At 63.8% G+C, this 56012-nt stretch carries 55 protein-coding genes and 2 pseudogenes (1 of these 57 running past the window's edge); 21 read left to right on the top strand and 36 right to left on the bottom strand.

Features of this window, described 5'->3' with window-relative positions:
- Positions 1 to 1036 carry the 5' portion of a M3 family metallopeptidase gene (locus QY049_RS09045; protein WP_301269276.1) on the bottom strand. Its footprint begins 1046 nt before the window's first position, so 1036 of the gene's 2082 nt are visible here — the first part of the coding sequence; its start codon is at positions 1034 to 1036; the stop codon falls past the left edge of the window.
- A 136-nt stretch (positions 1037 to 1172) separates the two neighbouring features.
- Between QY049_RS09045 and QY049_RS09040 the strand changes: the two genes are divergently transcribed.
- The 6 genes from QY049_RS09040 to QY049_RS09015 all read left to right on the top strand — a co-directional run bounded on the left by QY049_RS09040 (position 1173) and on the right by QY049_RS09015 (position 7699).
- Positions 1173 to 1427, top strand: a complete 255-nt coding sequence (locus QY049_RS09040) for a hypothetical protein (protein WP_194477991.1) — start codon at positions 1173 to 1175, stop codon at positions 1425 to 1427.
- 672 nt (positions 1428 to 2099) lie between these two features.
- Positions 2100 to 3242 carry a type III PLP-dependent enzyme gene (locus QY049_RS09035; protein WP_194477992.1) on the top strand — a complete coding sequence of 381 codons (1143 nt, stop codon included), beginning with the start codon at positions 2100 to 2102 and terminating at the stop codon, positions 3240 to 3242.
- A 135-nt stretch (positions 3243 to 3377) separates the two neighbouring features.
- Positions 3378 to 3965: a GNAT family N-acetyltransferase gene (locus QY049_RS09030; RefSeq protein WP_258763925.1), complete on the top strand. Its 588-nt coding sequence runs from the start codon at positions 3378 to 3380 to the stop codon at positions 3963 to 3965.
- Positions 3966 to 4112: 147 nt separating this feature from the next.
- Entirely contained in the window at positions 4113 to 4502 is a 390-nt protein-coding gene (locus tag QY049_RS09025) for a RidA family protein (RefSeq protein WP_258763926.1), read from the top strand.
- Between the two features lie 45 nt (positions 4503 to 4547).
- The gene (locus QY049_RS09020; protein WP_258763927.1) at positions 4548 to 5990 is read left to right on the top strand and encodes a homospermidine synthase; all 1443 of its coding nucleotides are present in this window, start codon (positions 4548 to 4550) and stop codon (positions 5988 to 5990) included.
- 101 nt (positions 5991 to 6091) lie between these two features.
- Positions 6092 to 7699, top strand: coding sequence for a lyase family protein (locus QY049_RS09015; protein WP_258763928.1), 1608 nt, complete (start codon positions 6092 to 6094; stop codon positions 7697 to 7699).
- Between the two features lie 47 nt (positions 7700 to 7746).
- Here the strand turns inward: QY049_RS09015 and QY049_RS09010 are convergent, their stop codons facing one another.
- The 10 genes from QY049_RS09010 to QY049_RS08965 all read right to left on the bottom strand — a co-directional run bounded on the left by QY049_RS09010 (position 7747) and on the right by QY049_RS08965 (position 15525).
- Entirely contained in the window at positions 7747 to 8487 is a 741-nt protein-coding gene (locus QY049_RS09010) for an acetoacetate decarboxylase (protein WP_258763929.1), read from the bottom strand.
- Between the two features lie 115 nt (positions 8488 to 8602).
- On the bottom strand, positions 8603 to 8941 hold the full coding sequence (locus QY049_RS09005; protein ID WP_258767075.1) for a hypothetical protein: 339 nt from the start codon (positions 8939 to 8941) through the stop codon (positions 8603 to 8605).
- Positions 8942 to 9042: 101 nt separating this feature from the next.
- The gene (locus tag QY049_RS09000; RefSeq protein ID WP_258763930.1) at positions 9043 to 9762 is read right to left on the bottom strand and encodes an MgtC/SapB family protein; all 720 of its coding nucleotides are present in this window, start codon (positions 9760 to 9762) and stop codon (positions 9043 to 9045) included.
- Between the two features lie 30 nt (positions 9763 to 9792).
- Positions 9793 to 10812 carry a WD40 repeat domain-containing protein gene (locus QY049_RS08995; RefSeq protein WP_194478000.1) on the bottom strand — a complete coding sequence of 340 codons (1020 nt, stop codon included), beginning with the start codon at positions 10810 to 10812 and terminating at the stop codon, positions 9793 to 9795.
- On the bottom strand, positions 10812 to 11855 hold the full coding sequence (locus QY049_RS08990) for a GTP-binding protein (RefSeq protein WP_258763931.1): 1044 nt from the start codon (positions 11853 to 11855) through the stop codon (positions 10812 to 10814). The genes QY049_RS08995 and QY049_RS08990 overlap by 1 nt, the downstream gene beginning before the upstream one ends.
- Before the next feature lie 57 nt (positions 11856 to 11912).
- The gene (locus QY049_RS08985; RefSeq protein ID WP_258763932.1) at positions 11913 to 12776 is read right to left on the bottom strand and encodes a metal ABC transporter substrate-binding protein; all 864 of its coding nucleotides are present in this window, start codon (positions 12774 to 12776) and stop codon (positions 11913 to 11915) included.
- Between the two features lie 2 nt (positions 12777 to 12778).
- Positions 12779 to 13648, bottom strand: coding sequence for a metal ABC transporter permease (locus QY049_RS08980; protein ID WP_194478003.1), 870 nt, complete (start codon positions 13646 to 13648; stop codon positions 12779 to 12781).
- Between the two features lie 6 nt (positions 13649 to 13654).
- On the bottom strand, positions 13655 to 14410 hold the full coding sequence (locus QY049_RS08975; RefSeq protein ID WP_258763933.1) for a metal ABC transporter ATP-binding protein: 756 nt from the start codon (positions 14408 to 14410) through the stop codon (positions 13655 to 13657).
- A gap of 2 nt (positions 14411 to 14412) precedes the next feature.
- Positions 14413 to 14673 (bottom strand): hypothetical protein, encoded by a 261-nt coding sequence (locus QY049_RS08970; protein ID WP_194478005.1) that lies wholly within the window; start codon positions 14671 to 14673, stop codon positions 14413 to 14415.
- 255 nt (positions 14674 to 14928) lie between these two features.
- Positions 14929 to 15525: a superoxide dismutase gene (locus QY049_RS08965; protein ID WP_258763934.1), complete on the bottom strand. Its 597-nt coding sequence runs from the start codon at positions 15523 to 15525 to the stop codon at positions 14929 to 14931.
- A 234-nt stretch (positions 15526 to 15759) separates the two neighbouring features.
- Here QY049_RS08965 and QY049_RS08960 point away from each other — a divergent pair, with 234 nt between their 5' ends.
- Both QY049_RS08960 and QY049_RS08955 read left to right on the top strand, forming a co-directional pair.
- Entirely contained in the window at positions 15760 to 16287 is a 528-nt protein-coding gene (locus QY049_RS08960; RefSeq protein WP_194478006.1) for a GNAT family N-acetyltransferase, read from the top strand.
- Between the two features lie 100 nt (positions 16288 to 16387).
- Positions 16388 to 16828: a DUF2147 domain-containing protein gene (locus QY049_RS08955; protein ID WP_258763935.1), complete on the top strand. Its 441-nt coding sequence runs from the start codon at positions 16388 to 16390 to the stop codon at positions 16826 to 16828.
- Here the strand turns inward: QY049_RS08955 and QY049_RS08950 are convergent.
- Complete coding sequence (locus QY049_RS08950; RefSeq protein ID WP_258763936.1) at positions 16825 to 17976, bottom strand: DUF3095 domain-containing protein; 1152 nt, start codon at positions 17974 to 17976, stop codon at positions 16825 to 16827. The two genes, QY049_RS08955 and QY049_RS08950, sit on opposite strands and share 4 nt — an antisense overlap.
- A gap of 216 nt (positions 17977 to 18192) precedes the next feature.
- On the opposite strand from QY049_RS08950, the gene QY049_RS08945 reads away from it, so the two are divergent.
- A complete protein-coding gene (locus QY049_RS08945; protein WP_194482865.1) occupies positions 18193 to 18540 on the top strand; it encodes a ribbon-helix-helix protein, CopG family in 348 nt (115 codons plus the stop codon).
- Positions 18541 to 18553: 13 nt separating this feature from the next.
- Here the strand turns inward: QY049_RS08945 and QY049_RS08940 are convergent, their stop codons facing one another.
- The 5 genes from QY049_RS08940 to QY049_RS08920 all read right to left on the bottom strand — a co-directional run bounded on the left by QY049_RS08940 (position 18554) and on the right by QY049_RS08920 (position 23207).
- A complete protein-coding gene (locus QY049_RS08940) occupies positions 18554 to 18769 on the bottom strand; it encodes a hypothetical protein (protein ID WP_258767076.1) in 216 nt (71 codons plus the stop codon).
- Between the two features lie 142 nt (positions 18770 to 18911).
- Positions 18912 to 19634 carry an SDR family NAD(P)-dependent oxidoreductase gene (locus QY049_RS08935; RefSeq protein ID WP_258763937.1) on the bottom strand — a complete coding sequence of 241 codons (723 nt, stop codon included), beginning with the start codon at positions 19632 to 19634 and terminating at the stop codon, positions 18912 to 18914.
- The gene (locus QY049_RS08930) at positions 19627 to 21009 is read right to left on the bottom strand and encodes a class I adenylate-forming enzyme family protein (RefSeq protein WP_194478009.1); all 1383 of its coding nucleotides are present in this window, start codon (positions 21007 to 21009) and stop codon (positions 19627 to 19629) included. The genes QY049_RS08935 and QY049_RS08930 overlap by 8 nt, the downstream gene beginning before the upstream one ends.
- Entirely contained in the window at positions 20996 to 21241 is a 246-nt protein-coding gene (locus QY049_RS08925; RefSeq protein ID WP_015688794.1) for an acyl carrier protein, read from the bottom strand. The genes QY049_RS08930 and QY049_RS08925 overlap by 14 nt, the downstream gene beginning before the upstream one ends.
- Before the next feature lie 151 nt (positions 21242 to 21392).
- Positions 21393 to 23207 (bottom strand): long-chain-acyl-CoA synthetase, encoded by a 1815-nt coding sequence (locus QY049_RS08920; protein WP_258763938.1) that lies wholly within the window; start codon positions 23205 to 23207, stop codon positions 21393 to 21395.
- Positions 23208 to 23467: 260 nt separating this feature from the next.
- Here QY049_RS08920 and QY049_RS08915 point away from each other — a divergent pair.
- Positions 23468 to 24227: pseudogene (locus QY049_RS08915) on the top strand (tripartite tricarboxylate transporter substrate-binding protein).
- Positions 24228 to 24287: 60 nt separating this feature from the next.
- Here the strand turns inward: QY049_RS08915 and QY049_RS08910 are convergent.
- Positions 24288 to 24569, bottom strand: coding sequence for a DUF3551 domain-containing protein (locus tag QY049_RS08910; protein WP_194478011.1), 282 nt, complete (start codon positions 24567 to 24569; stop codon positions 24288 to 24290).
- A gap of 426 nt (positions 24570 to 24995) precedes the next feature.
- Between QY049_RS08910 and QY049_RS08905 the strand changes: the two genes are divergently transcribed.
- Complete coding sequence (locus tag QY049_RS08905) at positions 24996 to 28130, top strand: efflux RND transporter permease subunit (protein ID WP_258763940.1); 3135 nt, start codon at positions 24996 to 24998, stop codon at positions 28128 to 28130.
- A 12-nt stretch (positions 28131 to 28142) separates the two neighbouring features.
- Here QY049_RS08905 and htpG read toward each other — a convergent pair whose 3' ends face one another.
- The 4 genes from htpG to QY049_RS08885 form a co-directional block, all read right to left on the bottom strand.
- Positions 28143 to 30017: a molecular chaperone HtpG gene (gene htpG / locus QY049_RS08900; RefSeq protein ID WP_258763941.1), complete on the bottom strand. Its 1875-nt coding sequence runs from the start codon at positions 30015 to 30017 to the stop codon at positions 28143 to 28145.
- A 125-nt stretch (positions 30018 to 30142) separates the two neighbouring features.
- Positions 30143 to 30574, bottom strand: coding sequence for a hypothetical protein (locus tag QY049_RS08895; RefSeq protein WP_258763942.1), 432 nt, complete (start codon positions 30572 to 30574; stop codon positions 30143 to 30145).
- A gap of 279 nt (positions 30575 to 30853) precedes the next feature.
- Positions 30854 to 31453 carry a nuclear transport factor 2 family protein gene (locus QY049_RS08890; RefSeq protein ID WP_258763943.1) on the bottom strand — a complete coding sequence of 200 codons (600 nt, stop codon included), beginning with the start codon at positions 31451 to 31453 and terminating at the stop codon, positions 30854 to 30856.
- Positions 31454 to 31590: 137 nt separating this feature from the next.
- Complete coding sequence (locus QY049_RS08885; RefSeq protein ID WP_258763944.1) at positions 31591 to 32397, bottom strand: response regulator; 807 nt, start codon at positions 32395 to 32397, stop codon at positions 31591 to 31593.
- 222 nt (positions 32398 to 32619) lie between these two features.
- On the opposite strand from QY049_RS08885, the gene QY049_RS08880 reads away from it, so the two are divergent.
- Entirely contained in the window at positions 32620 to 32853 is a 234-nt protein-coding gene (locus QY049_RS08880; RefSeq protein WP_194478017.1) for a NepR family anti-sigma factor, read from the top strand.
- Positions 32853 to 33401, top strand: coding sequence for a sigma-70 family RNA polymerase sigma factor (locus tag QY049_RS08875; protein ID WP_092288831.1), 549 nt, complete (start codon positions 32853 to 32855; stop codon positions 33399 to 33401). Before QY049_RS08880 ends, QY049_RS08875 begins: the two co-directional genes overlap by 1 nt.
- A gap of 70 nt (positions 33402 to 33471) precedes the next feature.
- Here the strand turns inward: QY049_RS08875 and QY049_RS08870 are convergent, their stop codons facing one another.
- The 8 genes from QY049_RS08870 to QY049_RS08835 all read right to left on the bottom strand — a co-directional run bounded on the left by QY049_RS08870 (position 33472) and on the right by QY049_RS08835 (position 42376).
- Complete coding sequence (locus tag QY049_RS08870) at positions 33472 to 34170, bottom strand: nitroreductase (RefSeq protein ID WP_258763945.1); 699 nt, start codon at positions 34168 to 34170, stop codon at positions 33472 to 33474.
- Between the two features lie 30 nt (positions 34171 to 34200).
- Complete coding sequence (locus QY049_RS08865) at positions 34201 to 35445, bottom strand: acyl-CoA dehydrogenase (RefSeq protein WP_258763946.1); 1245 nt, start codon at positions 35443 to 35445, stop codon at positions 34201 to 34203.
- Between the two features lie 121 nt (positions 35446 to 35566).
- Positions 35567 to 36808 carry an acyl-CoA dehydrogenase gene (locus tag QY049_RS08860; RefSeq protein ID WP_258763947.1) on the bottom strand — a complete coding sequence of 414 codons (1242 nt, stop codon included), beginning with the start codon at positions 36806 to 36808 and terminating at the stop codon, positions 35567 to 35569.
- 15 nt (positions 36809 to 36823) lie between these two features.
- Complete coding sequence (locus QY049_RS08855; RefSeq protein WP_258763948.1) at positions 36824 to 37951, bottom strand: acyl-CoA dehydrogenase family protein; 1128 nt, start codon at positions 37949 to 37951, stop codon at positions 36824 to 36826.
- Positions 37952 to 38051: 100 nt separating this feature from the next.
- Positions 38052 to 39923 (bottom strand): AMP-binding protein, encoded by a 1872-nt coding sequence (locus tag QY049_RS08850; RefSeq protein ID WP_258763949.1) that lies wholly within the window; start codon positions 39921 to 39923, stop codon positions 38052 to 38054.
- A gap of 44 nt (positions 39924 to 39967) precedes the next feature.
- Positions 39968 to 40774: an enoyl-CoA hydratase/isomerase family protein gene (locus QY049_RS08845; RefSeq protein ID WP_258763950.1), complete on the bottom strand. Its 807-nt coding sequence runs from the start codon at positions 40772 to 40774 to the stop codon at positions 39968 to 39970.
- A 181-nt stretch (positions 40775 to 40955) separates the two neighbouring features.
- On the bottom strand, positions 40956 to 41714 hold the full coding sequence (locus QY049_RS08840) for an SDR family NAD(P)-dependent oxidoreductase (protein ID WP_194478024.1): 759 nt from the start codon (positions 41712 to 41714) through the stop codon (positions 40956 to 40958).
- An 83-nt stretch (positions 41715 to 41797) separates the two neighbouring features.
- Positions 41798 to 42376 (bottom strand): TetR family transcriptional regulator, encoded by a 579-nt coding sequence (locus tag QY049_RS08835; protein ID WP_246755630.1) that lies wholly within the window; start codon positions 42374 to 42376, stop codon positions 41798 to 41800.
- Positions 42377 to 42607: 231 nt separating this feature from the next.
- On the opposite strand from QY049_RS08835, the gene QY049_RS08830 reads away from it, so the two are divergent.
- Both QY049_RS08830 and QY049_RS08825 read left to right on the top strand, forming a co-directional pair.
- Positions 42608 to 43780, top strand: coding sequence for an acetyl-CoA C-acetyltransferase (locus tag QY049_RS08830; protein WP_258763951.1), 1173 nt, complete (start codon positions 42608 to 42610; stop codon positions 43778 to 43780).
- A gap of 101 nt (positions 43781 to 43881) precedes the next feature.
- The gene (locus tag QY049_RS08825) at positions 43882 to 45426 is read left to right on the top strand and encodes an acyl-CoA synthetase (RefSeq protein ID WP_258763952.1); all 1545 of its coding nucleotides are present in this window, start codon (positions 43882 to 43884) and stop codon (positions 45424 to 45426) included.
- A 7-nt stretch (positions 45427 to 45433) separates the two neighbouring features.
- Here QY049_RS08825 and QY049_RS08820 read toward each other — a convergent pair.
- Positions 45434 to 45973 (bottom strand): annotated as a pseudogene (locus tag QY049_RS08820) (methylated-DNA--[protein]-cysteine S-methyltransferase); the annotation flags it as partial.
- Between the two features lie 137 nt (positions 45974 to 46110).
- Between QY049_RS08820 and QY049_RS08815 the strand changes: the two are divergent.
- The 6 genes from QY049_RS08815 to QY049_RS08790 all read left to right on the top strand — a co-directional run bounded on the left by QY049_RS08815 (position 46111) and on the right by QY049_RS08790 (position 51555).
- Entirely contained in the window at positions 46111 to 46929 is an 819-nt protein-coding gene (locus tag QY049_RS08815) for an alpha/beta fold hydrolase (protein WP_258763953.1), read from the top strand.
- 2 nt (positions 46930 to 46931) lie between these two features.
- Positions 46932 to 47744 carry an alpha/beta fold hydrolase gene (locus QY049_RS08810; protein WP_258763954.1) on the top strand — a complete coding sequence of 271 codons (813 nt, stop codon included), beginning with the start codon at positions 46932 to 46934 and terminating at the stop codon, positions 47742 to 47744.
- A 160-nt stretch (positions 47745 to 47904) separates the two neighbouring features.
- Entirely contained in the window at positions 47905 to 48582 is a 678-nt protein-coding gene (locus QY049_RS08805) for a GntR family transcriptional regulator (protein ID WP_258763955.1), read from the top strand.
- 55 nt (positions 48583 to 48637) lie between these two features.
- On the top strand, positions 48638 to 49438 hold the full coding sequence (locus tag QY049_RS08800; protein ID WP_258763956.1) for a phytanoyl-CoA dioxygenase family protein: 801 nt from the start codon (positions 48638 to 48640) through the stop codon (positions 49436 to 49438).
- 92 nt (positions 49439 to 49530) lie between these two features.
- Positions 49531 to 50844 carry an NAD(P)H-dependent oxidoreductase gene (locus QY049_RS08795; RefSeq protein ID WP_258763957.1) on the top strand — a complete coding sequence of 438 codons (1314 nt, stop codon included), beginning with the start codon at positions 49531 to 49533 and terminating at the stop codon, positions 50842 to 50844.
- Positions 50845 to 51069: 225 nt separating this feature from the next.
- Positions 51070 to 51555 carry a hypothetical protein gene (locus tag QY049_RS08790; RefSeq protein WP_258763958.1) on the top strand — a complete coding sequence of 162 codons (486 nt, stop codon included), beginning with the start codon at positions 51070 to 51072 and terminating at the stop codon, positions 51553 to 51555.
- Positions 51556 to 51629: 74 nt separating this feature from the next.
- Here the strand turns inward: QY049_RS08790 and QY049_RS08785 are convergent, their stop codons facing one another.
- The 5 genes from QY049_RS08785 to QY049_RS08770 all read right to left on the bottom strand — a co-directional run bounded on the left by QY049_RS08785 (position 51630) and on the right by QY049_RS08770 (position 55798).
- On the bottom strand, positions 51630 to 52073 hold the full coding sequence (locus QY049_RS08785) for a CBS domain-containing protein (RefSeq protein WP_258763959.1): 444 nt from the start codon (positions 52071 to 52073) through the stop codon (positions 51630 to 51632).
- Between the two features lie 590 nt (positions 52074 to 52663).
- Positions 52664 to 52876: a DUF2061 domain-containing protein gene (locus tag QY049_RS38960; RefSeq protein ID WP_367401180.1), complete on the bottom strand. Its 213-nt coding sequence runs from the start codon at positions 52874 to 52876 to the stop codon at positions 52664 to 52666.
- A gap of 201 nt (positions 52877 to 53077) precedes the next feature.
- A complete protein-coding gene (locus QY049_RS08780; RefSeq protein WP_258763960.1) occupies positions 53078 to 53392 on the bottom strand; it encodes a hypothetical protein in 315 nt (104 codons plus the stop codon).
- 239 nt (positions 53393 to 53631) lie between these two features.
- Positions 53632 to 54654, bottom strand: a complete 1023-nt coding sequence (locus QY049_RS08775; RefSeq protein ID WP_301269275.1) for an ABC transporter substrate-binding protein — start codon at positions 54652 to 54654, stop codon at positions 53632 to 53634.
- A gap of 211 nt (positions 54655 to 54865) precedes the next feature.
- Complete coding sequence (locus QY049_RS08770) at positions 54866 to 55798, bottom strand: alpha/beta hydrolase (protein ID WP_258763962.1); 933 nt, start codon at positions 55796 to 55798, stop codon at positions 54866 to 54868.
- Positions 55799 to 56012 lie beyond the last annotated feature (214 nt).

Below are 56012 nucleotides of genomic sequence, written 5' to 3'. Positions count from 1 at the left end.
AGCGCCAGTCCCAGGGCGCGAGCTTGAAATTGCCGCCCTCCTCCGTGATCAGCGCCTGCATCTCGTCGCGGTCGGCAAGCGCACGCGCCCGGGCCGGCTTCCAGACGCGCTCCAGGAGGCCGCGCACCGCGTCCGGCGTCTTGGCCATGGAATCCTCCAGCCGGTAGGCCGCGAAGGTCGGGTAGCCCAGGAGCTTGGCGCTCTCCTCGCGCAGCTTCAGGATCTCGCCGATGGCGGTGTTGTTGTCGTTGGCATTGCCGTTGTCGCCGCGCGCGGTGAAGGCCTTGTAGACCTTCTCGCGCAGATCGCGCCGCGACGAGCTCTTCAGGAACGGCTCGGCCGAGGAGCGCGACAGCGTCACGATGGCCTTGCCTGCCATGCCGCGATCTTCAGCCGCAGCCTTGGCGGCCGCGATGAAGCTCTCCGGCAGGCCCTGGCGGTCGGCCTCTCCCAGCTCCATGAACCAGTCCTGCTCGTCGCCGAGCAGATGGTGGCTGAAGCCGGTCGCGAGCTGGGCCAGCTTCTCGTTGATCTCGGCCATCCGCGTCTTGGCGTCGTCGGAGAGGCCCGCGCCGGCGCGGTGGAAGCGGGTGTAGGTGCGCTCCAAGAGGCGGAGCTGCTCCGGGTTGAGGCCAAGATTGGCGCGGGTCTCGTGCAGCTGGGCGATGCGGCCAAACAGCACAGCGTTCATCATGATCGGATTCCAGTGCCGCGCCATCCGCAAGGAGACCTCCTTGTCGATGTCGAGGATGGCCGGGTTGGAATGCGCCGAGACAAGATCGTAGAAGACCGCCGCAACCTTGTTCAGCAGCTTGCCGGAGCGCTCCAGCGCCGTGATGGTATTGGCGAAGTCGGGCGCAGCCGGATCATTGGTGATCGCGGCAATCTCGGCGGAATGGTCGGCGAAGGCCTGCTCGAAGGCGGGCAGGAAGTGCTCCGGCACGATCTCGTCGAAGGGCGGGGTCGCAAACGGCGTCACCCAGGCCTTCAGCAGCGGATTGGTCTCGGAGTCCGTAGTTTGGCGGGCGTCTGACATCGCAAGTCTCGTTTTTTGAGGCAATTTATTGGGGCCAGCTATAGCACGCGATGGGGCTTTTTTGGGCCATTTGGCCTTGCTCCCGCCCGCCTTTTCGGGGAGATTGCGGCCCTCGAAACACCGGACCCAAACACCCATGAACGCGCCCTCCTCGTCTTCCCGTCAGATCGTCTGGCCGAGCGTCATCACCGTCGTCAGCGCCGCCATCCTGATCGGCGCCGAGGTGTTCGGCGCGGCGTTTGCCGGCGGCTGGGCGCTCGCGATTCTGTTCGGGCTCGGCGACCAGGGCGCGCACATCCTCCAGGCCGTGCTGTTCGCGCTCGGCGTGCTGGTCATGACCGCCTTCATCCGCGCAGCCCAGCGCGTCGAGCCGTTCTTCAAGCGCGGCTGACGCATCGCGCGCGACAGAGTCGCGCGCACGACACCGAAAACTTAACGCCTATTCATCTTCCGCGTCGCTCGCGCAACACTGCGCAAGCAGATGTTAGGCAATTCTCTTCTCAGCCTAAAAAAATTCTTGCGAAGGCGAGTCAAAACCCTTATGTGCGTTTTTGCCCAATTTCGCACGTGCCTGTGGTCGTGTGTCAGTCGGTAGGTATCCGGACAAGAGGCCGGACAGCCGCCAAGGGGTGAAGAAGCCGAGGGGCTCTTCGGAAGTGCGGAAGTCGCAAGACCACGGTCTGAAGACTTAAGCAAACCCGGAGCGTCCAGCATCTCTCTCAAAGAGATGCCCTGTCGAAGGTGACTTCGCTCTTTGCAACCGTGACTGGCAGCCGGAGGCGAACCGGCGCACCCCGCTCTCAACGGGGGACGCGACTTAAAGCAACGACGGATCGGGCTTTTTTGGTCTCTACCGGCATTCCACCGCCGGCGCGGGCTACTGAAAAGGCTTGTCCTTCATTGCCAGGTGTGCGGGCGGGAAGCTCTCCCAACCAATCCACGGCAGCACAGTCTGGTTTGAGTCTTTTGGCTTCAGCGCGCCTCCATCGCGCGATGTGGCCGGAGCACTCTTATCCGACGTCACGTTGATGCGGTCCCGTCGCTGGGGCCGTTGGAGAGTGCCATGACCGAACGTATCCAGGAATTCCTGCGCAACCGCCGCAAGGAAGGTCTCGACACCGAGCCGTGCCTCGTCGTCGACCTCGAGGTCGTGCGCGACAATTACCAGACCTTCGCCAAGGCGCTGCCCGACAGCCGCGTGTTCTATGCCGTCAAGGCGAACCCGGCGCCGGAAGTGCTCTCCCTGCTGGCCTCCATGGGCTCCTGCTTCGACACCGCGACCGTCGCCGAGATCGAGATGGCGCTGGCCGCCGGCGCGACGCCCGACCGCATCTCCTTCGGCAACACGATCAAGAAGGAACGCGACATCGCGCGCGCCTTCGCGCTCGGCATCCGGCTTTTCGCCGTGGACTGCGTCGCCGAAGTCGAGAAGGTCGCCCGTGCCGCGCCGGCTGCGAAGGTGTTCTGCCGCATCCTCTATGACTGCGCCGGCGCCGAATGGCCGCTGTCGCGCAAGTTCGGCTGCGACCCGGAAATGGCCGTCGAGGTACTCGACGTCGCCAAGCGCCAGGGCCTGGAGCCGTGCGGCATCTCCTTCCATGTCGGCTCGCAGCAGCGCAAGGTGAAGGCGTGGGACCGTGCGCTGGCGATGGCCTCGCAGGTGTTCCGCGACTGCGCCGAGCGCGGCATCAACCTGACCATGGTCAACATGGGCGGCGGCTTCCCGACCAAGTACCTGAAGGACGTGCCGCCGGTCGTGACCTACGGCCGGTCGATCTTCCGCGCGCTGCGCAAGCACTTCGGCAACCAGATTCCGGAGACCATCATCGAGCCCGGCCGCGGCATGGTGGGCAACGCCGGCATCATCGAATCCGAGGTCGTGCTGATCTCGAAGAAGAGCGACGAGGACGAGGTGCGCTGGGTGTACCTGGACATCGGCAAGTTCGGCGGTCTCGCCGAGACGATGGACGAGTCGATCCGCTACGCCATCCGCACCCCGCATGACGGCGCGGAAATGACCCCGTGCGTGCTCGCAGGCCCGACCTGCGACAGCGCCGACGTGCTGTACGAGAAGACCCCGTATCCGCTTCCCGTTACCCTCGAGATCGGCGACAAGCTGCTGATCGAAGGCACCGGGGCCTATACGTCGACCTACTCGGCGGTGGCGTTCAACGGCATCCCGCCGCTGAAGACCTACCACATCTAAGCAGGCTCTCGTTCGTTCTGAGGCCTGACGAACCCGGGAGCCGGCTTGCCGGCTCTCCTCCTGACATTGCCATTCTGACGACGTCTTGAACCGGCGTGCCGCGCGCACGTCTGCTTGAGCGGGGACTGACGCACCATGACTGCTTTTCGGAAGCCACAAGTCGCCCTCACTTCGAAAGCCGCTCCGTTCGCGATCCGCAGCGAGCGTGCTGTCGACGTCGCGATGCGTGAGGCGTTGCTGGATGCCTGCTTTGGCAAGAACCGCCATGACCGCACCTGCCAGCGCCTGCGCGATGGACGCGCGCCTGCCGCAGGCCTTGCCCTGTCGGCGATGCGCGAGGGCAAGCTCGTGGGAACCGTGCGGCTGTGGCATGTCAGCGCCGGAGGCAGGCCCGCTCTGGTCCTCGGACCATTGGCGGTGGACCCAGCCTGCCGCGAACTCGGGATCGGCGCCGCGCTGATGAATCAGGCGCTGGCCGCCGCCCGGGCGCGCGGGCATGACGCCGTGATCCTGCTCGGCGATGCGCCCTATTACGCCCGCTTCGGCTTCTCGGCCGAGAAGACCGGCGCATTGCTGCTGCCTGGCCCGTTCGAGCGCGAGCGCCTGTTGGCGATCGAATTCCAGACCGGCGCACTCGACGGCGCCGAAGGAATGATCGTCCCGACCGGCGCGGCCCAGCCTAAACGGAGGGTAGTTCGCGCCCTCCAGGCGCACGCAGCCTAAGGGATTGCCATGATGGCGACGACCCAAGCCGCACCACGCGGTAACGCCCGGCCGCACCTGTTCTGAGCTCGTCCCTTTGGGGTTGCGTGAGCCGCGGAAACGCCGTTTAACCCCACGAAATCCCCCCATTCAGCCAAGGCCGAACCCATGTCCCGTCGCCTGATTTCCACCGGCTCCCCCTTCGAGAAGACCGCCGGCTACAGCCGCGCCGTGGTCGACGGCGAGTTCTGCTTCGTGGCTGGAACCACCGGCTACGACTACACGACGATGACGATGCCTGACGATGTCACGAGCCAGTCACGCAACTGCTTCAAGACCATCGAAGCGGCCCTGAAGGAGGGCGGCTTCAAGATGGCCGACATCGTCCGCGCGACCTATTACCTCACCGACGCCAAGGATGCCGACGAGCATTTCGCGGTCTGCGGCGAGGTCCTCGGCGAGATCCGCCCGGCTGCCACGCTTCTGGTCGTCTCAGCGCTCCTGAAGCCCGAGATGAAGGTCGAGATCGAAGTCACGGCCAAGCGCCGCAGCGCCTGATCCACACACCAATTGTCCGCCAGCACGTTCCGGAGAAACCATCCCATGAGCCCTCCCTCGCAGATCTACGCGAAGATCACCGGTCCCATCGTCATGGTCGGCTTCGGCTCCATCGGCAAAGGCACCTTGCCGATGATCGAGCGGCATCTCGATTACGACAAGTCGCGCGTCACCGTGATCGACCCAAAGGACGAGGGCCGCAAGGCGCATTGCGAGAAACAGAATGTGCGCTTCATCCAGAAGGCCGTGACCAAGGACAATTATCGCGAGTTGCTGACCCCGTTGCTCACCGAAGGCGGCGGCCAGGGCTTCTGCGTCAATCTCTCGGTCGATACCGGCTCGACCGACATCATGGAGCTCTGCAACGAACTCGGCGCGCTCTATATCGACACCGTCAACGAGCCCTGGCTCGGCTTCTATTTTGACTCGTCGAAGGGCCCGGAAGCGCGCTCCAACTACGCGCTGCGCGAAGTGACGCTGGCCGCCAAGCGGGCGCGCCCCGAGGGCTCGACCACCGCCGTCTCCTGCTGCGGCGCCAATCCCGGCATGGTCTCTTTCTTCGTCAAGCAGGCGTTGCTCAACGTCGCCGCCGATCTGAAGCTCAACGCCCCCAAGCCGAAGACCAAGGCCGAATGGGCCGACCTGATGCGGCAGGCCGGCATCAAGGGCATTCACATCGCCGAGCGCGACACCCAGCGCGCAAAGAAGCCGAAGGAGCCTGACGTCTTCGTCAACACCTGGTCGGTGGAAGGTTTCCTGTCGGAGGGCATGCAGCCGTCGGAACTCGGCTGGGGCACCCATGAGAAATGGATGCCGGAGAATGCGCATACCCACGAGGCCGGCTGCGGCGCGGCCATCTATCTGATGCAGCCCGGCGCCAACACGCGCGTGCGCACGTGGTGCCCGACCCGCGGCGCGCAATATGGATTCCTCGTCACCCACAACGAGTCGATCTCGATCGCCGATTACTTCACGGTGCGTGACGCCTCCGGCAAGGCAATCTATCGACCGACCTGCCACTACGCCTATCATCCGGCCGACGACGCCGTGCTGTCGCTGCACGAACTGTTCGGCCGCGCCGGGAGGATGCAGGAGAAGCACCACATCCTCGAAGAGGACGAAATCGTCGACGGCATCGACGAGCTCGGCGTGCTGCTGTTCGGCCACGACAACAATGCCTACTGGTTCGGCTCGCAGCTCTCGATCGAAGAGACCCGCGCGCTCGCGCCCTACCAGAACGCCACCGCCCTGCAGGTCACCTCCGCCGTGCTCGGCGGCATGGTGTGGGCGCTGGAGAACCCGAACGAAGGCATCGTCGAAGCCGACGAGATGGATTTCGATCGCCTACTGGAAATCCAGCTGCCGTATCTCGGCCCGGTGAAGGGTTTCTACACCGACTGGACCCCGCTGACGGACCGTCCGGGACTGTTCCCGGAGGACATCGACACCAGCGATCCCTGGCAGTTCAAAAACATCCTGGTCCGCTGACAGGCGCACCTGTCCGAGTAGTAATGAACGGGAGGCTAATAGCCTTCCGCCAGCCCGGATGCTAACCAACCTCCCGGTCGCACGGCAACCGGGAGGTCCGCATGAAACTTATCGCCTGCATCGCGGGAGGAGTCGGTCTCCTGATCGCGTCCCACGCATTGGCCGCGGACACCGGTCAGTTACCCTGCAAGACCACGCAGGAATGCAACGAAAACGCCGCCAAGATCGGTGCCAACGCGCCCAGCGGCACGCAGCTCTCGACCAGCAAATCGGACGCGGCAGAGGACCAGTTCTACTGGCTCAACAAGATCAACAAGGCCTCCACCGTGATGCTGGTGGAGGAAGGCATCTTCCCGAAGAGCACCGGCCAGCTGATCGCCGGGGGCGTGGATTACGCGATCCGCCAGGCGCGTGAGCCCGATGGCAAGCGTCCGAGCGACGTCCTCCAGATCGAGAAGATCATGACCGACAAGGTCGGCGAGGAGGCCTCCGTCATCCATGCCGGGCGCAGCCGTCAGGACATGTACGCGACCTTTCGCGCCGCCAAACTACGGAACCAGACGCTGGATTTTGCCGAAGCGTTGCTCGGCCTGCGTGCCAAGCTGCTCGCCAAGGCGGCCGACAATCTCGATGCCCTGATGCCCGGCTACACCAACGGCGTGCAGGCTGTGCCGATCACCTATGGTCATTACCTGCTGGCCTATGAGGAATCGTTCGAGCGCGATCAGCAGCGCATCAGCGAGGCCTATCGCCGGCTCAACCTCAGCCCGATGGGCGTGGGCGTCATGTCCGACTCGATCTGGCCGCTGAACCGCACGCGCCTCGCCCAGCTGCTCGGCTTTGACGGCATCGTCGAGAATTCGATGGACGCCAACCAGGTGATCCCATTCGACAACCAGCTCGAGGCCACCGCGATCGCCAATTCGGCCGCCATCCGCATCGGCGTGATGATGCAGGACCTGCATACGCAATACGCCGAAGTGCGACCGTGGCTTTTGCTGCAGGAGGGCTCGACCTATACCAGCAGCTCGATGCCACAGAAGCGCAATCCGGGTCTGATCATGCAGGCCAGGATCGCCGCTTCCGATGTGGTGGGGCTGTCGGGGGCGGTCTCGATCCGCGCCCACAACGTCATGTCGGGAATGGTCGATTCCAAGGCCCAGTCCGAGGACATCGGCCTGTTCCCGCGGGCCATCAAGATGGTCACCGCGACCGACCGGGTGTTCGATGCGATCGTGGTCAACAAGGCCCGCGCCAAGGAAGAGCTGGAGAGCGACTGGACCTCGACAATGAACCTCGCCGAGCTGCTGTTGCAGGCGCACCAGATCCCGTTCCGCGTCGGGCACGGCTTTGCATCGCAGATGGTCAGCTATGCGCGGCCGCTGGATCTCACCCCCAAGACCATACCCTTCGGCGAAGTGACCGACCTCTTCGCCAAGACGCTCGCCAAATTCAACATGCCGGCGAGGCCCTTCCCGATGAGCGAGGCCGAATTCAGGGAGGTGATGTCACCGGAATGGATCGTGGCGCACACCAAGGGCGTCGGCGGTCCGCAGCCGGAGGAGACGGCACGCATGCTCAAGGTGGCCCAGCAGCGCCTCGATGCCGACAAGCTCTGGCTTGCCTCCCAGCGCGACAAGCTGGCGAAGGCCGATACCGCGCTCGATCAGGCGTTTGCGGCGCTCTTGCCGAACGGCGCGGCGCATTAGTCTAGCGGAGGACCGGGGGGCGTAATGCCGCGCCCCGCCCACTCACGTTACTTTGCCATGTAATCGAACGCCACGCTGCCGAGCCCGAGCGTCAGGTCCGCTTTGAAGTGCAGCGCCGAGACCACCTCGCGCACCGGCAGCCGGGCAACATCGCAGAGCGCGTGAGGAAACAGGCCGAGCGCGGCCGGGCCTGTCCAGGCTTCCTTCAGCGTGATGTCCTCCAGATGGAAGCGCACCAGCTCGCAAATTCGCGGTGAGCCGTCGACATGCGGGATGATCTTGAGGATGAAGTTCGGCGCCGTCATCGACTGCAGCACCACGTCATGGTCGACCTTGCGGTGCTTGTAGCCCATGGTCGCGGAGGCACAGAGCACCGAACCATAATGCAGCGAGCCGACCAGCACGTCGCTCTCGACCTCGATCTTCGGCCGCGCCAGCTTCTTCGGAAAGCCCCACAGCTCGCGGCCACCAGCGATCGGACCTTCGTCGTCGAGATACATCGCGTGGGTGTAGGCGCCCAGTTCGCCCTTGAAGCGGACCGGGATCACCTGTCCGGTCTCGGTATAGTCGCCGAAGCCGGTCGAGTCGGGCATGCGGATGAATTCGTATTTCACCACCGGCTCGGCCACCTCGAGCGGCTCGGGCACGATGGCGGCAAGGGCTTCGGGATCGGTCCTGTAGGTGATGATGAAATATTCGCGGTCGAAGAAGTGGTATGGCCCCGGTGGGAATGATGGGTTGGTGAGCGGCATCGAATATGCGGTACGGCGAACGTCTTCGATCTTCATGGGAGCCCCATCTGTCGTTGGTTCGACGGATTATGGAGCGAGCCGTGCGCCGAGGCGAGATCGTTAAATCGGCATCAGTTGTCACATACGTGTCAGAATACGCCGGCCGTCACGGCTACTTGTCCTTGATCGGCGGCGCGATCTTCTCGGCCGGGGCCGGCGGCAGCGCCGGCTTGGCAGCCCCCGCCGCGCCTTGCGTCTGCGTATCGGGGCGCGCGGGCTCGGGAGCCGGCGTGGTCGGACGCTCACCGCCGGGTTTTGCCTCGGCGGGCGTCTTGTCCTGATCGTTGGATGGCGTGCCCTGCAGCGGCTGCGTTGCCTGTGCCAACTCCGTCCTGCTCTCGGCACGGATCTGGGCCAGCGACATCGCGGACACCAGGACGCCGGCTGCGAACAGCGAGCAGGCGATGGTGAGGTCGAGCTTCAGGTTTCGCTTGTCGTTTGGGCCGCGCATGTCGATCACCGCCTTTATCCAGGGGGATCAACGAATTTCCGCGACTGCGGTTCCGTCCCTCGAAAGGCGGGAACCGCGCGCTCACGCGCCAAATGCCGCGGCTATTCCGTCGTGCTGACTTCCCAGGTGGCGTGGCGTACGCCGGGCAAATGCTGGAGATCAGTCGCCACCGCATTCAGCTCGTTCGGATCGACCGCGGTCGCCACCAGCTTGGCGACGATTTCCAGGAGGTCGTCGTCTCCGATCTCGACCACGTCGACATCGGCCACGGGGTATTTGGCGGCTTCGAGCTTGTCGACGAGACGGTCGCGCATGTCGGGCAGGGCGTCGGTCGTGACCGCCAGCTTGAAGTAGTAGGTCGCCTCGAGCGCCTTCTCGTTCAGCGGAATGCGGTTGATGGCATTGACAAGCGGGCGCAGCATGGTGTTGCCGGCGATGACGAACACGGTCAGCGCCGCCGCCTGCGCGACCATGTCGGCGCCGGCGCAGGAGCCGACCGCGGCCGAGGCCCACAGCGTCGCCGCGGTGTTGAGGCCCCGCACGTCCATGCCCTGCTTCATGATGACGCCGGCGCCGAGGAAGCCGATGCCCGAGACGACATAGGCGATCACCCGCACGGCACCGTCCGCACCGGCCAGATGCATGGCGAGATCGACGAAGGCCGCCGCGCCAACCGCGACCAGCACGTTGGTGCGCAGGCCCGCGGTGCGTTGGCGATATTGCCGCTCGGCGCCGATCAGCGTGCCCAGCGCAAAGGCCGTGAACAGGCTCACCAGCGTGTCGGCGAAATCAGCAAGCTGGAAGGTCGTCAGGAACCGCATGATTCCCTATACGGCCGGAACGATGACAGATCAAAGCTCCAGCAGACCGCCGTCCCCATTTTCGTCGGCGAAGGCGAGCAGCGTGCCCTTGGCATTCCAGGCGATCGCGGCGACCGGCGGGGTGCCGTTGCGGCGGACCAGGATCTCGGCGCCGTCCTCCAGACGCACCATCAGCACGGTGCCATCGCTGTAGCCGCAGGCCAGAATGTCGTTCTTCGGATGGCAGGCCACCACGGCCACACGGGCCTGAAGCGGCGCGAGCATCGCGGGCTCCTTGCCCATCGGGCCGTCCTTGCTGGCAAACGGCCAGATGATGACGGTGTCGGCGCCCGAGGTCGCCAGTCCCTTGCCGCCCGCGCTCCAGGACATCGAGCGGACGCGGCCGGGATAGCCGGTCATGCGCATGTGCCTGTTGTCCGCGAGCCGCCAGCCGTGCAGCGCGGGCTCGTGCATCGCGGTGACCAGAAATTTGTTGTCCGGGCTGAAGGTGACGGCGTGATGCGAGCCGGCCCAGGGCAGGAATTCCGCCGATCCCTCCATGTTGGGAAACCACAACGTGGCGCCGTTGTAGTGCGCGATCGCGAGTCGCAGGCCTTTCGGCGCGAACGCGAGACCGCCGACGGTCGAGGGCACGTCGAGGGACTTTTCCTCGGCCTTGCCGCTCTTGACGGTCGCCGTCTTGCCGGCAGACCACGCGAAGGCGCCATCCGGATGCAACGCGACGGCATCGATCCAGCGCCGCTTCGGATCGGTCGCGAGCAGCGTCGCCTCGCCCTTGGCATCGAGCGAGACGACCTTGCCGTCGTCGCCGCCCATGACGAGGCGCTTGCCGTCGGAAGCCGTCGACAGAATGCCGCCGCCGTGAACGGCAACGGTGCTGACCTCACCCTTCGCGTCGACGAACGCGACATTCTCCTCGCCGCCGACGAAGGCGGCGCGGGGCCCGAGGAAATGCACCGACGTGACGGCCATGCCGAGCGTCACGGGCTTGACGCGATCGGTGACGGAGACGATCGAGGCGGAATCGGGGGCCGGCGAAAACTCTTTCATCACGAGACGATGCAGCTCTCGAAGCCTTCGCGAATGGCCTTCTCCGGCAATTCGCGGCCGATGAAGACGAGGCGGCTCTCGCGCGGCTCGCCCTCCTTCCACTTCCGCTGGTGGTTGCCCTCCAGCATCATGTGGACGCCCTGGAAGACGTAGCGGTCGTCGTCGTCGTGGAAGGCGAGGATGCCCTTGGAGCGCAGGATCTTGCCGCCCTCGACCTGCACCAGATTCTGGAGCCAGGGCATGAACACATTCGGATCGAGCGGCTTGTCGGTCTTGAGCGACAGGGACTGCATGTCCTCGTCGTGATAGTGCTTCAGGCCGTGGCCATGATCATGGTGGTGATGGTCGTGGTCGTGATGGTGGTGATGATCATGATCGTGGTCATCGGCCACGAGAAAGTCAGGCTCGATGTCGAGGATACGGTCGAGATCGAACGCACCGCGATCGAGCACGTCGGCCAGCGCCACGGAACAGCGCTCGGTGCGATGGAGTTTCGCATAGGGGTTGATGCCGCGGATGCGGGCCTCGACCTCGGCGAGCTCCGGCTTGGTGACGAGATCAGTCTTGTTCAGCACGATGACGTCGGCAAACGCGATCTGGTTCTTGGCCTCGGGCGCATCCTTCAGACGATCGGACAGCCATTTGGCGTCGGCGACCGTGACGACCGCATCAAGCCGCGCGTTCTTCTGCACGTCCTCGTCGACGAAGAAGGTCTGGGCGACCGGCGCGGGATCGGCAAGACCCGTGGTCTCGACGATGATGGCGTCGAACTTGCCCTTGCGCTTCATCAATCCGTCCATGATGCGGACGAGGTCGCCGCGCACGGTGCAGCAGATGCAGCCGTTGTTCATCTCGAACACTTCCTCATCGGCGCCGATGATGAGGTCGTTGTCGATGCCGATCTCGCCGAATTCGTTGACGATGACGGCGTATTTCTTGCCGTGGTTCTCCGACAGGATGCGGTTCAAGAGCGTGGTCTTGCCGGCACCGAGATAGCCGGTCAGGACGGTCACGGGAATTTTGGAGGCGGTCGCTTCAGGCATAACAACTCCGGATCGGGCTTTTCCGCGCGACGCGAGGCGGCGGGGTGGCCCCCTGCCCTAATGGTCAAGCGCGCTGGTCAGGGCCTTTATATTGTGCCTGACCATGTCAATGTAAGTGGGTGCAGGCCCCTTTTCGCCGGTCAAACCGTCCGAAATGAGGGTCCCGCCGACCTTTGCGCCGGTCTCGGCCGCGATCTGCCGGATCAGCCGGTCATCGCTGATATTTTCAAGAAATACCGCCGGGATTCTTTGGGCCTTGATCTGGCCGATGATGGCGGCGATGTCCCGCGCGCTCGGCTCGGTTTCGGTGGAGACACCCAGGGGGGCGATGAACTGAATGCCATATTCCGCAGCAAAATAGCCGAAGGCATCGTGGGTCGAGATCACCTTGCGCCGCTCGGGCGGGATCTTGGCGACGGCATCCCGGACCTCGCGGTCGAGGGCTTCGAGCCTTTCCTGATAGGTCTTGGCCTGGGTGCGAAAGAAGTCCGCATCATCCGGGTCGGTAGCGGCCAGCGCGTTGGCGATGTCAGTCACGTAGATCTTGGCGTTGGGGATGGATTGCCAGGCATGCGGATCGGCGGCCGAGCCGAGTTTCAGCGGCGCGATGCCGGCACTCGCGGTGACGACCTGCGCCTTGCTGCCGGAGGATTGCACGAGGCGCGGCAGCCAGCCTTCGAGGCCGAGCCCGTTGACGACGACGAGTTTCGCCCTCGCGATGCGTTTCGCATCTGATGGCGCCGGAGTGTAGACATGGACGTCGCTGTCCGGGCCGACCAGGGTCGTGACGTTGACCCGGTCGCCGCCAACATTCCGCACGAAATCGCCGAGGATCGAGAAGCTCGCGACCACATTGAGCCGCTCGGCGGCGTGCAGCGGCGAGGCGATCACCAAGAGCAAACAGAGGAGAATGCGCCGCATCGTCACGCTTCCAGATGGCGGCCCGGAAACATCTGCCGGACGATACCGCCGACGCGGCCGAACAGGACCGAGACGATGTAGAATACCGTCGCCACCAGAATGATCGCAGGGCCCGAAGGCACGCGGGTCTGGAACGACAGCACGAGGCCGGCATAGCCGGAGAGAGCAGCAGCGACGACCGCGATGCAGATCATCATTGTGAGATCGCGCGACCAGAACCGCGCAATGCCGGCCGGCAGGATCATCAGGCCCACGGCCAGCAAGGTACCAAGCGCCTGAAACCCGTTGACGAGGTTGATGACGACCAGTGCGAGGAAGGCGAGATGCGCGGGGCCGCCGGCACGGCTGACGGTGCGCAGGAACAGGGGATCGACGCTCTCGATCACCAGCGGGCGATAGATCACCGCAAGCACCAGCAGCGTCACCGTGGCGTTGAAGGCGACCACCAGCAGCGTCTGGTCGTCCATGGCGAGGATGTTGCCGAACAGCACGTGCAGCAGGTCGATATTGGTGCCCTTGATCGAGACGATGGTGACGCCGAGCGCCAGCGAGGCCAGATAGAAGGTCGCGAGCGAGGCGTCCTCCTTCAGCCCGGTCGAGCGCGCGACCACGCCGGCGAGGATCGCCACCGCAAAGCCGGCAATCAGTCCTCCGGCCGTCATCGCGAACAGATTGAGGCCGGAGAGCAGGAAGCCAACGGCCGCGCCGGGCAGGATCGCATGCGCCATGGCATCGCCGACGAGGCTCATCCGGCGCAGCATCAGGAACACGCCGATCGGCGCACCCGCCAGCGAGAGCGCAATCACGGCGGCAAGCGCCCGCCGCATGAATTCGAACTCGGTGAACGGACCGATCAGCGCGTCATGGATCATCTGGGATCACGCCGCTCGCGAACTGACATCGTCGGCCGCGCAGGCCGCTGCGGTGTCGTCGAAGGCCTCGCACATCCGCATCGCGACCATCAGGTTTTCAGGCGTCAGCACCTCGGCCGTCGGTCCCCAGGCCACGGGGCCGCGCGCCAGTACCAAGGTCTCGCTGAAATGGGCACGTACCATCTCCATGTCGTGGAGCGCGGCGAGCACGGTGCGACCCTCGGCATGCCAGTGCTTCACCAGCGTAAGCAGATCGGCAATGGTCTTGCTGTCGATGGCGTTGAAGGGCTCGTCGAGCACGATCAGGCGCGCATCCTGGAGCAGCACGCGCGCGAACAGCACGCGTTGCATCTGCCCGCCGGAGAGCGTGCCGATCGGCCGGTTCTCGAACCCGTTGAGGCCGACGGAGGCGATCGCGCGAAGAATCTTCTCGCGGGCGACCTTGCCGATGCCGCCGAACAGGCCGGTCCCGCGCCACAGGCCGGTGCCGACGAAATCGAACACGGAGATCGGGAAGCTGCGGTCGATGTCCGCGCTCTGCGGCAGATAGGCGATGTCGCGGGCATCCAGCCCGCCGAGATGGATGCTGCCGTCGAGCGGCTTGAGAATGCCGACGATGCCGCGCAGCAGCGTCGACTTGCCGGCGCCGTTCGGGCCGATCACCGCGACTAGCGCGCCGGATGCGACCTCGCCATTGAGATGGTGCACGGCCGGGTGGCGGTCGTAGCCGAGCGTGACGTTGTGAAAGTCTAGCGCAGCCATGGTCACCTCATCGCCAGCCAAACGATGCCCCAGAGCACGGCGCAGACGGCGACGGCGGCCGAGAGGCGGCCGGCCATGGTCATGCGCAGGATCGACCAGGGCGCGTCCTGGGCCGGGTGCGGCGAAGCCACATCGTGGACGTGGGCGTGGGTGTGGTCGTGCCCGTGCGAATGCCCGGGCTCGTGGGAATGGCCGTGAGAGTGGCCAGACGAATGACCATGAGCGTGGTCGTGAGGATGGGCGGGGGACGCGGCGGGAACCATGCCAAGAATGTTATATTATAACATTACGCCTGTCCACGGGATGCTCAGGGCTTGCCGATCGCCAGCGCGACGGCGGCCGCCGCGAACGGGAACGGCACCGGGACGGCGCGAAGACGACCCCCAGGTCAATTCCACACTGCAAAAAGGCGGCCGCGTGAGCGACCGCCTTTGTTTCCCTCATTCCGGGCAGCAAAGCCGAACTTTCGAGATCCCGGGTTCGATGCTTCGCATCGCCCCGGGATGACGGAGTGAACCTCACGCCTTCTCGAACAGGGACTCGACGTATTCCCAGTTCACGAGGTTCTCGACGAACGCCTTGAGATAATCCGGACGGCGGTTGCGATAATCGATGTAGTAGGAATGCTCCCAGACGTCGCAGCCGAGGATCGGGGTGGCGCCGTGCACCAGCGGATTCTCGCCGTTCGGGGTCTTGGAGATTTCGAGCTTGCCGTTCTTGACCTGGAGCCAGCACCAGCCGGAGCCGAACTGGCCGACGCCCGCCGCCTGGAAGTCGGTCTTGAACTTCTCGAAGCCGCCAAGGTCCTCGTTGATCTTCTTCTCGAGCTTGCCCGGCAGCTTGGCGCCACCGCCATTCGGCTTCATCCAGCTCCAGAAATGGATGTGGTTGTAGTGCTGGCCGGCGTTGTTGAACACCGCAGGATTCTTGCCGAACGAGCCCTTGACGATCTCCTCAAGGGACTTGCCTTCCCATTCGGTGCCCTTGAGCGCGTTGTTGCCGTTGGTGACGTAGGCCTGGTGATGCTTGTCGTGGTGGAATTCCAGCGTCTCCTTCGACATGAACTGGCCGAGGGCGTCATAGGCGTAAGGGAGTGGGGGCAGCGTAAAGGTCATGGGTTCTTGTCCGCAACTGGTGGGGAACGTGTTCTAACGGTCACCCCTTATAGAAGGTTCCTGCGTCGTTAAATACCGCCAATTTGCGAAAAGCCATGACGCGATCGCGCGGGCTGATTGCACAGCTTCGCCGCAGGCAAGCGCATGTTCACCGGATGTGCTACAAAATATCATTGCCTTTGAAGCGCTTATGACAGAACGAATGCACCACCAGCCGGGACCCAAGGCAGAGCCATGAGCATCGAGATCGACATATTGAACGGCGACGCCTCATGGCCGATCGCCAAGCCGCTGCATCAGGCGGTCTGGGGACCTGACATCGTCGCGAAGCTACCGTGGGGGCATGTGAAATGGGCCAATGCCGATCTGCGCGTACTGATCGAGACGCCGGCGGACGGCCTTGTCTGCCACGTCGGCATCTATTTCCGCACCGTCACCTGGAATGGGCAGAAGGTACATGTCGGCGGTATCGGCGGCGTCTGCACGCGCGAGGATCGCAGAAACCGCGGCTATGCGACCATGGCGATCGACGCCGCCGTGCACACCATGCGCGCCAACGAGGCGGTTCGTTTTGCGATCCTGTTCTGCGAGCCGCACAATGCCGCGTTCTACCAGGCCCGCAGCTGGCTGCCCTTCAAGGGCGAGGTCTATTGCGAGCAGCCCGAGGGGCGCATCCGCTTCGACGTCATGGCGCCCTACGTCTTCAACATCGTCCGAGCGCCGACGCTCGGCACGATCGACCTGTGCGGCCTGCCGTGGTGAGAGCTTCCTGAGGCAAATGCACGCAGGAATGTAATTCCATCAGGCGTTGCAGGATTCTGATTTGCTGCTATGGAGACGCCCTCCATTTCGAGGCCCGACCATGTCCCGCAGATTCATCTTCCTCTCCGTTCTCCTGGCGGCGTTCTCCGGCACCACGGTCGGGCATGCACAAGATGCCGACGCGAGCGGGACCTGGCTCACTCAGGCCGGCGATGCGCGCGTGAAAATCAGCAAATGCGGCGGCGGCATCTGCGGCCATATCGTCTGGCTGCGCGAGCCGATGGACACCGCGACCGGCCAGCCCGCGACCGACAGCAAGAATCCCAATCCCGCGCTCGCCAAGCGTCCGATGATCGGCTTGCCGCTGTTCTCCGGCATGCAGCCCGCAAGCCCGAACAAATGGTCGGGCCAGATCTACAATGCAGACGACGGCAGCACCTATGTGAGCAGCGTCACCGTGACCGGCGCAGAGAGCTTGCGGGTCGAAGGCTGCGTCGGCGCACTCTGCGGCGGCGAGACCTGGACGCGGGCGGGACGCTAGCGCGCGGCTGCCATAGCCTTCAACGCCGTTGCCGCCGAAGCATAGCCGCCGCGCGCACCGTCGATGAAGTGCACGTGATCGCTGCGCAGCGCCGAGGGGGTGAAGCAGGTCATCATTGCCGCATCCTGCTGATAAAGGCCGTAGCGCACGACGCCGTTGCGGGCAGCCGCCGCGAGGCGATCGCTCAGCGCGCGCTCGAGTTCCGGCGTGCAGTCGAGGATCATGCGCAGGCCGTCGTCATATTTGCGGAAGTCGGAATTCTCGACCACCTGGCGCTTGTAGACCTTTGGCAGGAAGCCGCCGACCTTGATGTCGAAGCGCATCAGGACATAGGCGAAGAACGTAAAGGCGAGCAGGCTGGCACGACGCTTGAACAACGAGCCGCCACGGATCGCCCGCGCCTCGTAGTCCAGCCCTTGCGGCGGCCATTTCAGCGGCGGTCCCTGCGGCGGCACCGGACGGCCCGCATCCGGACTGCGCTCGACGAGATGGATGATGTCCTCGATCACATTGCGAAACGCCTGCGGGTCGACGCCGGCAGCCGGCATCACCAGCACCGACAGGATCATCCCGCGCGAGGCCGGCATCACCTCGAAACGGCAGGACAGGCCGGAGAGATCGGGCTGCGTCCCGGAGGGCGCTTCGGCAACGGCGAACTCGCCGCGCTTCATCGCGGCGTCGGCGAAGGCGAGCCCGCCGCCGGAGAACATCGCATAGGACAGATTGGCCGACGGACCGAAGCGCGCGACGCGCACGTCGAGACCTTTCGCCCGGATGGCACTGACCGGCACCAGCGCGACTCGCATTTTCAGGTCGAGGTCTTCCCGCACCCAGGTCGCGGTCGCGGCCAGCGCGTCGCGCGCCGCATCGAGATCGCCGGGTGCGACCGCAAAACTCGCACCGTCGCCGCCGAACACGAAGGGAAATTCGCGCCCCCCCAGCACATTCGTCACCGCCGCGATCACGGCGGCCCCGGCCATGTTGACCGCCTTGTAGCGCTGCGCCGCGATCGCCTTGGTGGAATCGACGATATCGGCGACGCCGATGCTCCAGTCCTCCGGCAGCGGCGAATAGAGTTTTGGCTCCATCAGGCTGGTGAAGCCGCGGAAGACAGGGATGCTGCCGTAGAAGGATTCGCCTGAGATCATCGCGTGGTGCCGGATGGTTGGAAAGCGCACGTCCGAACGAGATACGTGGCAGGATCGATCGGGGTTCGCCTGGGCGGTCCTTTCGAGGCCCCGATCATTGGCCGAAATGGCGCCCGACAACAAGGTCGCGCCGCGCCGCTATGCCGCACATTGTCATTGATCGGAGTCAAACAGCGGCTCTGGGATCAGGCCTACGCTCCCAAACTCTCAGAGGCGTTGCACGGGATCATCGAGGTGCCTGACATCATCAGTGCCGTAAAACTGCCGGAACGGCTGACCGCGGCCATCGACGCCTGGGCCCGGGCTCGTCACCTCTCGCGCTCGGACGCGATCTACCAGCTCCTCGAACTGGGTCTGAAGCTCGCCCCCGCGATGCCGGCATCGCCCGAGATCACGATCACATCGGATGCCGCCAGGATCGAAGAAATCGCGGTGCATGAAATCGAGGGGCTGCTCGATCCGGCTCTCCCCGCGGACGAGCGCGAGCGCCGCATTCGCCGCCTCACCGAGGGACCTCCCGAATTCTCCCACGAGCGGATTGATCTGCCGAAACAGCAGACGTGAGCGCCGATACGCGCTAATGCAGCTTCTCGTGCTGGCGCTTGCGCAAGCCTGGCGACGGCGCGTCATGACAGCCGATCAGCCGCACGAATTGCTGCGGATACATTTCATAGCCATGGCCGCCGGAGTTTTGATGCGACATCGGCGGGCAACGCGCCTCGTCCAGCTTCGCGGGCGATGGCTCCGCAGGTGTCCCGCCCTGATTTGCAACGGTGACGTTTGACGTGACCATATTTTGAGAAGCCATGGACTGCTCCCTGTCGGTTAGGGCAGTTCGATTGACGTAACCCAATCGATGGTGAAGCATCTTACGACCAAATCCGGCCCGATGTCATTGTGCCGAATCAACCCGATTGCGATGGCAGAGTTCCGCCTTATGCCGTATTGCCGGCGTCGATCGTGAACACCGTGCCGGTGACGTTGCGACCGCCCTCGCCGAGCAGATATTCCACCATGCGCGCGACGTCATCAGTCTCCGGCAGGCGGCGCAGCGCGCTGCGGCCAGCGATGCGCTTGCGGCCATCGTCGGAGAGATTGTGCGTCAGCTCGGTATCGATGAAGCCGGGCGCGATCGCATTCACGGTGATGCCGAGCTTGCCGACCTCGCGCGCGAGCGAACGCGTGAAGCCGGTCGCCGCAGCCTTGGTCGCACCATAGACCGAGAGGCCGTTATAGCCCGTCGTCGCGATGATCGAGGAGATGTTGATGATGCGGCCTGCGCCATCGGCCATCATCTGCCGCGCGACATATTTCGTGAGGATGATCGGCGACAGCACGTTGAGCTGCACCAGCGCCTCGATCTCCGAATTGTGCATGGTGGCGAGCAGGCCCTCGGTGCCGAGGCCGGCATTGTTGACGAGGCCATAGGTCGGACCGAACTCGTCGCGCACCAGCTTTGCGAACGCCGGAATCGCATCGATCACGGCGAGATCGCAGGCACGGAAATGCAGGCGCCCATCCGACTCCGCGATCGCGGCTTTGAGCTCGTCGGTCTCGCGCCGCGCCGCCGCAATGACGTTGTAGCCGGCGCCGACCAGGCGCTTTCCGATCGCAAGGCCAATGCCGCGGCTGCCGCCGGTGACGAGAACATTATGCATCGGTGCGTGCCAGTTTACCGGCCGGGGTGACGTCGAGGGCCTCGACGAAGCGGATCACCGCCGGCACCTTGTGCGAGGCCAGCTGCGAGCGACACTGATCAAGGATCTGGTCGCGGATCTCCTTCGCCCGGGCCTGATCGGTGCCTTCGGCGAGAATCACGTCGGCGACGACGATGCCCCCGGTGATCGGGCTGCGCCGCGACTTCGCGCGCGACATCCGCACGTCCGGATGACGGTTGATCGCCGCTTCGATCTCTTCTGGATGAACCTTCAGCCCGCCGATATTGATGATGCCGCCGCGGCGGCCGACGAAATAATAGCGGTCGCCCCGCAACTCGACGATGTCGCCGCTGTCGACGAACCCGTCGCCATCGGTGAGCGCGGCGGCGTTACGGCCGATATAGGCGTGCGCCGTGCGCGTCGAGCGAATGCGCAGCGAGCCGTCGACGACCTTCATCTCGACGCCGTTGCGGTTGCCGAGATAGTCGGCCGGAAAACCTTCAAGCCCGTCATTGACCGCGAAGCCGACGCCCGCCTCGGTCGAGGCATAGGCGTGCCCGACGGAGGAATTGGGGAAAGCCGCCTTCAGCCCGTCGAGCACCGCCTGGTCGGCGATCTCGCCGGAGAGACGAACATAGCGAGGAGCGAATTGCGCGGCCGAGCCGCTCATCAGGAGCTTGCGCCAGTGCGAGGGCGTACCGGAGATGTGGGAGACGGCGCGCGCATTCAGCCGCGCGACGTGATCGGCCAGCGCCTCGTGCGGGTCAGACAGCACCATCGAGCCGCCGGAGACGATGGCGCGGAGGAAGATCTGCAAGCCGCCATAGCGGCGAATGTCGTAGAACGTCGCCCAGACCGGCGCGGGTCCCTTTGCGGGACCTTCAGCGACGATGGCGCCGGTGAGCGCTTCCAGCGTGTGACCGACGATTTTCGGCACGCCTGATGTGCCGGAGGTTAGCATCAGCCATTCCGTGGCGCGCTCTGTCCTGGCAGGCGCCGTCGCCTGGAGCGGTAATTGTGCGGTGACGACCAGCGACACGCCGGTCCCCGCCCAGCAATCGGGCTCGTCGGTGACGACGGCGTCGATCCCGGCATCGGCGATCAGCGCCTCCAGATGCGCGGGGTTGAGATCCGGCGGGCACAGCAGCATGCGACGGGCGATGCCGTCGAGCTCGATCATGGCAACGCCCGACCGGAGCTGGTCCGACAGCTTGAGCAGGACGGCGCGGCCGGACAGCTCGCGCAGGCGGCCACCGAGAACCGTCTGCGACAGGATGTCGGTCAGCGACACCACATGGTGCGCGTCCGACAGCGTCCGGTCTTTCAGTTCCGCGCCGAGATGGTCACGGAGCGCAAAAATCTCACGCGGGGACATTTTCGTAGGCCCGCACGAAATCGCCAACCGTGGCGGGGAACGCTGCGTCCTCGGAAATGGTGAAGGGGTCGACGCCGGTCTCGTCCTCGAGACGCGCGACCAGGATGGCGAAGGCGAGCGAGTCAAAACCCGTCTCGTGCAGGGACAAATCGTCCGAGAGGGCGGGAAGCGTGACGTGCTGCTCTTTGGCGATCTGCTGGATCGCCTCGATGACTTTAGACCTGACCGACATGGCTTTCTCGCCTCTTGCTTAGTTAACCAACCGTGTTTCTTGCGGCGGCTCTCGAAGACCGCCTCCCATGGCCGCTTGTTTACCGGACAGAAGTAAATGCCCTCTTGGACAATTCAGATAAAATTGGACCGATCTGCCGATTTTGGCGCGGCTACAGCCTGATCGCACCGTCCTCGATCTGCGCAAATACTTCGGAATCGAGGGCGACATAGGCGCCGAATTTCGGCTCGAGCATGAACATCGGGTCCGTCACCGCCCCGGGATCGAAGCCCTCGCGGGCAAGTTCACCCTTCTTCTGCTTGAACGTCTCGGTCGCATCGAGCTCGCGCGAGATGCGAATGAAAACGGGACGGGCGTAGGCCGGCAGGCGCTGTGCGAGATGCGCAGGCAAGGCCGCGATATCAAATCCCTCGTTCACGACGATCGCGCTCATGCCGGCGCGGCCATCCGTGCCGGGAATGCTGACGCCGTAGGTGGTGGCATCGACCACGCCGGTGAAATCGCGCACGGCGTCGTTGACTTCCGAGGTCGCGACGTTCTCGCCCTTCCAGCGAAAAGTGTCGCCGATGCGATCGACGAAATGGAAGAAGCCTTTGTCGTCGAGCCGCATCAGATCGCCGGTGCGGAACCAGGCATCACCCTTGGCAAAGACATCGTGCAGGATCTTCTTCTCGGTCTCGCCGGCATCGGTGTAGCCCTCGAAGCGGCCACCGCCCTCGTCTGCCCTGCCGATGCGGCCGATGGCCTCGCCAGCCTCACCGCGGGCGCAGGCGATGCAAAAGCCCTCGACATCGCGCAGGGGCGCCCCGGTATCCGGATCGAGCCTGACGAGGCCGGCAGGAAAGCGATGCGCCAGCATCGGCGGGATGCGGCCGATCGCACCCGGCAGGCCCTCGACGTTGAACAGCGAGAAATTGCCTTCGGTCGCGGCATAGAATTCGAGAATGCGGGGAATGGCGAAGCGGCCCTGGAAATCCTCCCAGATGTCGCCGCGCAGGCCATTGCCGCAAACCATCCGCAGACGATGGCGGTTCTCGTATTCCGACGGCGGCGCCTTGAGCAGGTAGCGGCAGAGTTCGCCGATATATTGAAACAGCGTGCAGTCGTGCCGGACGATGTCGGACCAGAAATTCGACGTCGAAAACTTCTCCGCGATCACCACCGAGCCGCCGGCGGCCAGCATGCTGCACGGCGCGACAATGCCGCCGACCGAGTGAAACAGCGGCAGGCAATCATAGAGCCGGTCCTGCGGCGTCGCGCCGGTGAGGCCGGCAAACCAGAAACCCCAGTTGAGAATTCGGCGGTGGCTGATGCTGGCCGCTTTCGGCAGTCCCGTCGTGCCTGAGGTGTAGATCAGCAGCGCGCGATCATCGATGGCGACGCCACCGTGCTCCTCCGGCGACAGCGCCCCGTCATCGAGCGCGGCGAGCGCCACGTCGATCGCACGCTCGCTGCGGGAATCGCCGTGGGTCCAGATTTCTGCACTTGTCTTGAGATGCGACGTTGCGCTCGCCAGCGTCGCGGCGAGATCATGCGCGACGATGATGTGAGAGGGCTTTGCGACATCGATGCAATGCGCGAGAGATTTCCCGACGAGCTTGGTGTTGAGCAGCGCCACCACGCCGCCGACACGGCTGATCCCGAGCCAGGCTGCGACATAATCGACGCCGTTCGGCATGATCAGGCCGACGGTGTCGCCCTTGACGACGCCAACCGAACGCGCCCAGCGCGCGTAACGATTGATGCGCTTCGACAGGCCGTCATAGTCGAGTGCCGCGTCATCCGTGACCAGCGCGACACGGTCGGGCTGACGCCGCGCCCAGTCGTCGATGACGTCCGCGAACAGGCGGCCCGGCAGCGTCTCGATCCGTGCGGTCAGTTCGATCGCCTTCAGCCAGATCTTCGAAGCCGAGGGCGCGCGCGCGGCTCTGGGTTGCTCGATGACGCCGGTTGTCATGCCGTTCATTCTTTCGGACGGTATCTGCTTGTTGCCGGCAGCTTAGCCCGCGCGTCCTGCCCAGGTGTTAAGAGACAAGGTAAAACTCGGTTAGCTCTCGATTAACTGCAATCATCCTTTACCAAGCGGATGGGAACGGCGCGCGACCTCGCGCAATTCTTGCGATAGCAAATCCAGTCATTCGGGCACGCTGCGCGTGCCCCCTCGCCTCGCGCGAGATGAACTGGAGGCGACAATGATTCCTTCAGACCGCGACCTGCGCCGCGGCTGTGCTCGTAGCGCCGCGCGCCTTTGCGATCGGCAACCCGTCCTATCCTTCGCGCAGCGTGAAATGGGTGGTTCCTTACGCACCGGGCGGCGCCACGGACGTGCTGTCGCGGCTGATCTGCCAGCGCCTGTCCAACCGGCTTGGGCAAACCAATGTGGTCGAGAACAAGCCAGGCGCCGGCAGCAATATCGGAACCCAAGCCGTGATCGCGTCCGCACCGGACGGATACACGTTGTTGCTGACCTCGACCGCGAACGCGATCAATGCCTCGTTCGATCCGGCCCTGCCCTATGATTTCGCCAAAGGCATCGCACCGGTCGCCGGCATCGCACGCATTCCGCTGGTGCTGGTCGTCAACAACGATTTACCGGTGAAGAACGTCGCGGACTTCATCGCCTACGCCAAGGCCAATCCCGGCAAGATGCCGATCGCCTCCTCCGGCATCGGCACGTCGTTGCATCTCTCCGGCGAGCTGTTCAAGTCGATGGCCGGTGTGCCACCGATCGCGGACACGTTGTCCAGCTACGAGACTTCATCCTTCTACGGCGCCGGCGCGCCCTACGACACGCCGCGCGAGATCGTCGACCTGCTCAATCGCGAGGTCGACGCGGCTTTATCCGATCCCGAGATCAAAGCCCGCATCGCCGAACTCGGGCGCGATCCCGCTTCACGGCAAGGCCGGCGAATTCGGTGGCATGCTCACCGCCGAAACCGAGCGCTGGCGCAAAGTGGTCGAGCTGTCGGGGATCAAGAAGGAATAGCTTGCTGCTTTTGCGCGCTAAGCAAGCTGGTGGTTACCCCGTACGACGCATCCCGGTCCGTCAATATACCTTCTTGTGACGCCTGCGCGGCGGGGGCGGCGGCTCGTCGAAAGCGTAGTAGGGATTGAGGTCGCAGCTGGCCGCGAGGCCCGATGCCGTGGCGCGGCACTGCGGCAGCGACGTGAAGGAGCAGTCGAACCAGTTGGCGCCGCCCCCACTGGGGCCGCCGCCCGCATAGACGTGCATGCACACCGGATAACGCGGATCGTAGGTCTGGGCGCTGGCATCTGCCGCGACGAACAGCGTGGCAATGGCTGTGATGGTCAGGAGAGGCAGGCGCATCGGACATTTCCTCGAATCGGTAGCGACGGCAAGCGTTATGCTATTTCGATATGGCACAGCAGCGCGGAAGAAGCGATCGTTCCTATTCATACCTCTCCCGCTTGTGACACGCACCAAAAAACGATGCGACACGGCGCCTTAACTGACTGAAACCGCAAAGGCGCTCCTTGGGCGATCTGCACTCAATGCATATCTCGCGACAACAATCCTTCGACAAAGGTCGCACGCCACCGGCGCAGGAAACCATTCGCAGGCCTGGGCGAACCGACTAGTCTCTCGATGACAACGCCGGCCCCGGAGCGATGACGTTCCGGGGCATCGAAAAACATACGGGCTGAAGGAAACGCAGATTCGCTCTCGATCTCTCGAGTGCGGCTCCGCCGTACGCGGCGAGAAGATGCGCTCGCCGGTCTGTGGGCTCAGGGCATGCAAGAGAGTATCTCGTCTCCATTTATCCGCTATCCAATCGGCACCTCGCTGCTGATGGCGGGCATCTTGTTCGTAGGCCTCGTGGCCTACCCTCTGCTGCCGGTTGCGCCGCTGCCGCAGGTCGACTTTCCGACCATCCAGGTTTCCGCCTCGCTCCCGGGCGGCAGCCCGGAAACCATGGCGTCCTCCGTGGCGCAGCCGCTGGAGCGCCAGCTCGCGCAAATCCCCGGCATCACGCAGATGACCTCGACGAGCTCGCTCGGCTCGGCATCGATCACCATCCAGTTCGATCTCAATCGCCTGATCGATGCCGCCGCCAACGACGTGCAGGCCGCGATCAACGCCGCGGGCGGCCAGTTGCCGAAGAACCTGCCCTCACCCCCGACCTACAGAAAGGTCAACCCGGCGGATTCGCCGATCATGATCCTGTCGGCGACCTCCGACACGCTGCCGCTGACCACCGTCAGCGACCGTACCGACGCCCAGCTCGCGCAGCAGATCAGCCAGATTCCCGGTGTCGCCCAGGTGTTTGTCGGCGGACAGCAGAAGCCCTCGGTCCGCATCCAGATCGACCCGGCCAAGCTGGTCGCCAAGGGACTGTCGCTGGAGGACGTGCGCAGCCAGATCGCGATCGCGACCACGGACAGCCCCAAGGGCAGCATCGACGGTGCCCGGCGCGCCTATACGGTCTATGCCAACGACCAGCTGCTCGAGGCCGCGCAGTGGCAGGACGTGATTATCGCCTATCGCAACGGCGCGCCTTTGCGGATTCGCGACATCGGCGAGGCGGTGTCGGGTCCGGAGGACATGAAGACCGCGGCCTGGGCCGACGGCAAGCGGGGCGTGTTCCTGGTCATCTTCAAGCAGCCCGGCGCCAACGTCATCGAGACGGTCGACCGCATCAAGCAGAAGCTGCCGCGACTCATCGCGGCGATCCCGCCGGCGATCGGCATCAAGATCATCAGCGACCGCACCATCACCATCCGCGCCGCGGTCGATGACGTGCAGATCACGCTCCTGATCACCATCGTTCTGGTGGTGATGGTGATCTTCATCTTCCTGCGCAGCTTCTGGGCCACCATCATCCCGAGCATCACGGTACCGCTGGCGCTGCTCGGCGCCTGCTCGCTGATGTGGGTGTTCGGCTACTCCCTGGACAATCTCTCGCTGATGGCGCTGACCATCGCGGTCGGCTTCGTGGTCGACGACGCCATCGTGATGCTGGAGAACATCACGCGCTATGTCGAGCAGGGCGAAAACCCTGTTACCGCCGCCTACAAGGGCGCAGCAGAGATCGGCTTCACCATCGTTTCCATCAGCATTTCGCTGGTCGCCGTGCTGATCCCGCTGCTGCTGATGGGCGGCATCATCGGCCGGCTGTTCCGCGAATTCGCGGTGACGCTGTCGATGGCGATCTTCGTCTCGCTCGTGGTTTCGCTGAGCCTGACGCCGATGATGGCCTCACGCTTCCTGCGTTCCGACCACGAAGCCCGCCACGGTCGCTTCTACCAATGGAGCGAGCGGCTGTTCGAGCGCCTGCTCGGCGCCTATGAGCGCGGGCTCGACCTCGCGCTGCGGCACAGCCTGATCACGCTCTGCGTTTTCTTCGCCACCGTCGCGCTGTCGGGGCTGCTATTCGTCCTGATCCCCAAGGGCTTCTTCCCGCAGCAGGACAACGGCTTCCTCACCGCCGTGTCGGAGATGCCCCAGGATATCTCCTTCGCCGAGATGAAGCGGCGGCAGGAGGAGCTCAATGCCATCGTGCAGGCAGACCCTGCAGTCGATTCCATCGCAATGTTCATCGGCGGCGGCGGCACGGCGCTGAATTCCGGGCGCATGTATGTCACGCTCAAGCCGATCGGGGAGCGCGACGCCAATGCGCAACAGATCATTGCGCGGCTGCGACCGCAGCTCGCCGAGGTTGAAGGCGCACGGCTCTACATGCAAGCCTCGCAGGATGTACGGCTCGGCGGACGCGCCACCCGCACCCAGTTCGAGTTCACGCTCCAGGACGCCAATCTTGCCGAGCTGAACGCCTGGGCGCCGAAGATCCTGACGGACATGAAAGGCCTGCCGGAGCTTCGCGACGTCGCCACCGACCAGCAGACCGAGGGCACGACCGTACAGCTCACGATCAATCGCGACACCGCCGCGCGTTATGGCATCCAGCCACAGTTGATCGACGACACGCTCTACGACGCCTTCGGCCAGCGCCAGGTGGCGCAATATTTCACGCAGACCAACAGCTATCACGTCGTGCTCGAGATAACCCCGGCGCTGCAAGGCAAGCTCGACACGCTCGACAAGCTTTACATCAAGTCACCGCTGACCGGCGACGAGGTCCCGCTCTCGGTCGTCTGCAGCTGGAACAACGAGCCGGTGCGACCGCTCGCGATCGCGCATCAGAGCCAGTTTCCGGCCGTGACGATCAGCTTCAACCTTGCCGAGGGTATCGCGCTCGGACAGGCGACCGCGGCCGTGATGCGCGCGGTGAACGAGATGGGGGCGCCGCCGACGCTGTCGATGAGCTTCCAGGGAACGGCACAGGCATTCCAGCAGTCGCTCGGCACCGTGCCGATGCTGATCCTCGCCGCGCTCGTCGTGGTCTATCTGGTGCTGGGAGTGCTCTACGAGAGCTACATCCACCCGCTGACCATCCTGTCCACACTGCCCTCCGCCGGCGTCGGAGCAATCGCGATCCTGATGGTCTTCGGCTTCGATTTCAGCCTGATCGCCCTGATCGGGGTCATCCTTCTGATCGGCATCGTCAAGAAGAACGGCATCATGATGGTCGACTTCGCCATCGTCGCCGAGCGCGAGCAGCACCTGACGCCGGAGCAATCGATTCGCCAGGCCGCGCTGCTGCGCTTCCGACCGATCATGATGACCACGATGGCAGCATTGCTCGGCGGCGTGCCCCTGATGCTCGGCACCGGCACCGGCGCCGAGATCCGCCAACCGCTCGGCTATGCCATGGTCGGCGGCCTCATCGTCAGCCAGGCGCTGACCCTGTTCACGACCCCCGTCGTCTACCTCTACCTCGACCGCCTCTCCAACACGCTGTCACGCTGGATGGAGAGGAAGCCGGTGGTGGAGAAAGAGGGCGAGGAGCAGAAGGACGCGGCGGAGTAAGCAGGGCCCGCGTCAGCCCAGCCCCTGCAACACCAGCCGGTTCAACCTCGCGGCAAATGCCGCCGGATCTTCAGGCAGCTCGCCATCCAGGATCTGCGCCTGTTCGAGCAGGAGCAGGCTGAGGTCGTCGACCGTCTTGGAGCCAGCCTGGGCCCTGGTGATCGCCGTGACCATGGGGTGGCGCAGGTTGATCTCCAGGATGGGCCGGGTGCGTAGGCCGCGGTTTTGCTGCGCCAGGATGCGCTCGAGCTCGCGGCTCGGGCCCTGGCTGTCGGCGACGAGGCAGGACGCCGAGCTTGTCAGGCGGGTCGAGGCCTTGACGTCGCTGACGCGTTCGCCCAGCGCCGCCTTGATCACCGCGATCGTGGCGGCCTCGTCCGCCTGGGGCTCGTCCTTTTTCTCCTCGTCCTTTTCGTCGACGCGTGGAATCAGGTCGAGATTGAGATCGCCCTGGCTCAGCGACTTCAGCGGCTTGCCTTCGAACTCCGTCGACATCGATGTCCAGAACGCGTCGACCGGATCGGACAGCAGCAGCACCTCGATGCCGCGCGCGGCCGCCGCTTCCAGCCGCGGACTGGACTTCAGCCGCTCGATGCTGTCACCGACCAGATAATAGATTTCGGTCTGGTTCGGCTTGAAATCGGCGACGACGTCCTTGAGCGCACGCGTCTCGCCGGCCGTGGTGGTGAAGCGCGACAGCGCCAGCAGCTTTTCGCGGCGCTCGAAATCCTCGTAGATGCCCTCCTTCAGCACCGCACCGAAGGCGTCCCAGATCTTTGCGAAATTCTCGGCGTCCTTCTCGGCGAGGCCTTCGAGCTCGTTGACGACGCGGGTCGCCACGGCCTTGCGAATTTGCGCCAGTTGCGGGTTGTTCTGGAGCATCTCGCGCGAGATGTTGAGCGGGAGATCCTCGCTGTCGACGACACCGCGGATGAAGCGCAGATAGCCGGGCAGCAGATCGGCGTCGTCGGTGATGAAGACGCGGCGGACATAGAGCTTGACGCGGCCCTTGCGGTTCGGCTCGAACAGGTCGAACGGCTTGGCCGACGGCGCAAACAGCAGCACCGCGTAGGAGTAGCGGCCTTCGGCGCGGTAGTGCAGCGTCATCGCGGGATCGTCGAAGGCGGACGCGATCTGCTGATAGGCCTTCTTGTAGTCTTCCGCCGTCAGCTCCGATTTCGAGCGCTGCCACAGCGCGCTCGCCGAATTGATCTGGCGCGGCTCGCCCTCTTCCGGCACCAGCTCGATCGGGAACAGGATGTTGTCGGAATAGGCGCTGACGATGCGCTCGATCTCGTAGGTCTCGAGATATTTCCTGGCGTCGTCCTTCAGGTGCAGGACGATCTCGGTGCCCCGCGCCACACGGGCCGCCTCTTCGTCACTGGCGCGCGCTATCTCGAAGCCGGAGCCGCCTGATGACGTCCAGGTCCAGACATCGCTCTCGCCGGCGCGGCGGCTGACGACGACGATCTTGTCGGCGACCATGAAGGCGGAATAGAAGCCGACGCCGAACTGGCCGATCAGGCCGAGGCCGTCCTTGGCTTCCTTCAGCTTCGACACGAAGGCCTTGGTCCCGGAGCGGGCGATGGTGCCGAGATGGTCGATCAGCTCCTGCCGTTCCATGCCGATGCCGTTGTCGGCGACAACAAGCGTTCCCGCTGTCTTGTTCGGGATGATCCGGATCTTGAGCTCGTCGCCCTCGCCCAGCAGGCCCGGATTGGCGATCACCTCATAGCGCAACTTGTCGCAGGCGTCGGAGGCGTTGGAGACGAGCTCGCGCAGGAAAATGTCGGTCTCCGAATAGACGGAATGCACCATCAGGTGCAGCAGTTCGGAAACCTCGGCCTGGAAAGGTTGCGTATGCGTAGCCGTGTCGGACGTCGTCATGCGTTTACCCGGTCAATCAGAAATGGAGAAAGCCGGGATATAACGTGATGGGATAGGGGATCAAGTGGACGCCCAAAACCGCCCTCCCGACAGGAGAGCGGTTTTCGCACGAGGGCCGATGCGGATCAGGTCACGCAACGGCCTGGCTGCAGCAATTTGGCGACCTCGGTCAGGGAGCTGACCATCGGCTCGCAGGCGATCGTCGGCTTGCGGCCAGACTTCAGCAGCGTCGGCGCCGGCTTGGCGTTGCCGGTCTCGATGGCCGCGGGCACGCGGAGCAGCACCGACGTATCGGGCAGATCGTTCAGCCGCATCGAGACGGTGCGGGTTGGAACTGCCGATGGCTTCAGCGCGGCCTGACGGTCGGACTTGCCGGCGCGATTGACAATGTGACTTGCGACATTGGGGCCCGAGGTTTGGCCCGGCTGATCAGCGAGCGCTTCCCAGCGGGAGGCCAGATCGTGGCCGGAGGCCAGCTGCACGGCGCCGACCTGAACGGCGCCCAGCGTCGCGACGAGTGCGACGGCACCAAAAAATACCTTTTGAGTCTGTGGCATGGCTGTCGATCCCTCGCCCCTTGGCGATCGCGGGAACAACGCGGAGGGAGGAGCGGAGTTTCCGAGACGTTAAGATCACTTAACCGTGTCCCAAATTCACGCCAGGCCGCACAAAAGGCCGAACAAAAAAATTTGCAATCAGCTGGAACGACTCTCGCCCCAGGGAGTCGTTCCAACAGCCGGCTATTCCCCCCTGCCCCATAAGCCGGCGACGTAGGGCGCGACTGTGGTGATGCCAGTCGCGCCTTACTTTTGTCCGGGGCTCGCCTTGCTTGCAGACTATCTGGTCTTCCCCGCCAACCACGCCCGTCCCTCGGCATAGAGCTTCTCGACCTCGGCGCCGATGAGGCCCGGCATGTCGCGCTTGACCTTGTAGCCGATCAACTCCTGCATGTAGGCGAGGTGGCGGTAGCCTTCAGGCAGCGCTGCCAGCGCCTGCTGGTCGAGGCGAAGGGTCGCGGCAGGATCGACCGGATCGATCCGGTCCTTCTCGTAGATCGGCTGGCGGCGGACGATGCCCCACTGACCTTTCCGCTTCTCCTGGAAATCGTAGAACCGCCCGGTGCAGACGACGTCGCAGAGCACGTCGTGCACCAAAGCCCGCTGCGAGATCGTCATCTTGGTCTGCGCAATGGCCCGCTCGCCTGCGAGATCGATGCTGGTGCCGCCCAGGAAATGCAGGATGCGCACGCCCTTGGCAAAGCCCTCCTGGCTGACGCGCATGAAGTCCCGTGCCGGCCCCTGAAACCAGGTGGCGGACATCCAGCCGCCTTCGTGCCAGACGGAGGCAAACCGCTCCCAATCGCCTGCATCGCGCCACACCGCCCAGTTCTCGACGAGGTCGCGGATGGCGAGGCGGTCGAGCAGCTGCTGGTCCATGGTGCACGTCTCCAATGTGGGGCGATGCACGAGGTATGAGCGGCGAACGCGATGGGCGTCAAGCGGCCGTGAAAAATCCGGCGTGCTTGCAGCACGCCGGATTGGATCACTTGGCGTTGTGCCGAACCGCCCGAGTCTTACGCCGCAGGCGCCTTCGGCGTGCGGTTGCGCGAATTGCGCTGGAAGAACAGCGCCTGGCTCGCCACCGCCGACACCATGGCGGGCTGGAACGGCTTTGAAATCAGGAAGGCCGGCTCCGGGCGTTCGCCGGTGAGGAAGCGCTCCGGATAGGCGGTGATGAACACCACCGGCACCTCGAAGGTGCGGAGCAGCTCGTTGACGGCGTCCAGGCCCGACGAACCGTCGGCAAGCTGGATGTCGGCAAGGATGAGGCCCGGCCGCTTGTTCTTGGCCAGCGCCACCGCATCGGCATGGGTGCGCGCGACGCCGACGACATTGTGGCCGAGATTCTTCACCAGGCTCTCGAGATCCATGGCAATGAAGGTCTCGTCCTCGATGATCAGGACGTCGGTCGCGATCTCCGCCGCCATCTCGCGGCCGGCGGTGTCGGCCAGCCGCCGCGTCTCGGCGACATCGGTCGCGAGAATGTAGGCAACTTCCTCTTCCGAAAACCCTTCGAGCGAGAGCAGCAGGAAAGCCTGCCGCGGCAACGGCGTGATGTTGGACAGCCGCCGCTCTGGCGGCATCGGCAGCGTCGCCACCTCGGCGTCGTCATTGACCGAGACCGAATTCCAGATCTGGGTGAACAGCCGGAACAGGCCGGCACGCGGCCCGTGGCTTTCGTCGAGCACCGACGGATCTCCCAGCATGGCTTCCAACATGGCTGCGACATAGGCGTCGCCGGAGGCCTGGCTGCCCGTCAGGGCACGTGCATACCGGCGCAACAACGGCAAGTGTTCAGCAACGAGCTGTGAACGGGACATCCCCACTCCATTCATCATCGGGCCAACCTTGAAGAACCAGGCAATATGAGGGGAGGCCCGGGTTCCCCTGCTGGGGCTGATTACGCCTCAGGATAAGAAAAGTTCCGCAGAGGGGGGAACTTTTTGTCGAACCTGGAATTGAACTCGTCCAGGGAACGGCTCCCGGTTGAGAAAACTTCTCTATTTTGCAGTCACTTAACTCGGGGAAACGTGGAACAGGTCATGAAAGATCTCAAGTCTCAAGCCAGCAAAAGCACGACCCCCGGCAAGGGAGGCCTAACTCCGGAGATTCAATCCCGGATCGGGCACCAACTGCGCGCCATGTACGACGACGTCGTGCGGCAGGGGGTTCCGGACCGGTTCGCGGAACTCATCAAGAAGCTTGATGCGCCCGGAGGTGGATCTCCAAACGAGAATGGGGCTGGGGGCTCCAACGACAACAATGGGAGGGATTAATGCCTCTCACGAACTCCCTGCGTGACGACATCCTCGCGGCCGTGCCGAGCCTGCGCGCGTTCGCGATCTCGCTCAGCGGCAATGCGGACCGCGCCGACGATTTGGTGCAGGAGACGCTGTTGCGCGCGCTCGCCAACATCGACTCGTTTCAGCCCGGCTCCAACCTGCCGGCATGGCTGTTCACGATCCTGCGCAACCTGTTCCGCTCCGACTATCGCAAGCGGCGGCGCGAGGTCGAGGACGCCGAGGGCAACTATGCCAAGACGCTGAAGACACAGCCCTCGCAGAACGCCCATCTCGAGTTCGAGGAGTTTCGCACCGCGCTCGACAAGCTTCCGCAGGACCAGCGCGAAGCCTTGATCCTGGTCGGTGCCTCCGGCTTCTCCTATGAGGATGCGGCCTCGATCTGCGGCTGTGCGGTCGGCACCATCAAGAGCCGCGTCAATCGCGCGCGCTCGAAGCTCGCCGCACTGCTCTATGTCGACGGCGCCGAGGACTTCGGACCCGACGAGACCGTGCGCGCCGTGATCGGCGGCAGCGGCGGATAGCGCGTCAATCGATTGAGGGCGACAGCTGTGAAGGCGGCCGTTTGCGCGGCCGTCTTGGCGCGCGTGCAGGTTATTTCCCGACGAACGTCACCGTGTCGGCGACCGATGCCCGCGAGGTGCGGTAGCTGTTGACCTTATGGGCGTTATCGGCATAGCCGAACGAGATGCCGCAGACGACACGGCGGTCGTCAGGCAGGTCGAAGTGGCGGCGGATCAGGCCGGAATGTCGCGCCAATGCGGCCTGCGGAATCGTTCCGAGCCCGAGCGCTTGCGCGGCGAGCATGAAATTCGAGACGTAGGCACCGCAATCGATCGCGCCGTAGATGCCGAGCGGCTCGTTGGTGTGAATGATCGCGACATGCGGCGCGCCGAAGAAATTGTAGTTCTCCAGCGCCTGTTTTGCGTAAGCCATCTTGTCGCCTCTGACAATGCCGAGGGTGTTGTAGAGCTGAAAGCCGCTCTCGCGGCGGCGTTCGAGATAGACCCCGAGATATTCGCGCGGCGGCGTGAAATCGTAGTCGTCGCCGAGGCCGCCCGAAGCCTCCTTGTAGATCAGCTGGCGGAAGCGCTCCTTGGCCTCGCCGCTGGCGATGATGACCTGCCAGGGCTGGCTGTTGCACCAGGATGCGGTGCGCTGTGCCGTCGTCAGCACATGCTCGATGGTGGCGCGGTCGACCTCTTTCGGCAAGAAAGCGCGAACCGAGTAGCGCTCGTTGAGGAGGTCTTCGAGCACGCCGATGCGGTCGTTCTGGCTTACTTTTGCGTCCATGGATCAGCTCGCTCTTCGTAGGTTGGGTTATCACCGCCCCTTGGTCGGGATCTTGTTATACGGCACGTCCTTGTCGACACGGATGTCGCCCGGCAGGCCCAGCACGCGCTCGGCGATGATGTTGCGCAGGATCTCGTCGGTGCCGCCGGCAATGCGCATCCCGGGAGAGGACAGCAGCATCTGCTGAAATTGGCCCTGGACGGTTTCCTCCGCATCCCCGGTGAGCAACCCGGCAGCGCCCTGGAGATCCATCGCGTAAGTCGCGATATCCTGCAGCATCACGCCCGACACCAGCTTGCCAATGGAGTTTTCGGGGCCGGGACGCTCGCCCTTCGACAGTGCCGAGATCGCACGGTAGCTCGTATATTTCAGCCCGCTCGACTTCACCGCCCAGCTCGCAAGCTTTGAGCGCACGGCCGGATCGTCGATCGCAAGCCCGTCCTCCAGCATCAGGTTCGAGCAGAAGTCGAACAGCTCAGGCACACCGGTTGCAAGCCGCGCACCGATCGACATGCGCTCGTTCATCAGCGTGGTCAGCGATACGCTCCAGCCTTCGCCGATCGCGCCGAGACGCTGGCTGTCGGGGATCACGACGTCGGTGAAATAGACTTCGTTGAACTCCTGCATGCCGTTGGCCTGCTTGATCGGTCGAACCTCGACGCCTTTGCTCTTCATGTCCAGGAAGAACATGGTGAGGCCCTTGTGCTTGGGCACACCAGGATCGGTGCGGGTGATCAGGAGGCCGTAGTCGGAGTAATGCGCACCGGAGGTCCAGATCTTCTGGCCGTTGATGATCCAATTGTCACCCTGCTTTTCCGCGCGCGTGCGAAGGCCCGCGACATCGGAGCCGCCGGCGGGCTCGGAGAACAACTGGCACCAGATTTCCTCGCCGGAGGCGAGCTTCGGCAGATAGCGACGCTTATGCTCCTCGCTGCCCCAGGCCATCACGGTTGGGCCGCACATACCCTCACCGATCTGGAACGGCTGAGTCAACTTGCCGTAGACGCCCTCCTCCTGCTGCCAGATCACCTTCTCGATCGGCGTGGCGCCACGGCCACCATATTCCTTCGGCCAATGCAGGCAGGCCCAATTGCCGTCCGACTTCTTCTTCTGCCAGGCCTTGCCGACCTCGACCATGTCGTGCTTCGCAAGCCTGATGCGGCCGAGCGAGGATTTTGACAACTCCTCCTCGAGTTCTTTCGGCGCGTTGGCGACAACCCATTTGCGCGCGGTCTCGCGGAATGCGGCTTCCTGCGGGGTGTCGTCGAAATTCATGGCGGACCTCTCAAATGCTTGCTCGGTGCGTAGGGTGGGTCCGCGAAGCGTAACCCACCGCTTCTGCTGACGCGGGGACGAAAGAGGTGGGTTACGCCTTCGGCTAACCCGCCCTGCGAACTCATCTTCCCTTGGTCGGGATCTTGTTGAACGGCACGTCCTTGTCGACCCTGATGTCGCCGGGCAGGCCCAGCACCCGCTCGGCGATGATGTTGCGCATGATCTCGTCGGTGCCGCCTTCGACGCGCGTACCGGGCGCGCGCAACAGCATCGCCTGGAAGCGGCCGGCCAGTTCGGCATCTTCACCGCTAACGACGCCGGCTGCACCTTGCAGATCCAGCGCGTAGGTCGCGACGTCCTGGATCATCGAGCCCGCCACCAATTTGCCGATGGAATTTTCGGGCCCCGGCCGCTCGCCCCTCGACAGCGCGGAGATCGCGCGCATGCTGGTGTATTTCAGCCCGCTCGCCTTCACTGCCCAGTTCGCGAGCTTCGAGCGCACCGCGCGATCCTCGATCGCCGGACCATCGTCGAGCATCAAGCTCGAGCAATATTCGAACAGCTCCGGGAAGCCGGTCGAGACGGCGGCGCCGATCGCGCTGCGCTCGTTCATCAACGTGGTCAGCGAGACGTTCCAGCCGTCACCGACCTCGCCGAGGCGCTGATGATCAGGGATGCGGACATTGGTGAAATAGACCTCGTTGAAGTCGGAGGCGCCGCTCGCCTGCTTGATAGGCCGCACCTCGACGCCCGGGCTCTTCATGTCCAGGAAGAACATTGTGAGGCCCTTGTGCTTGGGCACGGTCGGATCGGTACGGGTCAGCAGGATGCCGTAGTCGGAATAATGCGCGCCCGAGGTCCAGATCTTCTGGCCGTTGATGACCCAGTCGTCGCCATCTTTCTCGGCACGTGTGCGCAAGCCCGCAACGTCCGAGCCGCCGGCGGGTTCGGAGAACAGCTGGCACCAGACCTTCTCGCCAGAGGCGAGCGGCGGCAGATAGGTGCGCTTATGCTCCTCGCGCGCGAACGCCATCATGGTTGGCCCGCACATGCCGTGGCCGATGATGAACATGCGGGAGAGCTGGCCGAACGGGCCCTCTTCCTGCTGCCAGATCACGCGCTCGATCGGCGACGAGCCGCGACCGCCATACTCCTTTGGCCAGTGCAGGCAGGCCCAGCCGGCATCGGCCTTCTTCTTCTGCCAGGCCTTTGCGACATCGAGAATGTCAGCGTTCTTCAGCGCCGTGCGGCCGAGCGAGGATTTGCGCAGATCCTCCACATATTGCTTGGGTGCGTTGGCGCCGATCCAGGTGCGCGCGATAGCGCGGAATTCGGCTTCCTGCGGGGTGTCGTCGAAGTTCATATGCGTGCCCTTCGCTTACGCCGCGTTCTTCTTGCGCATGCGGTCGATCAGCTGGTCCTCCCAATAGGACAGGCTGCCGAGCCCGAGCGCCATCGCGTTGGCGCGGCGGTAGTACATGTGGCAGTCGAACTCCCAGGTGAAGCCCATGCCGCCGTGAACCTGGATGTTGTTCTTGGCGCAGTGCTGGAACGCCTGCGTCGCGCTGATGCGTGCGGCCGCGGCCGCTTCCGGCAGCTCGGCCGCGTTGGTCGAGAGCGCCCAGGCACCGTAATAGCTGTTGGAGCGCGCCAGCGTTGCCGAGACATACATGTCGGCGAGCATGTGCTTGACCGCCTGGAACGAGCCGATCTGTCGACCGAAGGCGATGCGGTCGAGCGCGTAGTCGCGGCCCATTTCCAGCGCACGGTCGGAGCCGCCGACCTGCTCGAAGGCACAGAGCACCGCGGCACGGTCGAGCACCTGCGTGAGAATGCTCCAGCCTTCGCCGGCGGCACCGAGCGGTTCGGCCTTGCAATCCTTGAAAATGATCTCGGCCTGCCCGCGAGTCGGATCGAGATTGGTAAGACTCTTCACCTCGACGCCGCCGGCCTTGAGATCGACCAGGAACAGCGAGATGTCGCTGTCGCGCCCGCTCGATCCGGTGCGCGCCGCAACCACGGCAAAGTCGGCGATTGTGCCATCGGCCACCGGCTTCTTGACGCCGTTGAGGACGCCATTGGCGGCCGCGAGCTTGACGTTCTTCGGCGCCGGGTTGCCCTTGCCTTCGAACAGCGCCAGCGTGCCGATCGCTTCGCCCGAGGCGATTGCGGGCAGCCACTTCTTCTTCTGCGCGTCGCTGCCCGCGATCAGCAGCGCTTCGGCAGCAAGATAGACGGTCGAAGAGAACGGTACCGGTGCATTGGCGCGGCCCATCTCTTCCGCGATCACGCAGAGCTCGAGATGACCGGCACCGGCGCCGCCGAAATCTTCGGGGATCGCGACGCCGAGAAAACCCATCTCGGCGAGGCCCTTCCAGAGCTCCTTGTCATAGGGCGCCTTGCCGTCGAGCACGACGCGCACCGCTTTCGGCGAGCACTTCTCGGCGAGGAATTTGCGCGCCTGATCGCGAAGCTGCTTCTGGTCGTCGGAGAAATCGAAGTTCATGGCGGCTTACCTTTGTTTATTCGTTGTCATTTATTGAGCCCGTCATTCCGGAGCGCGACGAAGTCGCGAGCCCGGAATGACGAGGTGAGGGAGGGGCGCTTCATCGCAGCACGATCACGTCCTGGTCCGGTCTATCCGAATAAAGCCGCTCCACCAGCGCCGCACGGCGTTCCAGGCCGGCGCGCTGGTTGATGTAACCCTTGTCGGTGAGCTCGTTGCCGTCGATCGAGGGCGGCTCGGCCATCAGCATTGCGCGGGCGATGATGCGGCTGCTGGCGCCTTCGCATTCCTTGTTGTGGGCCTGGAGCCCGCGCTTGAAGCAGGCGATCACTTCGGGATGCTTCACTGCGTCCTCGAAGCTGAGATCGGGATTGCCGACCAGCTGACGGCAGGCATGCAGATTGGGCCAGGCCAGCAGACCGATGAAGGCGCGATCCTGACCCGCGACCAGGGCGTCATGCACGACGGGTGTCGCGGCCGCAATCGCATCAGTGCGGAGCGAACCGACATGCACGAAGGTGCCGGTCGTGAGCTTGAAGTCCTCGACGACGCGGCCGGCAAAGATGATGCCCTTCACCGGATCGGCATCGTCGACGAAGATGCCGGCGTCGCCGATGCAGTAAAAACCTTCTTCGTCGAACATCTTCTTGGTCAAGTCAGGCTGCCCAAAGTAGCCGGGCGTGACGTTGACACCGCGCAGGCGCAGCTCGTATTTCGATCCGCACGGCACCATCTTCAACTCGACGCCGGGGAACGGCAGGCCGATCAGGCCGACGCGCTCGGTGTCCCAATAGGTGCCGGTCGAGGTCGGTGCGGTCTCGGTCGAGCCCCAACCGGTATAGAACACGATGCGTTCGCCGGTGGTCTTCACCGCCAGCGCCTGCATGCGATCATAGAGATCGTCGGGCAACCGCGCACCGCCATAGGCCATGATCGACAAGTTCTTGAAGAACGAGCGGCATAGAGCATCGTCCTTCTCCATGGCAGCCGCGAGCGCGGCATAGCCGGCCGGCACGTTGGCGTAGTAGGTCGGCGAGACCTCGCGAAGATTCTTGATGGTCTCTTCGAGTTGGCCCGGCATCGGCCGTCCGTCGTCGATATAAAGCGTGCCGCCATCGACCAGCACAGGATGGAACGCGGCGTTGCCGCCCATGGTGTGATTCCACGGCATCCAGTCGAGCACCACCGGCAGCGGGCCGCCCGGCACGCGCGGCCGCACCTGCATCATCATGGCGGCATTGGCGCACATCATCGCTTGCGTGTTGATGACGGCCTTGGGCATGCCGGTCGAGCCCGACGTGAACAGCAGCTTGCCGATGGTATCGGGCGTGATTTTTGCGATCGACGCGTCGACGTCTTTCGTCACCGGCGTTGCAGCTAGCTCGGCGAAGCTGACGCTCTTCACGCCCTCGCACGGCCGCACGACGTGAACGACGGTGACACCGGTGAGATCGAGTGCCTTCAGCGCCTTCTCGAAGGTCGGGCCGTCCTGAACCATCACGACCGCCGGCTTGATCAGGTCGAACAGGTACTTCAGCTTGACGTGATCGTGGCTCATCAAGGAGTAAGCCGGCGACACCGGTGCAGCCGGGACGCGCGCCTGCATCGCGGCCTGCGTCATCAGCGCATGCTCGATCGAATTGCCTGACAGGATCGTCACCGGACGTCCCTCGAGCTCGAGATCGAGCAGCGCCTGCGTCAGCGCATCCACGGTGCGCTTCGCTTCGCCATAGGAGACCTTGCGCCATTCGCGATTGGGTCCACCGCGCTGCGCGAGCCAGATGCGCTCAGGCGCCTCTCTGGCCCATTTTGCCAGCGAGGCCGGAAGATGTGTCTCGTAGGCCTGCAGCGGAATGCGCGACTTCAGAACCACCGTGCCGTCAGCGCGCCGCTCGACATCGATGTCTCGCGCAAGCCACTCAACCTTGCGAAAGGCGGGCTTTGCCATCACCGCCGCCGCGCTTCCACTCATTTTGCGTCTCCCGGAATTATTGTCCTTTGCGGATCTTCGTTGTTTCAGCGCTTGATATAGACAGGCTTTCGCTTCTCAAGGAAGGCCCTGATGCCTTCCGAAAATTCCTCAGAGCGGCTGCACAGGACCTGGTTGCGGTCCTCCATCGCGATCACAGCTTCCAACGATCCGGCATCGACGCTCATGTTGAGACATTCCTTCGACAGGCGCAGCCCGACCGGCGAAGCCGCCATCATCGCATCGACGTAAGGCTCGGCCGCTGCATCGAGCTTGTCCTCGTCGACGACCTCGGAGACGAGCCCCACCGCAAGCGCGCGCTCGGCGCCGATGAAGCGTCCGGTGAGGATCAATTCGGAGGCGACCGAGACGCCGACGAGCCGCGGCAGAAAGTAGCTGGTGCCGATATCGCAGCCACCGAGGCCGAGCTTGATGAAGGCGCAGTTCATCCGCGCCGATTTCGTCGCGAGGCGGATGTCGGACGCCAGCGCCAGCGCAAAGCCGCCGCCGGCCGCCGCGCCCTGCACCAGCGACAGGATCGGCTGCGGACAGCGCCGCATCAGCATGACGATGTCGGCGATGCGCCGCTGCGAGTCCAGCGACTCCGTGACGCCGGGCGGCTCCTGTTGCCCGGCGCGGCGCGACATCGCGGCTTTGAGATCGAGGCCTGCGCAGAAATTCTTGCCCGCACCCCGAAGCACGACGACGCGCGTGTCGCGGTTGCGCTGGAGGCCCTGGAAATAAACGTTGAGCGCATCGATCAGCGCGGGATCGAGCGCGTTGAGGCTGTCAGGACGATTGAGCGTCACCCGGTCGACGCCGTCGTCATGCTCGATCAGCAGCGGTTGGGACATGGGGCGCTCCTGCATCCGCTCTTTGGGTGGCGGTTATTGCGCCCTCTCCCCTTGCGGGAGAGGGCATGTACGTCGCTAGCCAAGAGTTCGCTTGGGTGAGGGGTCTGTCTCCGTGGATAGAAACCCCTCAACCGGCGCGCTACGCGCGCCACCTTCTCCCACAAGGGGAGAAGGAAGAGCCCTACCGCGGAGCCATACGAATGGCGCCGTCGAGGCGGATGGTCTCGCCGTTCAGCATCGCGTTCTCGACGATGTGCACGGCGAGCGCGCCGTATTCCTTGGCATCGCCAAGGCGCGAGGGATGCGGCACCTGGGCGCCCAGGCTCTTGCGAGCCTCCTCGTTCAGACCCATCAGCAGCGGCGTGAAGAACAGGCCGGGTGCGATGGTGTTGACGCGGATCTTCTGGCTGGCGAGGTCACGCGCGGCCGGCAGGGTCAGGCCGACCACGCCGCCCTTCGAGGCCGAATAGGCGATCTGGCCGATCTGGCCTTCGTAAGCGGCCACCGAAGCCGTGTTGATGATGACACCGCGCTCTTCACCAACAGGCTCGATCGTGACGAGCCGCTCGGCGAACAGCCGCAGGCAGTTGAAGGTGCCGATCAGGTTGACGTTGATGATGCGCGCGAACTTCTCCAGCGGATAGACTCCGTCGCGGCCGACGATGCGCTGCGAGCCGCCGATACCGGCGCAGTTCATCAGCACGCGGGCGACGCCATGCGCGGCTTCCGCCTTGGCGATCGCGGCCTTGATCTGCTCTTCGCTGGTGACGTCGGCGTGAAGCGCGATGCCCTTCACTTCAGCGGCAACCTTCTCGGCATTGTCCTTGTTCTGGTCAATCACGCCGATCCTGGCACCCTTGGCCGCCATGGCGCGGGCGGTCGCTTCACCGAGACCAGAGCCACCACCGGTGATGAGAACGGCTACGTCTTTCAATTCCATGACAGGCTACCTTTCCTCTGCCTTTTCCTTGGGCGTTTCTTCTCTAGACTTGCAAGTCGTCAACTTCACAAGTGATGGCCGGATTATCCGGCCGCGGCAGCTTCCTCGGCTTGCGTGAGGATGCCGCCGCAGATCAGCGTTTCCATGTGCTTGATGTATTGCCGGCAGACGTCATCGGTGACCGGACCGACGCCGGTCGCGCGAGACATCGCGTGCCGGCCGAAGAACAGGTGATCGCAGGCGCCGATCAGGCTGGTGTAGAACAGCACAGGATCGGTTTGGCGGAACTCGCCGCGGCTGACGCCTTCGGCGAGCAGGCGGCGATGAAAGTCGAGCAGCGGCGCGACGAAAAATTTTGAAACTTCGTCTGCAGAACCGGCGACACTCTCATGCAGAAGATAATGGATCAGACGGTTCATATAGGGGAACCGGTGATAGGCGCGGATGATGCCGGCGATATGCAGCTTCAGCTTCGCCGTCGACGTGATCTGCTGCGCCAGGAGATATTCGAGATTGGACATTTCCGTAGCAGCATCCCGCGCAAGCAGCGCCAGCAGCAGGCCGTCCTTGTTGCCGAAATGATATTTGACCAGCGCGGCGTTGGCGCCCGACTTCTGCGCGATGTCGGAGAGCGATATCTCGATCGACGAGCGTTCGATCATCAACTCGCTCGCGGCCACGAGCAATTTCTCTGCCGTGGAATTCTTTCCGCTGGGGAGCCTGCTCGGTACGCTGGTAGTCACGGAAATCCCTTGTTCTCGCCGCTTGAAGCGGGCCGCAGATAAGCCCAAGCAGCGCCTCCCCACAAGAGTTAATTGATCGATTGACTAAACGATATCCTGCCCCTTAAAACCCCGACAACCCAATTCAGAACAATCATGGGAGAGACCGAAATGGCCGAGGCTTATATCGTCGCCGCTGCGCGGACCGCGGGCGGGCGCAAGGGGGGCCGCCTCGCCGGCTGGCATCCGGCCGATCTCGCCGCGAAGGTGCTGGACGAGCTGGTCGATCGCACCAAGGTCGATCCCACGCTGGTCGAGGACGTGATCATGGGCTGCGTGATGCAGGTCGGTGAGCAGTCCAACAACGTCGCGCGCAACGCGATCATGGCATCGAAGCTGCCCGAGAGCGTGCCGGGCACCTCGATCGACCGCCAGTGCGGCTCCTCGCAGCAGGCCTTGCACTTCGCGGCACAGGCCGTGATGTCCGGGACCATGGACGTGGTGATCGCGGCCGGCGTGGAATCGATGACGCGCGTGCCGATGGGCCTGTCTTCGCAGCTCGCCGCCAAGAACGGCTTCGGCCATTACAAGAGCCCGGGCATCGAGGCGAGATATCCCAACATCGTGTTCAGCCAGTTCACCGGCGCGGAGATGATGGCGGAGAAGTACGGCCTGTCGAAGGACGATCTCGACGAATACTCCTACAACAGCCATCAGCGCGCGATCGCGGCGACCCAGGCCGGTCACTTCAAAAAGGAGATCGTGCCGCTCGAGATCGTCAGGGCCGACGGCAGCAAGGACACCCATCACATCGACGAAGGCATCCGCTTCGATGCCACGCTCGAAGGCATCAAGGGCGTCAAGCTGATCGCCGAGAACGGCAAGCTCACCGCGGCCAGCGCCAGCCAGATCTGCGACGGCGCCTCCGGCGTGATGGTCGTCAACGAGCGCGGCCTCAAGCAGCTCGGCGTCAAGCCGCTAGCACGCATCCATCACATGACCATGACCGGCGGCGACCCCGTCATCATGCTCGACGCGCCGCTGCACGCCACCAAGAAGGCGCTTGAGAAGGCCGGCATGAAGGTCGACGACATCGACCTGTTCGAGGTCAACGAGGCCTTCGCCTCGGTGCCGACCGGATGGCTCAAGACCACCGGTGCGGATCCGGCCCGCCTGAACGTCAACGGCGGCGCGATCGCGCTCGGCCATCCGCTCGGCGGCTCCGGCACCAAGCTGATGACGACGCTGCTCCACGCGCTGCATCAGCGCGGCAAGCGCTATGGCCTGCAGACCATGTGCGAAGGTGGCGGCATGGCCAACGTGACGATCGTCGAACGACTGTAAGAAGAAAAGCGAAGAACGCATGGCGAGTGGTGAGTGGTGATGGGGAGCGGCTTCCGCCCCTGTCGCCATTCACCGCTCGCCTCTTTTTTTGAGGAAACGCCATGACCCATCCGTCCATCCACGCCAAGAGCACGCCCGACAAGATCGCTTACCAGATGGCCGGGACCGGCAAGGCCATCACCTATCGCGAACTCGACGAGCTCTCGAACCAGGGCGCGCAGCTGTTCCGCTCGCTCGGGCTGAAGGCCGGAGACCACATCGCACTGCTGATGGAAAACCGGCTCGCGTTCATGGAGATCTGCTGGGCGGCGCAGCGCAGCGGGCTCTATTACACCGCGATCAGCCGCTATCTGAAGCAGGACGAGATCGACTACATCATCGGCGATTGCGGCGCCAAGGTCTTGATCACGACGCCGAAATGCGCCGACCAGGTCAAGGACCTGGTCAAGGGCAAGCCCGGCGAGCCGCTCTTCTACATGGTCGACGATCCGCTCCCCGGCTTCCGTTCCTACGACAAGGAAGCGGCCGCACAGCCGACCGCGCCGATCGCGGACGAGGTCGCGGGCTACGACATGCTGTATTCGTCGGGCACGACCGGTCGGCCGAAGGGCATCAAGAAAGCGTTCGAGGGAAACAAGATCGACGTGCCGAACGCGTTCCTGCGCGTTCTCTGCGCCGACATGTGCGGCATGAATGCCGAGAGCACGTATCTGTCGCCGGCGCCGCTCTATCACGCAGCTCCATTGCGCTTCAACATGATGGCGGTGGTGCTCGGTGGCACCTCCGTCATCATGGAGCATTTTGACGCCGAGGAATTCTTGAAGCTCGTCGAGAAATACAAGGTCACGCAATCGCAGCTCGTGCCGACCATGTTCGTGCGCATGCTGAAGCTGCCGGGCGATGTCCGCGCGAAATACAACGTCTCGACGCTGAAAGGCGCGATCCACGCCGCGGCGCCCTGCCCGGTCGACGTCAAGGCGAAGATGATCGAATGGTGGGGACTGATCCTGATCGAGTACTACGCAGGCTCGGAAGGCAACGGCGTCACCGTCTGCAATTCGCAGCAATGGCTGGAGCATCGCGGCAGCGTCGGCCGCGCCGTGGTCGGCAAGATCAAGATCCTGGACGAGAACGACGAGGAACAGCCGGCGGGCGAGATCGGCACGGTCTATTTCGCCGACGCGCCTGTTTTCACCTATCACAACGATCCCGAAAAAACGAAGAAGGCCTACAACGCCAAGGGCTGGTCGACGCTCGGCGATGTCGGCTATCTCGACAAGGACGGGTTTCTGTTCCTCACCGACCGCAAGTCCTACATGATCATCTCGGGCGGCGTGAACATCTATCCGCAGGAAGCAGAGGACGTGCTGATCACTCACCCCGAGATCGCCGACGTCGCGGTGTTCGGCGTGCCGAACGAGGAGATGGGTGAAGAGGTCAAGGCGGTCGTGCAGCCGCACGACATGAAGCGCGCCGGCAAAGCGCTCGAGGCCGATTTGATCGCCTATTGCAGGACCCGCCTCTCGGCGATCAAGTGCCCGCGCTCGATCGATTTCGAGGCGGAGCTGCCGCGCACACCGACGGGGAAGCTGGTGAAGCGGCATCTGCGAGACAAGTACTGGCCGAAGACGGCGGCGAAGATATAGGGTCACAATCGAACAGGCTGGGCGTGTGGTTCACCAGCGCGCCTTCGATCTCGAGCATCTTCAGTTTCGTCACCACGCCGCCATTCGCCGAGAAGCCGCCGGGCTTGTTGCCGGCGGCGAGCACGCGGTGGCAGGGCACGACGATCGGGCACGGATTGCGGCCGAGCGCCTGGCCGACGTCGCGCGAGAGCTGTACGCCGCCAAGCTGCTTGGCGATGTCGCCATAGGTGATGGTCTTCCCCGGCGGAATGGCACGGGCGATCTCGTAGACGCCGCGGTTGAACTCGGGCACGCCGTCGAGGTCGAGCGAGATATCGGTGAGGTCATCCGGCTCGCCCGCGAGCAGTTTCGTCATGCGGTCGATCGCCTGCTGTACCTCTGCCGTCGGCACGGCCTCGGTGGCATCTGCGTGGCGCTGGCTGATGCGGGTGCGGATCTTCGCTTCGCCGCCCATCGGGAGCTGCGTGCCGTTGATGCCGCGCGGACCCCAGGCGATGGCGCAGAGGCCGATCCTGGTATCGAACAGGGCAAAATGCTGGTCGGTCATGGCTTGGTTCCTGGACTAGCGTCTTCGCATGCCCCCGTTGTGATCTCGGTACAAATCTAGGCTTGGAAATAGTTGCGATCCACCCGGTTTCCGGGAATCTTGCACAGGAGTTCCGCACACCTTTCCACGAGCCCTGAATGCAAAGCCTCCACGTCCTTGGATACGACATGCCCTATCTCGACGTGGGCGAGGACAGAGGCCGGCCGCCGCTGGTCTGCGTGCATGGTTCGCTCAACGACTTCCGCGTCTGGGGCTGCGTGCTCGGGCCGCTGACGCAACGGCACCGGATGATCGTCGTCAGCTTGCGGCACTTCTTCCCTGCACGATGGGACGGCGTCGGCAATACCTATTCGATCGCCCAGCATGTCAGCGACGTCATCGCTTTCATCGAGAAGCTCGACCTGGGTCCGGTCGACCTGATGGGCCATTCCCGCGGCGGGCACATCTGCTTCCGCGTGGCGCAGCAGCGGCCCGATCTGCTGCGGCGGCTGGTGCTGGCGGAGCCGGGCGGCGAACTGGACGCGAGCCTCGACCCTGACTATTCCGGCGGCCCCTCGCCGCTGCTGGCGCGGTTCACAGCCTCGGCCGGCAAGATTGCAGCCGGCGATGTCGATGGCGGCCTCGCGGTCTTCGTCGACACCCTGGAGGGCGCCGGCACCTGGCCGCGGCTGCCGGCGATGGTGAAGCAGAACCTGCGCGACAACGCCTATACGCTGATCGGCCAGGTCCGCGACAATCGTCCGCCATTCTCGAAAGCGGATGCGGAATCCATCAAGATGCCGACGCTGTTCATCCTGGGCGCGCGGACCAAGGGCCTGCTGCCGAAGGTGCTGCATGCGCTCGCCGCGCATGTGCCCTATTCCAAGACGGCGATCATCCCGAACGCGACGCATCCGATGTTCGAGCAGGCGCCGCAAAAATACTCCGAAGTGGTCCTGGACTTCCTGGCGAGCTGATCATGCAGAGCTTTCGCGTCAACGGTTACGACATGGCCTATCTCGAACTCGGCGAGGGCCATCCGCTGGTCTGCGTGCACGGCACGCTCGGTGATTTCCGCACCTGGTATTCGGTGCTCGGCCCGCTGTCGAAGAGCCATCGCGTCATCGCGGTCAGCCTGCGGCACTTCTTTCCTGAGCACTGGGATGCCGTCGGCGACGACTACAAGATGGCACAGCATGTCGCCGACACGATCGCCTTCATCGAGCAGGTCGAGCCCGGCCCCGTCGACCTGATGGGGCATTCGCGCGGCGGGCACATCGCGTTTCGCGTCGCGCAGGCACGCCCTGACCTGCTGCGAAAGCTCGTGCTGGCCGAGCCGGGCGGCGACCTCGACGCCAGCCTGCCGCTGCCCGAAGGCACGCCCGCGCATCCGCCGCTGGCCGCGAAGACGATACGCTCGGTCGAGATGATCCGCGCCGGCGACATCGAGGGCGCGTTGCAGAACTTCTACGAAGGCATCGAAGGCGACGGCTCCTGGCGGCGCGTACCGGCAGCCGCCAAGCAGCAGCTGCGCGACAACACGCTCACCTTCCTCGGCCAGATCAACGAGCAGCGCCGGCCCTACACGCTTGCAGACGCGCAGGCGATCAGGACGCCGACGCTGCTGATCGGCGGCGGCGCCACCACCGGCAGCCTGTCGGTACTGTGGCGCGTGCTGGCCGCGCACATCGCGGGCGCGCAGACGGCGGTGATTCCGAACGCCGGGCACTGGATGTTCGAACAGGCGCCGCTGGAGTTCGGCGAGGTCGTAAGCAGGTTCCTGGCGGAGTAGAGGCCGGTACGCCTCACAACGCGAAAACAACCCCATGCACAGTAGACGGCCTCAATAAAATCAAGAGCTTACCTCGCCAAAAGCGAGGATATTGACGGCCCCCCCTTACCGGTCTATTTTAGAATACGGAATTCCGTATTCCTATTCGGAGCTACCCGGCGTGATTCCTCTCGACCCGCTGCCGAACCTGATCGACCAGGTCTATGCCCGGATCCTGGAGGCGATCTCCGATCGCACGCTGCAGCCGGGCCAGCGCATCCGGCAGAACGAGCTTGCCGACAAGCTTGGCGTGTCGCGCCAGCCGGTGTCGCATGCGCTGCATCTGTTGCATCGCCAGGGCCTCGTCGCCGAGAGCGGCAAGCGCGGCTTTGAAGTCACCCAGCTCGATCCCGCGCGCATTCGCCAGCTCTATGAGGTGCGCGGCGCCATCGATGCGCTCGCAGCGCGGCTTGCGGCTCGGCGCACTGCAACCGACGCCGCGGGACGCGCGCGGCTGGAGACGGCGCTCGCCGCCGGACGTCGCATCGATCGGAAGACTCCGCTTGCCGAGCTGATCGCGCTCGACGTCGAGTTTCACCGCGCCATCTACCAGCTCGCCGGCAATCCCGTGATCGAGGAAACGATCACGCCGCAATGGCCGCATATGCGCCGCTCGATGGCGACCGTGCTGTCCGAGCTCGATTATCGCGGCAGCGCCTGGGCGGAGCACGCCGACATCGCAAAGCACATTCTTGCAGGCGACGTCGACGCCGCCGAACGCGCGGCACTGGCGCATGCGCAGACGGCGGGACGGATGACCGAGGAGAGATTGAGGGCGACGGACGAGGTGGCGGCGTAGCCAAGGGCGCGCCAGCCACGACGAGAAAAACAAAATGAGCCAAGGAGGACGACCCATGAAACTGTCTCAGGAGCAATTGGAGTTCTTCCATCGCGAGGGCTGGCTGTTCCTCCCGGAGTTGTTTACCCAAGAAGAGGTCGATTTCCTCGCGCGCGAGGCGGTCGGCATTTACGATGCCAACCGGCCGGAGGTCTGGCGCGAGAAGAGCGGCGCGCCGCGCACGGCCTTTGCCGCGCATCTCTATAGCGAGGCCTTCGGCGTGCTCGGCGCACATCCGCGCATGATCGAGCCGGTCGAACAGGTCTTCGGCGAGCCCGTCTACATGCACCAGTTCAAGATCAACGCGAAATCGGCCTTCACCGGCGACGTCTGGCAGTGGCACCAGGATTACGGCACCTGGAAGCGCGACGACGGCATGCCGGAGCCGCGCGCGATGAACATCGCGATCTTCCTCGACGAGGTGATGCCGATCAACGGCCCCCTCATGCTGGTGCCGCGCAGCCAGAATGCCGGCGATCTCCAGGCTTCGCACGACCTCTCGACAACGTCCTATCCGCTGTGGACGCTGGACGAGGACACCGTGACGCGTCTCGTCAAGCAGGGCGGCATCGTCGCACCGACCGGCAAGCCTGGCGGCATGCTGATGTTCCACGGCAATCTCGTGCACGGCTCGGCCGGCAACATCACGCCCTATCCGCGCAAGATCGTGTACCTGACGCTGAACGCGGTCTCGAACTACATCCGCACCCCGACAAGGCCCGAATACATCGCCCATCGCGATTTTACGCCGATCAAGACGGTGGACGATGATGCGCTGGTACGGCTTGCGCGGGCGCCGCGGCAGGCTGCGGAGTAAAATCGCCGCCACGGGCGAGAGCCACCTCTCCCATTGGGAGAGGTGGACCGAGCGCAAGCCGCACTGGAAACGCTTGATATCGAGATTTCCCCATGAACCTCTTCCGCATCCTCCAGGCCCGGGCATCCGCCGGAATGCCTGTCCGCGTCGCACTGATCGGCGCCGGCAAATTCGGCTCGATGTTTCTGGCGCAGGTGCCGCATACGCCGGGGCTCGAGGTGCCGATCATCGTCGACATCGACCGCGACCGCGCGCGCGAGGCCTGCCGCACCGTCGGCTGGAGCGCCGAGCGGATTGCGGCCACCGTCTTCACCGATGACGGCGCGCGCGCCATCGCCGGCGGCGCGATGGATGTCGTGGTCGAGGCGACCGGCAATCCCGCCGTCGGCATCCGCCACGCGCGCGCGGCGATCGCGGCCGGCAAGCATGTCGTGATGGTCAATGTCGAAGCCGACGTGCTGGCAGGCCCCCTGCTCGCCGAGGAGGCACGCAAGGCGGGCGTGGTCTACTCGCTCGCCTATGGCGACCAGCCGGCACTGACAGCGGAGATGGTCGACTGGGCGCGCGCCACCGGTTTTCGCGTCATCGCCGCCGGCAAAGGCACGAAATATCTGCCTGCCTATCACGACGTGACGCCCGACGGCGTCTGGCAGCATTATGGCCTGACGGCCGGCGAAGCGCAGTCGGCCGGCATGAATCCGCAGATGTTCAACTCCTTCCTCGACGGCACCAAATCGGCGATCGAGATGGCTGCGATTGCGAATGCCTGCGGGCTCGACGTGCCCACGGAGGGACTTCTGTTTCCGCCCTGCGGGGTCGACGACCTGCCGCACATCATGCGGCCGCGATCGCGCGGCGGCGTGCTGGAGCGGCCGGGCGTGGTGGAAGTGGTCTCCTCACTGGAGCGCGACGGCCGGCCGGTGTTTCGCGATTTGCGCTGGGGCGTCTATGTCGTGCTGGAGGCGCCGAATGACTATGCGGCGGATTGCTTCAAGCAGTACGGCCTCAAGACCGACGCCAGCGGACGGTTTGCCGCGATGTACAAGCCCTATCATCTGATCGGGCTCGAGCTGAACATTTCTGTGCTGTCGGCCGCACTGCGCGGCGAGCCGACCGGGCAACCTTTCGGCTTCCGCGGCGACGTCGCCTCCGTGGCCAAGCGAGACTTGCGCGCCGGGGAGATGCTGGACGGCGAAGGCGGCTACACGGTGTGGGGCAAGCTGGTGCCGGCGGCTGCGAGCCTGAAGGCAGGCGCCCTGCCGATCGGTCTCGCGCATCGCCTCAAGCTGAAGCACGACGTCCCCCATGGCGAGATCGTGCGCTGGAGCGACGTCGAATTCGACGCCAACGACGAGACGGTCAAGACCAGGAAGGCGATGGAGGCGGCGTTCACGAAGCAAGGTTAGAGCGTGCGTGCATTCACACGACGTCGACAGCCGCGGGCCGGCGGCGGATCGTGCCTCCGTCACCCGATTGAACAGAGCTTCCGCAACGCTTCGGTATCTTGCGACCTGCCGTGGACCGTCAAGCCCGGCGATGCCGTTTGCTGGTCGACTTGATCGGGGACGTTTGATCCTGATCAAGGTGCCCTGAGGGGCCGGTGACAGATTTCTCTCGCAAAGCAAGATCTGTTGGATCGAGCCAATTTCGATCTCCTCGCCTGCATTCCGATTGAAGACATGGCGCGCGCCGGCATCGGCGTCGTCACTCAGACGGGCCAGCAAGAATTGAAACGAGCAGTAGCGGACATTTCCAGGAACGAGTTCATGAGCAGCAAGCGTTTGTCTCTCGTTGTCGGCTTGGCAGCGGCGATGACCGCCTCCGGTGCCTCGGCGCAGTCGATCAACCTCACCGGCGTGTACAAGTGCATTCAGATGTGCCGAGGGGGCCTGGCGGCCTATGTCACCCAGAACGGGACTGAACTGAATCTGTTGACCGAAGCCGGCGTGCCATCTCGGGCCTGGCCCGATTGGTATTCTCCGGCCAACCGGATTTGGGTCGATGCGTTCAATCAGAGCGCCGTCTACTCGCCGGACGGAATGCTGATCCAGTTCGACAACGGCACGATCTGGCAGCGGGACTTGCCTCCGCCTCCGCCTGTCCCCCGCCGACGTTGACGCGCCGGCTTTCGGTCGAGTGGCTGCGAACGCGCTCAGGTCGGCTAAGGGGGGACGGCACCGCGGTTCGTCTGTCAGCCTCCGGGTCCGTCCTTCATGATGTAGCCCATCAGGTCGTCCACGTTGTGCTCCAGGTCCCGGATGATGTTCTTGACGACGTCTCCGATCGAGATCACGCCCACCACCTTGCCCGCGTCCAGCACGGGCAGATGGCGAAAACTGCGCTGAGCCATCATTGCCATGCAGCCATCCAGCCGATCGTCCGGCTTGACCGTCACCGGGTTGCCAGTCATCGCCTGGCCCACCGGCGTCTGCGTCGCATCGAGCCCGGGCAGCAGCACTTTGATGGCGCAGTCACCCTGGGTCACGATACCGACAAGCACGTCGTCGTCGATGACCAGCACCGACCGGACCCGGTTGTCGCGCATCTTGCGCAAGGCTTCGACGACCATGTCGTCGGAACGAACATGGATCAGGGCGCCACGCTTCTGGGCCAGAGCGCTTTTGACTGTGCTCATCGGTTTCCTCTCGCGGGCCCCGTCCGGCCTGCCTTGATGGTCAGCATCGAGGATAGTCGAAATATCTTGTCTCGTCAGCACCGCGCCGATGTCGCCGGCGAGACCTGCCACCGATCCCGACAGCGGGGTTTCGCCTCGCACTGGCAGGGGCGCAAGGGCTGCTATCGGTCACAAGCTGCCCTCGGTCAGTGCTATATGTCAGAGCCGATTGATCCGCAGGGCTGGAAGGTTTGGAGCGAGCGTCCGCGCAAGCATCCTTCATGCTTTTGGGCATAAGCAAGTACGCCCATGAAAATCAAAGCCATGACGACAAATCCGGCTATGACATTCTGCACCATGACTGCCACTCCACGTGGTTAGCGCGCTACGAAGTAAGCGACCGCGCGGCCAAAGATAAACCCAGTCCTGAATTAAGAGCAAGACAGGTTGGCTCCGGCTGGAGCAAACTTCCGCTTCGGGTCATAGGTCGGTCGGTTGCTTTCGGTCTACCCCACTGAGCCGACAACTGATGACGCCGCCCGAACTTCGCATTCGGGCCATGAGCGGGCATTTGAGCCAAGATGGGCGGCGTTCGTCGTTCGCGTGCCGCTCTAGCGCTCTTCAATTCCCCACCGGATTGTGGCCCACACTCTTTCGTGCACGAGATAGGCGAGCGACGTGTAGATGTTGCTAATGATCATGAAGCCAACGGCAGCATGTACCGCTCCAGTCAGTACGTAGATCGTCAGAAAATCCAAAGTCATAACTACAACGCGGTAGGTTATTGCTTTCGCCAAAGAGCGACGGGGACTTACGTTGCGCATGCACCCTCTCCCCTTTCATCGCGAAAGTCAGTGGCGTTTTTCTCGGAGGGAATGCTAGTTGAACACCTGCACGGGCACCAGCATCGCCGGCTGCGTTGGGTCACGAGCCGCATTGCTTGCGGTGACCAAATCAAGTCGGCTCTGCGTCCGACTGAATAGCAAGACCTTCTACATTTATCGCGATGGTGCAGAAGCAAACCTTCAGCCCTGCCCACCCGTCGGCGGGTCTATATCTTTGCTGTGAGATGCGTACGACCCCTTCGGGCTCTTATCCATGGCGTGAATGGCCACGGTGTCGCTGCCGTCGTGCCCGGGCTTCGCTGCGCACTCAGAGGTTTTGGCCGCAGAGACCGTGAAATGACTCGCCGAGTTAGCATCCCAATGAGCTACCGGGCTTAACATCTGGCGCCCTGAAGCGGTTTGCGCTTCCGAGAGATGAGCCTCGGACAGATAAAGGTGAGTCTTCGGCAGCAGAAGAATAATTCCAAGAGCGATGAGCTTTAATGGCAATCGCATGCTGGCCTCCACTCCTTGATGACCGATAGCAGGAGATGAAGCGTCAAAAAATTCAGGTCAGTATCTTAAGGGGATGTACGCAGGAGGTGGCCCATGCGTCCCGCGCCGAGGTCGCCTATCGGTCAAAGGCAGCCCTTGGCGTCACCACTCGGCTGTCCGCTCAGCCCTTGGAAGCGGACGCTGCGAGGCCAAGAGCGGAAGTCAGCCACGGGCCAAAGGCGGACTTGTTCCCGCAGCAATTACTCAATCACCTCGTCGGCGCGGGCGAGAAGGTCTGTCGGCACGGTCACGCCGAGGGCCTTTGCTGTCTTGAGATTGGCTGCCAACCAGAATTCCGTTGGAAATTCGATGGGCAGGTCACCGCAACGAACACCCCTGAGGATTTTGTCCACAAAATAGCCGAGGCGACGATAACACCAGCGCAAATCAACTCCGTAGCTGACAAGGCCGCCGTGAATAACGTGCTCGCGGTATCCGAAGACGGTCGGCAGCCGCTTTTCAAGGGCAATGGCGCCGATCTGCTCGGACCGGACAAGGAGCAGATTGGTCTGAAGGACAACGACAACATCGACTTTTTCGTTCGCCAGTGTCGCGAGTGCACCCGGAATATCATTCGGCGTGTTAGCATCGGCTTCAATCACGCTGAGGCTCATAGCTTGGCAAGCAGCCTTCAAGTCCGCCACTTGAGGTGGGCCCTTGGGATCGTTCATGTTGGTGAGCAGTCCAACGCGCCGTACCGTCGGCACGATTTCTCGCGCAAGTTCAATTTGCTTGGTCGGCAATCCCGCGATATAGGGCTCAATTCCGGTTACGTTTCCTCCCGGGCGAGCTTCGCTGGCAATCAAGCCGAGATGAACCGCGTCCGCGAGCGCGCCACAGACAATCGGTATCGTCGATGTCGCCTTTCGGGCCTCGACCGCTTGCAACGTCGCTGGCGCGACGATGATATTGGGTTTGACCAGAGCGACCATTTCTTCCATGGTTGCTACTCGGTCAGTAAACATGTCAGTTCGCCGAATGATATCAACGTCTCGACCTTGCTCGTAACCAAACTCCGAGAGACCTTTGACAAAATTGCCGAACACTAGGTCCAATATAAATTGAGGCACGTTTAAGCCTGCGGGTGTACCTGCGGGCGGGGCTCCCGCCCACGCGATGATCGGACGTTTCGGCGCAGACTGCGCGTTTGAGCCTTGACCAAACAGTGTTGATGCGGCTGCGCCGATAAGGCCGAAACGTCCGATGAACTCCCGCCGTCGCATATGTCCCTCCTCAAGGACCACGCCTATGGGAAACAAAAATTACTACGTTCCCGCCCCTTGGTGACAGACCATTGAAAAGCATACTTGACGGCGTGTCGGGCCGCTTTGGGTCAAAACCGGCCCATGTCGCAATGCCTGAAGGAAGTCAGCTAAGGGCCACACGGACCTTTCCAGGGCCGATCCGGACTTCGCTCAGGCCAAAGGCGAAGTGTCAGGTTATCAGTGATCGTTGGTCGATTTGCGCGCCCAACGCTTCGGTCAGGAAGGCGCACTGCCGCGCGCTAGCTTCCTCGAAAATCTCGCTTGGATGGTACAACAAGCCGAAATGGCCGCCATCGATGTCAGCCCACTGCTTACGGCAGCGCATGAGCCCAAATACGGCCCTCGTTACGTCGGGATTACAGTGAGTCATCTCGTCATTGCGACCGGCCATGAGCAGGGTCGGCCCGCGAATGAACTGCGCCGCCAGATAGGCGCTGAACGGAACCACCGTGGGTGGAATGACGCGAATGGCACGGTTCTCCCACAATGTGCCATGCCGGCCGCCGTAATCGATGAACCAGCGGTAAGCTTGGATCGGCTTCAGCAGCGAGGGCGCGCCGATTTGATCGGCCGACACGACCGGCAGTGGCCCGGTCGTGGTTTCAGGCGTGCCGGTGATGTCGCCGTCGTCGAAGATCGTTTGCATTGTCTGGAAATGCCACTCGTCCGGCGCGAGCTTGGGCATTTCCATGCCGCAGGCCGGACATTGCGCCGCGACCGCCGCATATCGCGGGTCGAGCGCGCCGACCGCAAGCGCAATCATGCCAGAATAACTATCGCCCCAAGCCGCGATTCTCTCCGAATGGACGTCGGCGCGCGTGAGCAGATAGTTCATGGCGTCGCGATAGCCGCGCGCCTGGAGCCACGGGTTGATCAGCTGCCGGGGCTCGCCGCTGCTGAGCCCGAAATTGCGGTGGTCGTAGAGCAGCACAGCGAGGCCGGCGCGACAGAATACCTCGGCATAGCGATCGAGACACATGGTGATGGTGGCTGTGGTGCCATGCGTCATGACCACGGTCGGCCAAGGCGCCACCTGCGCAGGGCGATAGAAGCGCCCGCGCAATGTCGCGCCCTCGGAAGGAAACTCCACGACCTCAAACATCGTGCCCTTACCGGCTGATGCCCAGAGACGGATACTAGTGCGTCGACACCGGCGTGGCTACTGTCAGACTATGTGCCATGTCCGAGATGGGTCACAAGCGGCCGTCGAAGCGAGCACGGTCCCACGTCTGCTCTACCGGCAATAACGTATCGCTCCGGCGAGGACCGCCTTGCGCGGTTTGATGGAGGATGAAGACATAGGCGTATGACTGACC

The sequence above is a fragment of the Bradyrhizobium sp. WYCCWR 13022 genome, assembly GCF_030435535.1.
In the GTDB taxonomy this organism is placed as follows: domain Bacteria; phylum Pseudomonadota; class Alphaproteobacteria; order Rhizobiales; family Xanthobacteraceae; genus Bradyrhizobium.
This window is presented reverse-complemented; position numbering and strand designations above follow the sequence as displayed.

Excerpts from the sequence above, each read along its gene's own strand:
- QY049_RS09040 (WP_194477991.1), top strand. The coding sequence starts at position 1,173 with ATGAACGCGCCCTCCTCGTCTTCCCGTCAGATCGTCTGGCCGAGCGTC.
- QY049_RS09035 (WP_194477992.1), top strand. The coding sequence starts at position 2,100 with ATGACCGAACGTATCCAGGAATTCCTGCGCAACCGCCGCAAGGAAGGT.
- QY049_RS09030 (WP_258763925.1), top strand. The coding sequence starts at position 3,378 with ATGACTGCTTTTCGGAAGCCACAAGTCGCCCTCACTTCGAAAGCCGCT.
- QY049_RS09025 (WP_258763926.1), top strand. The coding sequence starts at position 4,113 with ATGTCCCGTCGCCTGATTTCCACCGGCTCCCCCTTCGAGAAGACCGCC.
- QY049_RS09020 (WP_258763927.1), top strand. The coding sequence starts at position 4,548 with ATGAGCCCTCCCTCGCAGATCTACGCGAAGATCACCGGTCCCATCGTC.
- QY049_RS09015 (WP_258763928.1), top strand. The coding sequence starts at position 6,092 with ATGAAACTTATCGCCTGCATCGCGGGAGGAGTCGGTCTCCTGATCGCG.
- QY049_RS09010 (WP_258763929.1), bottom strand. The coding sequence starts at position 8,487 with ATGAAGATCGAAGACGTTCGCCGTACCGCATATTCGATGCCGCTCACC.
- QY049_RS09005 (WP_258767075.1), bottom strand. The coding sequence starts at position 8,941 with ATGCGCGGCCCAAACGACAAGCGAAACCTGAAGCTCGACCTCACCATC.
- QY049_RS09000 (WP_258763930.1), bottom strand. The coding sequence starts at position 9,762 with ATGCGGTTCCTGACGACCTTCCAGCTTGCTGATTTCGCCGACACGCTG.
- QY049_RS08995 (WP_194478000.1), bottom strand. The coding sequence starts at position 10,812 with ATGAAAGAGTTTTCGCCGGCCCCCGATTCCGCCTCGATCGTCTCCGTC.
- QY049_RS08990 (WP_258763931.1), bottom strand. The coding sequence starts at position 11,855 with ATGCCTGAAGCGACCGCCTCCAAAATTCCCGTGACCGTCCTGACCGGC.
- QY049_RS08985 (WP_258763932.1), bottom strand. The coding sequence starts at position 12,776 with ATGCGGCGCATTCTCCTCTGTTTGCTCTTGGTGATCGCCTCGCCGCTG.
- QY049_RS08980 (WP_194478003.1), bottom strand. The coding sequence starts at position 13,648 with ATGATCCATGACGCGCTGATCGGTCCGTTCACCGAGTTCGAATTCATG.
- QY049_RS08975 (WP_258763933.1), bottom strand. The coding sequence starts at position 14,410 with ATGGCTGCGCTAGACTTTCACAACGTCACGCTCGGCTACGACCGCCAC.
- QY049_RS08970 (WP_194478005.1), bottom strand. The coding sequence starts at position 14,673 with ATGGTTCCCGCCGCGTCCCCCGCCCATCCTCACGACCACGCTCATGGT.
- QY049_RS08965 (WP_258763934.1), bottom strand. The coding sequence starts at position 15,525 with ATGACCTTTACGCTGCCCCCACTCCCTTACGCCTATGACGCCCTCGGC.
- QY049_RS08960 (WP_194478006.1), top strand. The coding sequence starts at position 15,760 with ATGAGCATCGAGATCGACATATTGAACGGCGACGCCTCATGGCCGATC.
- QY049_RS08955 (WP_258763935.1), top strand. The coding sequence starts at position 16,388 with ATGTCCCGCAGATTCATCTTCCTCTCCGTTCTCCTGGCGGCGTTCTCC.
- QY049_RS08950 (WP_258763936.1), bottom strand. The coding sequence starts at position 17,976 with ATGATCTCAGGCGAATCCTTCTACGGCAGCATCCCTGTCTTCCGCGGC.
- QY049_RS08940 (WP_258767076.1), bottom strand. The coding sequence starts at position 18,769 with ATGGTCACGTCAAACGTCACCGTTGCAAATCAGGGCGGGACACCTGCG.
- QY049_RS08935 (WP_258763937.1), bottom strand. The coding sequence starts at position 19,634 with ATGCATAATGTTCTCGTCACCGGCGGCAGCCGCGGCATTGGCCTTGCG.
- QY049_RS08930 (WP_194478009.1), bottom strand. The coding sequence starts at position 21,009 with ATGTCCCCGCGTGAGATTTTTGCGCTCCGTGACCATCTCGGCGCGGAA.
- QY049_RS08925 (WP_015688794.1), bottom strand. The coding sequence starts at position 21,241 with ATGTCGGTCAGGTCTAAAGTCATCGAGGCGATCCAGCAGATCGCCAAA.
- QY049_RS08920 (WP_258763938.1), bottom strand. The coding sequence starts at position 23,207 with ATGAACGGCATGACAACCGGCGTCATCGAGCAACCCAGAGCCGCGCGC.
- QY049_RS08910 (WP_194478011.1), bottom strand. The coding sequence starts at position 24,569 with ATGCGCCTGCCTCTCCTGACCATCACAGCCATTGCCACGCTGTTCGTC.
- QY049_RS08905 (WP_258763940.1), top strand. The coding sequence starts at position 24,996 with ATGCAAGAGAGTATCTCGTCTCCATTTATCCGCTATCCAATCGGCACC.
- htpG (WP_258763941.1), bottom strand. The coding sequence starts at position 30,017 with ATGACGACGTCCGACACGGCTACGCATACGCAACCTTTCCAGGCCGAG.
- QY049_RS08895 (WP_258763942.1), bottom strand. The coding sequence starts at position 30,574 with ATGCCACAGACTCAAAAGGTATTTTTTGGTGCCGTCGCACTCGTCGCG.
- QY049_RS08890 (WP_258763943.1), bottom strand. The coding sequence starts at position 31,453 with ATGGACCAGCAGCTGCTCGACCGCCTCGCCATCCGCGACCTCGTCGAG.
- QY049_RS08885 (WP_258763944.1), bottom strand. The coding sequence starts at position 32,397 with ATGTCCCGTTCACAGCTCGTTGCTGAACACTTGCCGTTGTTGCGCCGG.
- QY049_RS08880 (WP_194478017.1), top strand. The coding sequence starts at position 32,620 with ATGAAAGATCTCAAGTCTCAAGCCAGCAAAAGCACGACCCCCGGCAAG.
- QY049_RS08875 (WP_092288831.1), top strand. The coding sequence starts at position 32,853 with ATGCCTCTCACGAACTCCCTGCGTGACGACATCCTCGCGGCCGTGCCG.
- QY049_RS08870 (WP_258763945.1), bottom strand. The coding sequence starts at position 34,170 with ATGGACGCAAAAGTAAGCCAGAACGACCGCATCGGCGTGCTCGAAGAC.
- QY049_RS08865 (WP_258763946.1), bottom strand. The coding sequence starts at position 35,445 with ATGAATTTCGACGACACCCCGCAGGAAGCCGCATTCCGCGAGACCGCG.
- QY049_RS08860 (WP_258763947.1), bottom strand. The coding sequence starts at position 36,808 with ATGAACTTCGACGACACCCCGCAGGAAGCCGAATTCCGCGCTATCGCG.
- QY049_RS08855 (WP_258763948.1), bottom strand. The coding sequence starts at position 37,951 with ATGAACTTCGATTTCTCCGACGACCAGAAGCAGCTTCGCGATCAGGCG.
- QY049_RS08850 (WP_258763949.1), bottom strand. The coding sequence starts at position 39,923 with ATGAGTGGAAGCGCGGCGGCGGTGATGGCAAAGCCCGCCTTTCGCAAG.
- QY049_RS08845 (WP_258763950.1), bottom strand. The coding sequence starts at position 40,774 with ATGTCCCAACCGCTGCTGATCGAGCATGACGACGGCGTCGACCGGGTG.
- QY049_RS08840 (WP_194478024.1), bottom strand. The coding sequence starts at position 41,714 with ATGGAATTGAAAGACGTAGCCGTTCTCATCACCGGTGGTGGCTCTGGT.
- QY049_RS08835 (WP_246755630.1), bottom strand. The coding sequence starts at position 42,376 with ATGATCGAACGCTCGTCGATCGAGATATCGCTCTCCGACATCGCGCAG.
- QY049_RS08830 (WP_258763951.1), top strand. The coding sequence starts at position 42,608 with ATGGCCGAGGCTTATATCGTCGCCGCTGCGCGGACCGCGGGCGGGCGC.
- QY049_RS08825 (WP_258763952.1), top strand. The coding sequence starts at position 43,882 with ATGACCCATCCGTCCATCCACGCCAAGAGCACGCCCGACAAGATCGCT.
- QY049_RS08815 (WP_258763953.1), top strand. The coding sequence starts at position 46,111 with ATGCAAAGCCTCCACGTCCTTGGATACGACATGCCCTATCTCGACGTG.
- QY049_RS08810 (WP_258763954.1), top strand. The coding sequence starts at position 46,932 with ATGCAGAGCTTTCGCGTCAACGGTTACGACATGGCCTATCTCGAACTC.
- QY049_RS08800 (WP_258763956.1), top strand. The coding sequence starts at position 48,638 with ATGAAACTGTCTCAGGAGCAATTGGAGTTCTTCCATCGCGAGGGCTGG.
- QY049_RS08795 (WP_258763957.1), top strand. The coding sequence starts at position 49,531 with ATGAACCTCTTCCGCATCCTCCAGGCCCGGGCATCCGCCGGAATGCCT.
- QY049_RS08785 (WP_258763959.1), bottom strand. The coding sequence starts at position 52,073 with ATGAGCACAGTCAAAAGCGCTCTGGCCCAGAAGCGTGGCGCCCTGATC.
- QY049_RS38960 (WP_367401180.1), bottom strand. The coding sequence starts at position 52,876 with ATGCGCAACGTAAGTCCCCGTCGCTCTTTGGCGAAAGCAATAACCTAC.
- QY049_RS08780 (WP_258763960.1), bottom strand. The coding sequence starts at position 53,392 with ATGCGATTGCCATTAAAGCTCATCGCTCTTGGAATTATTCTTCTGCTG.
- QY049_RS08775 (WP_301269275.1), bottom strand. The coding sequence starts at position 54,654 with ATGCGACGGCGGGAGTTCATCGGACGTTTCGGCCTTATCGGCGCAGCC.
- QY049_RS08770 (WP_258763962.1), bottom strand. The coding sequence starts at position 55,798 with ATGTTTGAGGTCGTGGAGTTTCCTTCCGAGGGCGCGACATTGCGCGGG.